The sequence below is a fragment of the Paenibacillus tyrphae genome (assembly GCF_027925525.1).
Classification (GTDB): domain Bacteria; phylum Bacillota; class Bacilli; order Paenibacillales; family NBRC-103111; genus Paenibacillus_G; species Paenibacillus_G tyrfis_B.
This window is the reverse complement of sequence record NZ_BSDJ01000009.1, coordinates 57,672-115,342: the sequence shown is the minus strand read 5'-3', so window position 1 is coordinate 115,342 and position 57,671 is coordinate 57,672. Positions and strand designations below refer to the sequence as shown.

Genomic DNA, 57,671 nt, shown 5'->3' with positions numbered 1-57,671 from the left:
GCGAAGGGCGAGATCACCTTGAAAACGATGGCTACCGGCGAACAAGAAACGCTGGCTCTCTCCGATTTCGTGCAGACATTGCGCGAACGGGCTGGGCAAGTTTAACGATAAAATGGAGGTAAAAAACACCATGACGACGATGTTAAAAACGCATCATTGCGGTACTTTGAGCAAAGCTAATGTTGGAGAGACGGTAACGCTGAACGGTTGGGTGCAGCGCCGCCGCGACCTGGGCGGGGTATTGTTCATCGATCTGCGCGACCGGAGCGGGATCGTGCAAATCGTATTTAATCCGGCTTTTTCCGGCGAAGCGCTTGCGGTAGCAGACCGGGCGCGCAACGAATACGTGCTCGCGGTACGCGGCGAAGTCGTTGAGCGGGATGCGGAGACTGTTAACCCGAACCTTCCGACCGGGGAGATCGAAGTACGCATCAAGGAGATCGAGATCCTGAATGCCGCGAAAAATCCGCCGTTCTTCATCGAAGACGGGATCGAAATCGACGAATCGTTGCGTCTCAAGCACCGCTATCTCGACCTGCGCCGTCCGGAAATGCAGCATACGTTAATGCTTCGCGCCAAAGCGGCCAAAATATTCCGCGATTATTTGGACGAGAACGGCTTTATCGAGGTGGAAACGCCGATTTTGATCAACAGCACACCGGAAGGCGCACGCGATTATTTGGTGCCAAGCCGTGTTCACCCGGGCGAATTTTTCGCGCTGCCGCAGTCGCCGCAAATTTTCAAACAGTTGCTGATGGTAAGCGGCATGGAGCGCTACTACCAAATCGCCCGCTGCTTCCGCGACGAAGATTTACGCGCCGACCGCCAACCGGAATTTACGCAGGTGGACATCGAGACGTCGTTCCTGTCGCAGGACCAATTGCTCGACATGATGGAGAAGCTCGTCGTACGCTTGTTTAAAGAAACGGCCGGCGCCGACATCGAAACGCCGTTCCAACGCATCAGCTATGCGGACGCGATGGGCAAATACGGCTCCGACAAGCCGGACCTTCGTTTCGGCCTCGAGCTGCAGGACGTTTCGGACATTGTCGCCGAATCGGGCGTCCAAGTATTTGCGAACATCATTAAAAAGGGCGGCCAGGTGAAGGCGCTCAATGCCAAAGGTTGCGCCGCTTGGAGCCGCAAGGAAATCGACGATCTCGGCGTATTCGCCGCACGCTACGGGGCCAAAGGGCTTGCGTGGATGACGTATAAAGACGGCGAGCTGAAAGGGCCGATCGTGAAATTTTTCAACGAGCAGGAGCTGGAGCAGCTCAAGCAGCGTCTGGAAGCCGAAGAAGGCGACCTGCTGCTGTTCTCCGCCGATACGAAGAAGGTCGTTGCCGATGTGCTCGGTAACCTTCGTTTGAAAATCGGCCGTCAGTTGGGCCTCATCGACGACAGCAAATTCAAGTTTGCGTGGGTAGTGGACTTCCCGCTGCTCAGCTATGACGAAGAAGCGAAGCGCTATGTGGCGGAGCATCATCCGTTTACTAGTCCGAAGGCAGAAGACATGCATTACTTCGACACCGATCCGGGTCAAATCCGTGCGCAGGCCTACGACCTTGTGCTGAACGGCTACGAAGTCGGCGGCGGCTCCATGCGGATTTATCAGCGCGAAGTGCAAGAGAAAATGTTTGCTACGCTGAACCTTCCCAAGGAAGATGTGCAGGAGAAATTCGGCTACCTGCTGGAGGCTTTCGAATACGGTACGCCGCCTCACGGGGGTATTGCTTTCGGGTTCGACCGGCTCGTGATGCTGATTACCGGCCGCACCAACCTGCGCGAAACGATTGCCTTCCCGAAAACGGCCAGCGCATCGGACCTGTTGACGGGAGCTCCGGGTCCAGTAGATGCCAAGCAGCTTGAGGACCTGTCCATTCGTTTGGCGCTCAAGCAGCCTTCCGCCAAAGCTTAAGACCCGAATAAGAGGAGTGTGGACAGTAAGCCATGCTGCATCAATTTTCCCGTACGGAGCTGGCAATCGGCCCGGAAGGGCTTGAGGTTATGAAAAACAGTACGGTGGCGGTTCTCGGCATCGGCGGCGTCGGTTCGATCGCCGCCGAAGCGCTGGCCCGCACCGGCGTCGGCCGAATCATCATGATCGACAAGGATGTCGTCGACATTACGAATGTGAACCGGCAAATTCATGCTTTGATGACGACGGTCGGCCAGCCGAAGGCTGAGCTGATGCGTGATCGTATTCTGCAAATTAACCCGGAATGCGATGCCATCGCCCTGCGCATGTTTTATACCGAAGAAACGCATGAGCAGCTGTTCGAATATCCGTTGGATTATGTATTGGACGCTTCGGATACGATCAGCTATAAAATTCATCTGATCAAGCAATGCCTGCAGCGCAAGATTCCGCTCATTTCGAGTATGGGCGCCGCCAACAAGATGGACCCGACTCGATTTCAGGTGGCAGATATCTCTAAGACGAGCGTCGATCCGATGGCACGCGTGATTCGTCACAAGCTGCGGAAAGAAGGCATCAAGAAGGGCGTTAAAGTCGTATTTTCGACGGAAGAGCCGATCAAGCCGCGGGTTGACGTTACGCAGCGGATTGTGCCGGAGAATGCGCCTGAGATTCGTAAGGCGCAGCAGCCGCCAGCCAGCAACGCGTTCGTTCCGCCGGTCGCCGGGCTGATCATGGTCAGCGTCGCTGTCCGCGACCTCCTGTCCAAGGCCGGACTGAAGTAGCATAATCAGCAATTCGGCATTAAGAAAGCATCCTTTGTAGCGAATATGCGAAAAGGGTGCTTTTTTTGTCATTTTTGGGGCAAGATAGAAAAAGTAAGTTCAAAGGTGACTTCATTTTTTTCAATCGGAGTGCGGACCATGGAACGAAGCCCAACTGCGGGAAGCCACAAGCGCTATTTGGCTTATTTCGGAACCTTGAATATCAACCTGCTGCATTTGCGTAAGCCCTGGGTGATCGCTTGGTGGTCGGCGGCGTTTCCGGGATTCGGTCATTTGCTCCTAGGCAGTCACATTAAAGGGCTTATCTTGATATTATGGGAAATTGGAATCAACATGCAGTCGGGAATCAATAAGTCGATGGTTTACTCTTTTACGGGTCATGTCGATCTGTCGAAGCAGGTGCTGAATCCACGTTGGCTGCTGCTGTATATTCCCGTCTATATTTACGCCATCTGGGACAGCTACCGCAGCACGATTGAATTGAACAAGCAATGGGTGCTGGCCGAGTGGGAGCGTGCGCCCATTGTCTCCTTTAAAATGAGCGGAATGTCCTTGAATCATTTGGACAAAAGCTCGCCCTGGCTCGCTATGGCCTGGTCCATGCTCATGCCGGGGCTTGGGCAGCTGTATCTTCGCCGCATTCCAATCGGCTTTTTTCTGCTGGCCGGTTGGATCGGCTTTATGTATTTCTCGGCTATTGCGGAAATCGTACTCGTTACTATGGCAGGGGGTAACGTACAGGCGTGGCACTTGATTAACACGCAATGGGCCTTGTTTATGCCTTCTTTTTACTGCTTTGCGGCTTACGAGGCTTACGTGTATTCGGTCGGATACAATAAATTATTCGATAAGGCCCAGAATCAATGGCTGGAGCGCAACTATGGGACACTGCGCCTCAGATTCGGCCGAGCGACGGGGCGGTAGAAGATGTATATCGTAGCGACTTTTCGTCATTCGTCGGAGCTGGAGCTGGCCATCTGCGAATTGGAACGGCAAGGCATCCTTGCCGAAGCAATTGCCGCAGTTCCGCTTAAGGAAAACGGCCCGCAGGAGATAAGGGTATTCGATACGATTCGTCATTCCGACGGGGTTAGCATGCTTGACGGCCCCGCTGTAGTCGGAACGATCGGTTCCGTACTGGGAGCATCGATGGGTTTCCGCTGGGCCATGGGTCCGATTATCGGCGGGCTGCTCGGGCTTGCGGCAGGGGCTGCTCTTGGCTTTGTATTGGATTGGCTGATTAACTTCAAACGGCGAAAAAAACGCAAGCGGAGAGAACATGGTGCGGACGTCGTCCTGATTGTGGAGTGCAACCCCGATCAAGCATCGGATGTCCGGCACATTATGAAGCGCTGGCTTGCCCTCGGAATCGGTCAGCTTGGCTCGGGCTGAATTCCAAACCTTTGTAAATCGTCCCAAGTGCTTTTATAATAAAAAGCATAGGTTACCCGTTCGCAGCACATGTGCGGCGCCAGGGGCCTGTGCTTTTTTTGCGAATATTCAGGATTGGCGGTCAGAGGAAACCATGGACTTATTCGATTTTAACCGGACGAACGAATATAAGCCGCTGGCGGAAAGAATGCGCCCGCAAAATCTGGAGCAATTTTTCGGACAGAAGCATTTGCTCGGCGAAGGCAAGGTGCTGCGCCGGCTCATCGAAACGGACAAGATCGGCTCCATGATTTTGCAAGGTCCGCCTTCCAGTGGCAAAACGACGCTCGCCACGATCATCAGCGGAATGACCAGCTCGCATTTTGAGAAATTGAACGGCGTCTCGCTTTCGGTTTCGGATCTGCGGGAAGTCGCCCGTAAAGCGAAAGACAATCTGAAGCTGTACAATCAGCGGACGATTCTGTTTTTGGATGAAATCCACGCGCTCAAAAGCAACGTGCAGGAATCGCTGCTGCCTATCGTCGAAGACGGAACCATTATTCTGATCGGCGCGACGACGGAAAGCATCGCACACGATATCATCCCGCCTCTTGTCAGCCGCTGCCGCGTGTATCGGCTTGAAGCGCTGCAAAAAGACGATCTGGAGCAAATTTTGCGTCAGGCATTGGCGGACCCGGAAAGAGGGCTGGGCGGGGAGTATCAGATAACCCAGGAAGCGATGGATTATTTATGCGACGTCTGCAATGGCGATGTAAGAAATGCTTTGATCGCCCTGGAAACGGCCGCTTATTCGCTGCACGATTCACAGATGATCGAGCTGCAGACGATTCAGGAATCGTTCGAATCCCGGATCAATGCGATTACTCATACCGATTTTTATGACATGACATCCGCCTTTTGCAAGTCGCTCCGCGGCGGCCAGACGGACGCGGCCATCTATTGGCTGGCGCGTATGCTGTATTCGGGTGTGGACCCGCTATACATCTGCCGCAGAATTGTCGTTCATGCGACGGAAGATGTCGGCATGGCCAATCCGACCGCGCTGCAAATCGCTTTGGCGGCTAAAGATGCCGTCGAGTTTGTCGGGATGCCGGAAGCACGAATGGCGATCGCCGAAGCCGTCGTGTTCATTTGCGAGAGTCCGAAAAGCAACGCGGTCTATAAAGCAATTAACGGAGCGCTCGACTACGTCAAGCAGATGAAAGCTTATGAGGTCCCCGCAGATGTCCGCGACGGTACGAGAACTTATTCGAATCCTATCGATCATCCGAACGCCCGGAACGAATATCTTCCCCCGGAAGTGAAGGGCAAGCGATTTTATCAGCCGCAAAATAGCGGGGTGGAAGCGAAGATTTTCGCGAAATATAACAAACCTGCGGCAGAGTGAAGCCGCAGGTATTCCGGCAGAGGTCAAGGGTGAAACATTTCCGGGGAAATAAGCCCGATTATGATTAGGCTCGCTGCAGAGGAACTTCACCGGCTCTTCCCTTCGTCGGATCGGAAATTTCGACAGCGATGCGTCCGAAGAATAGGGCGCTTAGACGGATTAATTTATTGGTCACCGGCAGAAGCAGCAGACCGATGCCTGCATAAATAAGCGAGATTTGGAGCGAACTGAAATCCGACGGAAGTAAACGGGCGAACAGTTCATTCTCGAAAATGTCAATGCCGATCGACTGCAGCAAAATCGTATAGACGAGCGGAGACGCCAAGAGCGCCAAGTTAACGGCCACGATCGTAATGGCAAGCGTAAACGAAATGATGCCCAGGGGCAGCTTGACGATTTGGAACAGCAGTCCAACATAAGTTGCCGGGTCGGACAGCTCCGCGCCTAACTGGCCGAAGAGGCCTCTTCGATCATGCCGCCCGGGATTGAAATCATCCGACCGAACGGAAGCTGCGACCGTCGAAGGGGATTGGAGTAGCCGGTCAGCCAGTCTTGCATCCAAAAGCGTCATGTGTTTGGCAAATCGCGCTGTCACGAGCATAAGCGGAAAGCCGACGAACAGCGGCATAAGTCCGATGGACAAGACGACACCGACGATCGTCAGCGTGAATCCGATAATGCCTGCGGGCAGAAGATAAAGCAAATAATAAAAGGCCCCGATAAATCCTGGTTTTTGCGTGTTCAATGGTTCCACATCCTCGTATCGTTTTAAACCCTTTTGACGGTTCGGGCGGCGTTTCCCCCTTCAAATATTTTCAAATTAGTCTCTGAGCAAGCATGCCATGTCTCAGGGAAACCAAATAGCTTCCTCAAAAAAAAGCTTCGATCCGGAAGTTTTTTTATTTTACAATTTACAACGTAACAATGTTATGTTACACTTATTTTTGTAAGGAGGCGTTGAAGGTGACGGAACGGGAATTGATCTCCAAAAAAGATTTGCTTGAACTGACAGGCATCTCTTACGGCCAATTATACCGCTGGAAACGAAAAAATCTCATTCCGGAAGAATGGTTTATTCGAAAGTCGACATTTACGGGACAGGAGACCTTTTTTCCAAAGGAGAGCATTTTGGCGCGGATCGATAAAATCGTGAATATGAAAGACGATTTATCGCTGGATGAGTTGGCGGACGTGTTTTCGCCGAATTTAAGCGAAGTTGCCCTCGGGCGAGCGGAGCTGGAAAAACGCAACATTGTTACGAAAGAGACGCTCGATTTTTACATCGAACAGCAGGGAACGAGCGCGGTCTACGATTTTGAAAACATCATATGCATGTATGCGCTCGACAAGCTGCTGCAAACCGGAGAGATGACGTTGGAGGAAGGAAAAGGCCTGATTCAGACCATGACGGAGCATTATCCGAAGCTTCAAGGCAAAACGGCCGAGCTGATCTTTTTTCGCAAGATGGGCATGTCCGGCTTCGTGATTGCGACTAGTCCGGGCGAAGTGTATTTCGAGCCGCGGGTAAGGTTGGTAACGCGGATTTCGATAGGCCAGTGCGCAGAGGAATTGAAAATCAAATTATCGTAAGGCGTTTTACAAAAAATATAAAATGCAGCACGTACGGAGGGATAACTATGGACAGCAATAACCGCCGCGATCTCGTTATTTCCGGCAGCGGCTCTTCCTCGGGCGGAAGCTACCGGGACGTGAAAATTAACGGCGAAGGCAAAGTTTATGGCGATATCGATTGCTTGCAATTCAAGACGAACGGAGTCAGCGAAATCTCCGGCCAAGTAAAAGCCAGGTTCATTCAAGTGAACGGTATGTCGTCGATGAACGGAAGTGTCGAGAGCGAGGACATTAAGGTTTACGGGGACGTCAAGCTGGAAGGAAACGTGTCGTACTTGGATTTTAAATGCCAGGGCAGCGCGCGGGTTCAGGGGAACATGAACGGCGACCGGATCGATCTGGAAGGGGATTTGACTGTTACCGGTGACTGCGAGGCGGAAACGTTCAATGCTAAGGGAGCGTTCCGGATCGACGGATTATTGAATGCGGGTGTTATCGATATTTCGCTATACGGTGCCAGCTCTGCGCAGGAAATTGGCGGCGAAGTGATCACGGTACGCAAAAAAGGCTTCAAGTCGCTTCTCAAGTCGTTGCTACCGATGCTCGACGCGAAGCTCGATGCTGAAACGATCGAAGGGGACGAAATTTATTTGGAGAATACGACGGCCAAGGTCGTCCGCGGCAGCCGGATTACGATCGGCCCGGGCTGTGAAATCGATCTGGTCGAGTACAAGGAAAGCTTGAACCCGTTCAAGGGAGCAAAAATCCATGAGTATCGGCAAATCTAACGGGAGCCGTCTTGGCTTTGTCGTCGCCGGTCTCTTGCTTGGCATATTGATGGCGGCAATGGACAACACGATCGTAGCGACGGCAATGGGGACGATCGTGGCCGAACTCGGCGGGCTGGATAAATTCGTCTGGGTGACATCGGCTTACATGGTGGCCGAGATGGCGGGGATGCCGATCTTCGGCAAGCTGTCCGATATGTACGGACGGAAACGGTTTTTTGTGTTCGGCTTAATCGTATTTTTGCTTGGCTCTATCTTGTGCGGCACGGCAAGCAGTATTACGGAGCTCAGCATATACCGCGCCATTCAGGGTATCGGAGGCGGCGCGCTGATGCCGATTGCGTTCACGATCATTTTTGATGTGTTTCCGCCAGAGAAGCGGGGCAAAATGTCGGGATTGTTCGGCGCGGTATTCGGACTGTCCAGCATCTTCGGACCGCTGCTGGGCGCCTATATTACCGATTATATCGGGTGGAAATGGGTATTTTACGTCAATGTGCCCATCGGACTGCTTGCCCTGTTCTTTATTGCCGTGTGTTACCGGGAGTCGCCGGTGTATGCCAAACAGCGGATTGACTGGTGGGGAGCGGTCACGTTGGTCGGCGCGATCGTATGTCTCATGTTTGCGCTGGAATTAGGCGGCGGCACCTACCCTTGGACATCGGGAACGATCATCGGTCTGTTTGCCGGATTCGTCGTGTTGTTTGGCGCGTTTCTGTATGTGGAAACCCGGGCTCGAGAGCCGATCATTTCCTTTGCGATGTTTCACAACCGTCTGTTTGCTTCCAGCAATCTGGTTGGCCTGTTCTACGGCGCGGCGTTTATCGTGGCGACGGTCTATATTCCGATCTACGTCCAAGGCGTGTTCGGCGGCAGCGCCACCAATTCGGGCCTTATCCTGCTTCCGATGATGCTGGGGACGGTCGTGACTGCGCAGTTGGGCGGTTTTCTGGCCGGCTCCGGCAAAATGTCTTACCGCGGGACGATGATTATTTTTTCCATCCTATTCACGGTATCCATCCTGCTGCTGGCCACGCTGACGCCGGATACGCCGCGGTATTTGGTAATGTTGTTCATGATCCTGGTCGGCCTCGGTACGGGCGCATCCTTCTCTGTGCTCGGCATGTCGGCGATTCACGGCTTCGAGGCGAAACAGCGTGGCTCGGCCAGCTCAACGATGTCATTTGTACGCTCGCTCGGAATGACGATCGGCATTACCGTGTACGGAATCATTCAGCGGAACGATTTGGAATCGTCGTTGGCAGGCGCATTCGGTGGTGCAGGAGCGCCGCAGGGGATAAATCTGAAAGATCCGCGCGACCTGTTGTCGCCGGCAACCCGCAGCGCGATTCCCGAGCCGATTCTCGACAAAATTACGGCATCGTTGTCGACGTCGATTTCGCACACGTTCTTGTGGGCTTTGATCCCTGCTGCGCTTACGATATTGTGCGTATTATGGATGAGCCGGGAAAAAATCCACATTTCCCCCGAACAGCGGGAAGTATCCTCCGAACACGCGGCATCGCAGTTGTAAAACCCATTATGTAGTATAGAATAGCCTGCTGAGCCATCTCAGCGGGCTTTTTATGTTACTATAGGTACGTATATCCAAATTTGGAAGGATGAATCGAGCGAAGCAACTGATTATAAAATGGGGAGCCGCGAAAAAATGAATCAACTGAAAATACGATTGAAACTGCTTCTTTGCTTGATTTGTCTCACAGCCGGCTGTTCCGGCATGAAGCCCGAAGACAAAGCAACGAAGCTAAAGGTATTTTACTACGATAAACAAAGTTTCTATGAGATTTACGGTAAGCTGTTTACTGCTCAAAACCCTCATGTCGAGATCGAAGTCGTCTCATTGGATGATTACTACAAGAAAGGTTTTTCCATGGAAGGGTATCGGGAGCTTGTAAAGAAAGAACAGCCCGATCTCATCTTCAACTTTGATCTTCAAAGCTTTGTTGAGGACGGAATGCTTGTCGATCTGGAGCCACTTCTAAAAAAATCAAAAGACGTCAACCTGGAACGGATGAACAAAAATATGACCGCTTACCTAAGAAATAAAGGCGGGGGACGATTGTACGGCCTATCACCGACCTTTCAATCCAAAGCCTTGTTTTATAACAAGACGTTATTCGATCAATTCGGGATACGTTATCCAACGGATCATATGAGCTGGGAGGAAGTGTTTCAACTGGCTGCACGGTTTGCAAAAGCAGAGCGCAATAACGGAAGCGCATATGGTTACTACCATAACATCAGCCATCCTTTCCGGCTTGTTCAAAATATCGCAGAAACCGAAGGCTTAAGTTCGACGGATACAGCCGGAGAGAAAATCATGATCAATGCTCCAAGCTGGAGACGTATTATGGATATGGTTATTTCAAGAACAAAGGAAGGCACGGTTTACATCAACCAACCGGGTGACATGCAAAAGGGAAACCTGCTGATTGAAAATCCGTTCATACAAGGGCGAGCGGCCATGACGGTAGAGTACTCGTATGAATTGGAGTATCTTTCAAACGTTGATTTCGAATGGGGAATCGCTACGGAGCCAGTGAATCCCGCTGCACCCGACCGGAGCACGTCCCTTACTCCCAATAACTTGTTCGGAATTTATTCCGGCTCCAAAAACATAGACGGAGCCTGGCAGCTGCTGGAGTATATCCATAGCGAGAAGTTTGCGAAGCTGAATAGCCGGGCAGGTTCCAACGGCAGTCTTCCAGCTTATATCGACAGCATGCAAAAGAAGGATAATAACATGGAAGCATTCTATAAACTATACCCCCAAGACGCTTATACGCCTTCCGTCCCCTATGAATTTTCAACCGAGTTTTATGAGCAAGTCCAACAATCTATGACCGGAGTGATCGAAGGAGAGCTTGAACTTGACAACGTGCTGATGGAGTTGAATAAAATCGGACAATTCAAATTGGATCAAGCCTTAAAAAATCAAAGTCGCTAAAAAGAGGAAGCTCCCCGGTTTACACCGAAAAGCTTCCCTTTTTTTACTGATCAGCTTTATTGCAAAATCTTGTCGATTACCGCGCCGCCGAGACAGACTTCCCCGTCATAGAAGACGACGGATTGCCCTGGGGTAATCGCCTTTTGCGGCTGGTCGAATACGATTTCGCAGCGGCCGCCTTCGCCGAAATGGACCGTCACGCCTTGGTCGGGTTGACGGTAGCGGAACTTCGCCGTGCAGTGCAGCGGCTCTTTCGGCGGTTCGCCGGCGATCCAGTTCAAATCCGTCGCCAGCAGTCCGGTCGAGTAGAGCGCCGGATGCTTTTCGCCTTGAACGACATACAAAATATTTTTCTCCAAATCTTTGCCAGCGACGAACCAAGGCTCTCCGCTGCCGGAGCCGCCAATGCCGAGGCCTTGACGCTGACCGAGCGTATAGTACATAAGGCCGTCGTGCCGTCCTTTTACCTCGCCCTCCAGCGTTCTCATCTCTCCCGGCTTCGCGGGCAGATAGCCGCTCAGGAACTCCTTGAAGTTCCTTTCGCCGATAAAGCAGACGCCGGTGCTGTCTTTTTTCTTCGCCGTTGCAAGCCCCGCTTTCTCTGCGATGGCCCGGACTTCCGGCTTCGGAAGATGGCCGATCGGGAACATCGCTTTCGACAACTGGTATTGGTTCAGCGCATGCAGGAAGTACGTCTGATCCTTGTTGTTGTCGACCCCACGCAGCAGCCGGTATTTGCCGTCTCGCTCCTCGACGCGGGCGTAATGGCCAGTGGCGATATAGTCGGCGCCGAGTTCGAGCGCTTTGTTCAAAAACTCCCCGAATTTGATCTCCCGGTTGCACATCACGTCGGGATTCGGCGTCCGCCCTTTGCGGTACTCGTCGAGGAAGTAGGCGAACACCTTATCCATGTATGGTTTCTCAAAATTTACCGTATAATAGGGAATGCCGATTTGGTCGCAGACGCGGCGCACGTCCTCGGCGTCCTCTTCCGCCGTGCAATGCCCGAATTCGTCGGTATCGTCCCAGTTCTTCATGAACACGCCGATGACCTCGTACCCTTGCTCCTTCAGAACAAGCGCGGATACGGAAGAATCGACGCCGCCCGACATCCCGAGAACGACTCGCGGTTTTGTTGTCATGATCATTACCTCGCTTCTATACCTGTACATCGTTCGTACATTAAAAGTATTATACATTCAAATCAAGAAAGAATAAAATTTTTCATGAATATGCCACGGTTTTTCTCCCAAATTACAAGGTTTTATGTTACCATAGAAACGATACAAAAATGTATGAAATGTAAACGAGGTGCTACAAGTTGAAGATTTCCACCAAAGGCCGCTACGGACTCACGATCATGATGGAGCTCGCGACGAAGTTCGGAGAAGGCCCCACCTCACTGAAAAGCATCGCAGAAAAGCATCAGCTTTCCGAGCATTACCTGGAGCAATTGGTTGCTCCGCTGCGTAACGCAGGTCTCGTAAAAAGCATCCGCGGCGCATACGGCGGATATATTTTGTCCAAATCGCCCGAAGACATTTCCTCCGGCGATGTGATTCGGGTGCTGGAAGGTCCGATCAGCCCGGTCGACTTCACCGAGGAAGACGATCCGGCCAAGCGTCAGCTCTGGATTCGGATCCGCGACGGAATTGCGCAGGTGCTTGATTCGACGACGCTGCACGATTTGATTTCTTACAAAGACGAAGGAAATCAGAATGACAGCTACATGTTTTACATTTAGACCGCTTTGAAATCCTCCTAACAGATGTGGTGAAAGCTTTGAAGCTCATTTATTTAGATCACGCCGCCACAACGCCCGTACTTCCCGAAGTCGTGGAAGCAATGCTTCCATATTGGACCGGGGCGTACGGGAACCCCTCAAGCACGCATCAAGCCGGTCGGGAAGCCAGAATGGCGCTTAGCGCCGCCCGGGACCGGATCTCCGCTTTTGTCGGCTGCGCGCCGTCCGAGCTCGTTTTCACAGGGAGCGGAACGGAAAGCGACAATATGGCGTTGTTCGGTGCGGCTGAGGCGTACCGGGAACGCGGCCGGCATATCATAACGACACAGATCGAACATCATGCCGTTCTTCATGCTTGCGAGCGATTGGAACAGCTTGGATACGAAGTGACTTATGTACCTGTGGACCGATTCGGCCAAGTTTCGCCGAACGATGTGGAAGAGGCCATTCGGCCGGATACGATCCTGATCAGCGTCATGTACGGCAATAATGAAGTCGGTACGCTCCAGCCGGTCGAAGCGATCGGGCGTCTTGCCAGGGAGCGCGGCATTTGTTTTCATGTCGACGCCGTTCAAGCGTTGGCTCACGTGCCTATCAATCTTCGTGAGCTGCCGGTAGATTTGATGAGTTTTTCCGCGCATAAACTGAACGGTCCCAAAGGGGTCGGCGCGTTATATATAGCCAAGAACATTCGCGTCACACCGCTGCTCTACGGCGGCGCTCAAGAACGGAAACGCCGTCCGGCGACGGAAAATACGGCAGGCATCGCAGGCTTTGCAAAAGCCGTAGAAATTTTTGACCGAAATAGGTATGAAGTGCAACAAAAGATGGAAAAACTACGTCAAGAAATGGTCACCGGATTAGAACGGCGTCTGGCCCCCTGGCAGTTTGTTGTCAACGGTCATCCTACAGAGAAGCTTCCGCATATTTTGAATGTCAGCTTCCCCGGCATTTCCACCGAGACGATGCTGATGAATCTGGATCTTGCGGGAGTGATGGCTTCAAGCGGCTCGGCTTGTACGTCCGGCTCCTTGGAAATCTCTCATGTGCTTAAGGCGATGAAGCTGCCGGATGAGGTGACGCAGTCGGCCATCCGATTCAGCTTCGGACCGGGCAACGACTCCGGGCAACTTGCTGCTGCCGCCATGGCCATTGAAACCATTGTCAGCCGATTACGTACTAAAGGATAGGGCAAATTCCGATTTGCCGGCTGGGAGAGAAGCTCGTTGAAAAAAGCGCGCGATGTTATCGGATTGCCGGTCATTTGCGTAGAGACAGGAAAACAAGTGGGCAGCGCCAAAGACCTGTTGCTGAACGAAGGCTGGGAGGTCGAGTCCGTGCTGCTCGAAGCGGGGCATTGGTTTTCCGAAGCCACGTGTATTGAGCGAAAAGACGTGATAGCGATGGGCGACGACGCTGTTACGATTGCCGCAGAACAAGCCGTCCGCCCGCTGAATCCAAGCTCCGCTTGCAGGGCGCTGCTGTTTGGCGAACGCAAGCTGAAGGGACTCCCGGTCATTACCGTCAACGGGCAGCAGCTCGGGGTGATTGAGGACGTTTATTTGGAAGCGGATAGGGGCATAAAGGTAATAGGTTACGAATTGACCGAAGGTTTCATCTCGGATCTAACGGAAGGGCGCAGATGGCTGCCGATGCCGGATGCGGTCAAGGTCGGCGACGACGCCTTAATTGTTCCCGTTCACGCCAGCGAAGCGCTTCAAGAAATCTTCGGACCAAAAGAAGAATAGGGTGATACCGATGTTACGTTGTCCAAATTGCAATTCCAAGGATATTGGCAAGATCGGCTCCCATCAGTTTTACTGCTGGGGCTGTTTTATCGAACTGACGGTGAACGGGGAAAAAATGTCCGTATTCCAAGTAGAGGAAGACGGTACGCTCAGCTCGCTCGACGATTTGTTTTTTGAAGAGGAAATGCCCGAGCTTCATGCCAACTGACGAGCACCATCGTATAGTCAAACCGCTTTCCCGGACGCTTTGAACAGGCGTCTCGGGAAGCGGTTTTTTTGTTCGCTGGGTTAAGAGCGCGGACTTGTACATATACTGTAAAAAGGCAAACTCTTCGTCAGAAGTCAGATCGAGGTAAAGGGGGGCGCTATGGACCGGTTCCCGAAACAACGGCTGCTCGTCGGCATGATCTATACGCTGCTCGGTTTGATCATTTTGTACATGCTGCTGCAGCTCCGTCCGATGCTTGCGGGTTTATATGATTTTTTGAAAAAAATTTTGACGCCGTTCGCGATCGCGCTGATCATTTCTTACGTGCTGAATCCGGTGGTGACGCTGCTCGGCGCCCGCAAAGTGCCGCGAACGATGGCCGTGCTGCTCATTTATGCGGTTTTCATTACTTCGGCGACCGTCGTGCTCATGAACCTCATTCCAATGTTCGTGCGGCAGCTCGCGGAATTGAACGATAAGATGCCGGATGTCGCCTTTAAGGCGCAAAGCGTTGTAAACGGCTTAAACGGACTCAGCTTTCTCCCGGACAGCGTACGGATGGGCATTCAGCAGTCGCTTTCCAAGCTGGAGAACGGAATCTCGCTCGCGATTGCGGAATACATTCACGGTATCGGCAGCACTATCAATACGGTCTTTCTTCTCTTCATTATTCCGTTTGTCGCCTTCTATATCCTGAAAGATTTTCAACTGATCGAAAAATCGACGCTGGCGATCGTGCCGAAAACGCACCGCAAAGAAATCGTGTCCATGCTGATGGATATCGATATGGCGCTAGGCAACTATATCCGCGGCCAGTTTACCGTATGCATGATCGTCGGGCTGCTCGCCTACATTGGGTATTGGCTGATCGGCATGCCTTATGCGCTGCTGTTGGCCAGCGTCGTTGCGGTGTTCAACATTATCCCTTATCTCGGTCCGTTTCTCGGGGCGGCGCCGGCGCTGATTGTGGCGTCCACGGTTTCCTGGAAAATGGTGCTGTTTGTCGGACTTATCAACACGGCATGTCAAATCCTCGAAGGAAATGTAATCTCGCCTCAAGTGGTCGGCCGTTCGCTCAATATGCATCCGCTTGTGATCATTTTCGCGCTGCTTGTGGGCGGTGAGATTGCAGGGGTAACGGGGCTCATCCTGGCAGTTCCGTTTTTTGCGGTCATGAAGGTGATTCTGCAGCATGTGTTTATGTATTACATTCATCGGAAGACGACGTGATTATTTTTTAGAAAAAATTTTTTATCGGGCGAAACCAAGCGACTTCCTTGTGCGTATATATAAGTTGGCAGCGGCAGGGGAGGGCGTGTCTTCGATATCCGGCCGTTGACTGGAGCCTGCTGGTTGCACAAGACAAGTACATAATCGCGTTGATTTTTCGGAGGAGCCTGTCACCAAGGGCTTCTTTTTGCTTTTTTTAGGGTTATGCGGAAGAGCGGCGCGGGCTGACGGCATCAATAAATTGCATCGGAGAGAGGGTTTCATTATGGATCAACAAGCTCTTATCGCTATCGGATTGTTTGCGGTAGCCTACGGTTTTATCGTTTCGGAAAAAATTCACCGGACAATCGTTGCCATGATCGGCGGCATTTTGATGGTCGTGCTGGGGATCGTCAATCAGGAAACGGCGCTTCATCATATCGATTTCAACACGCTTGGCCTGTTGGTTGGCATGATGATTATTGTCGGCATTACCGCGGAAACGGGATTGTTCAAATATATTGCAGTCTGGTCGGCCAAAAAGGCGGGCGGTCACCCGGTCCGCATCATGGTCGTGCTCTCGCTCGTCACGGCGATCGGCTCGGCGTTTCTCGATAATGTGACGACCGTGCTGCTGATGGTGCCGGTAACCTTCAGCATTACGCGGCAGCTGCGAGTAAATCCGGTTCCTTTTCTGATGTCGCAAATTCTCGCCTGCAATATCGGCGGCACGGCGACACTGATTGGCGATCCGCCGAACATCATGATCGGCAGCGCGGTGAAAGAATTGACGTTTATGGCCTTCATCAACAATTTGGCGCCGATTGCGGCGATCATCCTCGCGATCACCGTACCTTTCTTCGTGCTGTTTTACCGCAAACAGATTCGCACGACGGAAGAGCTGCGGCTAGGACTGATGAAAATGAATGAAAAAGCGGAAATCCGCGATCCGGTGCTGTTGAAAAAATGTCTTTTGGTACTTGGGCTGACCCTGATCGGTTTCTTCGTTCACCAGATCGTCCATTTGGAATCGGCGACCGTGGCGCTCGCCGGCGCATTCCTGCTTCTGCTGTTGACCGGCGAGCACTTTCTGGAAGAGGCGTTTCAGCGGGTCGAGTGGACGACGATCTTTTTCTTCGTCGGATTGTTCGTGCTGGTCTCGGGCTTGGTGGAAACCGGCGTGATCGCCGCGTTGGCAAACTACGCGGTCGGGGTAACGGGCGGCGATGTGACGAAATCGGCGGTTCTGATCCTCTGGCTCAGCGGCATCGCCTCGGCGTTTTTGGATAACATCCCGTTCGTGGCGACGATGATTCCGATGATTCAGGAAATGGGCACGATGGGAGTCAGCAACCTGGAGCCGCTTTGGTGGAGTCTTGCGCTCGGGGCTTGTCTCGGGGGGAACGGTTCGCTGATCGGCGCGAGCGCGAATCTGATCGTAGCCGGTATGGCGGCAAAGGAAGGGCATCCGATTTCGTTCATGAAATTTTTCGTGATCGCCTTTCCGCTCATGCTGCTTTCAATCGCTGTTGCAAATGTATACGTGTATGTGAGATATTTGATGTAACAGCAGTCGGTTAACCGAAGGAGGCTTCACCCATGCTACACTATGAATACGACCGTGAGCTTCTGACCATTGAAGAGCAATCGAACGGACAAGATGTCGAGTTTCGGATGAAGCTCCATCGCCCCGATGCCGGTGTGGAGAAGGCAGTTAAGCGGATTCGCGATTATTTCGACGACAACGACGTGATCACGGACGTCTTATTCTATGCCCACGAAGACGCCGAGTATCAATGGATTGTCCGACACGATTTCTACGAGGATTTCGTGATCAGTCTGTTCAGGTACCGGCTTGTCCAGCGCATGGCTTGGGAGCAGTAGACGTTCTGTTGACAAGTCTGCTGCCCGAAAGCTATAATTTTGATAAATAGTGCTTATTTACAGGCACATCAAAGCGTTGATGAAATTTAAGTACGTCATAGTCCATTAGCCAGAGAGAAGGTTTTGGAGGCGACACGGCAAGCTTGCTTGCAGTCTCGCAGCTCCAGCTGGGAAAACCTTTCTAATGAAGGATGACCGAACGCTCATTTCGGAGCGCGGATTCAAAAAGTCCGCCGGGCGGACCCGTTATCGTCCGGACAGAGGAGATTGTGAAGGCGTATCCATGCAGCCGCACAATAACCAGGGTGGTACCGCGAGCAAATCGTCCCTGTTTCAGGGGCGTTTTTTTGTATTAAAATGAAGTGTCGGGAGGAAAATGAACCCAATGAAAGCAAGTGAAATTCGCGCAAAATGGTTGAAGTTTTTTGAAAGCAAGGGGCACACGATCGAGCCCAGCGCTCCGCTCGTGCCGCATAACGATCCGTCGCTGCTGTGGATCAACGCGGGTATGGCTCCGCTGAAGCCGTATTTCGACGGCCGCGTCGTCCCGGAAAATCCGCGGATCGCGAACTCGCAGAAATGTATCCGCACGAACGATATTGAGAACGTCGGCAAAACGCGCCGTCACCATACGTTCTTTGAAATGCTCGGCAATTTCTCCATCGGCGATTATTTCAAGGAAGAAGCGATCACATGGGCTTGGGAGTTTCTGACGAGCCCCGAGTGGATCGGCTTCGATCCGAACCGGTTGTCCGTCACGGTATATCCCGAGGATACCGAAGCGTTCGAACTGTGGAATAAAAAGATCGGCTTGCCGGAGGAGCGCATCTACAAGCTGCAGGACAATTTCTGGGACATCGGCGAAGGTCCTTGCGGCCCGTGTACGGAAATTTTCTACGACCGCGGCGACAAGTACGGCGATCTCAGCGATCCCGAGTGCTGGCCCGGCGGAGAGAACGAGCGCTTCCTTGAAGTATGGAACCTGGTCTTCTCGCAGTTTAACCATAACAAGGACGGCAGCTATACGCCGCTTCCGAACAAAAACATCGATACCGGCGCCGGCTTGGAGCGCTTCGCTTCCATTCTGCAGGATGTCGATTCGAACTTTGACACCGATCTGTTCCAGCCGATCATTCAAAAGACGGCCCAGCTTGCCGGCGTGACTTACAAGCAAAACGAAGAGTACGACGTGGCGCTGAAAGTGATCGCCGACCACATCCGTACGGTTGCCTTCTCCGTCGGCGACGGCGTGCTTCCGTCCAACGAGGGCCGAGGCTACGTCATCCGCCGTTTGCTCCGCCGCGCGGTGCGATACGGCAAGGTGCTTGGCATGGACAAGCCGTTCCTGTATACGCTGACGCCAATTGTTAGCGAGGTGATGGGCGTCTACTACCCGGAAGTGGTCGAAAAACGCGAATTCATCGAGAAGATCATCCGCATCGAGGAGGAGCGCTTCCACGAGACGCTGTCCGACGGCCTTACGATTTTGGCCGAAATGGTCGACAAAGCGCGCAGCGAAGGCAGCACGGTCATCAGCGGCCCGGACGCCTTCAAGCTGTATGATACGTATGGCTTCCCGTTCGATCTGACCGAGGATTTTGCTGCCGAAAAAGGGATGACGGTCGATCGCGCAGGCTTCGATCAAGCGATGCAGGAGCAGCGCGAACGCGGCCGCGAGGCCCGCAAAGAGACCGACAGTATGAAGGTGCAGGGCGGTCCGCTGGCCGATTTCACGGTTAAAAGCGAGTTTGTTGGATATACTGATTTGGTAACTGCTGCTAAAGTGATTGCGGTCGTGCATGAGAACCAGTTCGTCGATTTGGTCGGAACGGGCGAGACGTGCCAGGTGATTTTGGACCAAACCCCGTTCTATGCCGAAAGCGGCGGTCAGGTCAGTGACCACGGATATATTACCGCAGGCGATACGGTGCTCAAGGTTGAGGACGTGGGCAAGGCGCCGCACGGACAGCATGTGCATACCGTTGTCGTGGAAGCAGGCGTGCTGCGCAAGGGCGATACCGTTCAAGCGACGGTAACGCAGGATGTACGTGAAGATATCATTAAAAATCATACGGCGACCCACCTGCTGCACAAAGCGCTCAAGGAAGTGCTCGGCGAGCACGTGAACCAAGCCGGATCGCTTGTTGCGCCCGAGCGCCTGCGCTTCGACTTCTCGCACTTCGGCAGCATTTCCGCAGAAGAGCTGCAGGATATCGAGCAGCGGGTTAACGAGCAAATTTGGAAGAGCATCGAAGTCGATATTTCGCTCAAACCGATTGCCGAAGCCAAGGCTATGGGAGCGATGGCGCTCTTCGGCGAAAAATACGGCGATATCGTCCGCGTCGTGCAAGTCGGCGGCTACAGTCTGGAGCTGTGCGGCGGCTGCCACGTGCGGAACACGGGCCAGATCGGCTTGTTCAAAATCGTCAGCGAGTCGGGGATCGGCTCCGGCGTACGGCGGATCGAAGCGACGACGGGACGGAACGCTTATCAATATTTGGACGGGCAGTTGCAACTGCTGCGCGATGCGGCAAGCCTGCTGAAATCGAACATCGGCGACGTGCCGAAACGGATCGAAGGCTTGTTTGCACAGCTTAAGGAAGTATCGCGCGAGAACGAATCGCTCAAAGCAAAGCTCAGCGGCATTGAAGCAGGCTCGCTCACCGATCAGGCGAAAACGGTGGACGGCGTAACGGTGCTTGCCGCGCAGGTGAGCGCAGGCGATATGGAGACGCTCCGCAATATCGTCGATCAGATGAAGACAAAACTCGGCTCGGCCGTGATCGTGCTCGGAGCTGCTGCGGAGGACAAGGTCAATCTGGTTGCGGCCGTGACGCCGGATTTGGTGTCGAAGGGCTACCACGCGGGCAAGCTGATCAAGGAAGTCGCTTCCCGCTGCGGTGGCAGCGGCGGCGGACGTCCGGACATGGCGCAGGCCGGCGGCAAGGACGCTTCCAAGCTGCAGGAAGCGCTGCAAAGCGTGGAGCAGCTCGTGGCGGCAAAATAATAATTTTGCCGTAAACAGGAATTTTTAGGATCGTGGCGAATAAGTCAGTATTGATCAAATGCAGGGGGGTGCCTCTAAATGAGTTCGATGGATAAAACGATGAAGTTCAATGTAAAAGCGGAAGAGATCGAGACCTCGCCCAAAGAAGTCATTCTAGCGGTGTACGATGCGCTGCAGGAGAAGGGGTACAATCCGATCAACCAGATCGTAGGCTATTTGCTCTCGGGTGACCCGGCTTACATTCCGCGTCACAACAATGCGCGCAGCATCATCCGCAAGCGGGAGCGGGACGAATTGATCGAGGAACTGGTTCGTTCCTACTTGCAGCACTATAAATCCTAGAAGTCCGGTGAATACAGCGGAGGGGGCGGAATCGTTCTGGAGAAGCGTTAGCGGTCGCCTTTGTCTCCGGATTCTAACCTCTCAAAAGGTTATCTGATCTAAGAATCCGGAGCCGGGGTCCCCGCAAAGTAATCGATTTTACTTCTCGGATTGGACTTCACTTTGTGGGGGAGAGCAGCGATCGGAAGAATGATTCGCTCACGCAGCGGTCTTTTATTCACTGGACTTTTAACCGCCAGACTGGAGAAACTAATGCGCTTGATGGGACTGGATTACGGGGACAAGACGATCGGCGTCGCCGTCAGTGACGAGCTTGGTTGGACGGCGCAAGGGCTTGAAGTGATCCGTAGAACGACCGAGGAGCGCGATATGGCCCGCCTTCGGGAGATTATCGCGCAATACGGCGTCACGGAAATCGTCGTAGGCCTGCCGAAAAACATGAACAACACGATCGGTCCGCGTGGAGAAATTTGTATCGCATTTTCAGAGCAACTGCATGAAACCCTACAATTGCCGGTGCATTTGTGGGATGAAAGGCTGACAACCGCCTCCGCCCAGCGCACGCTGCTGGAGGCGGACGTCAGCCGCAAGAAACGAAAGCAGGTCATCGACAAGATGGCGGCTGCGCTCATTTTGCAAGGATATATGGATGCACAATCCAACTCGAAGAGGTGAAGAACGGTGACAGATAAAGACCAAAGTTCCAATCAGGAGCAACTGCAGGAAGAGCCCGAAATTATTTACATTCCCGACGAAGAAGGCAACGAAGAAGAATTTGAAGTCATCATGAAATTCGAAGTGGACGGCTCGGATAAAAAGTATATGATGGTTGTTCCTGTCGATGCCGACGAGGAATCCGACGAAGTGTACGCGTTCCGCTATGAAGAGGACGGCGACGACCTGCAGCTGTACACGATTGAGGACGAAGAAGAATGGAATATCGTGGAGGAAACGTTCAACACGCTGATGGACGAATACGACGACGAGGAAGAAGAATCGTCCAAGTAAGACGGCGCCCGCCCTCCCGTCCGGGAGGCGGGCCGTTTGTATAAGGAGGCTGGAACGTTGAATTCGAATATGGAAGCGACGCCGACCCGTCAGTTGCGGGAAACGTTCGGAGATGATATTATTTTGTATGACGAAGAGCAGGAATCCGTCGTCTATCGTATCGTCTCCGAATTGATCCTGGGCGATCAAGGGTACGCGATGCTGGAAAAAGCGAAGCCGGGCAAGGAAGACGAACCGGAAATTTACCGTGTGACACGGAAAGATGACGGGGAGCTTGAGCTTGAAACGATCGAAGACGACGATGAATGGGAAAACGTCTCCGAGCTTTTCGACGAGTTGACTTTTCCGGCTGACGAACAGTTGTAATGTACAACTTTTTTCTTAAGGAAGCCTGAGCGGAGATGATCCGCTCTTTTTCGTTTGTTTGCGGAGATGTAGAAGGAGCGGCGCCGTGAAACGGGTATGGATTTGGGGAACAATAGGACTTGTTGCAATAGTGGCCGGAGCCGGGACAGGATTCGGGTGGTATGTCACCCGCTCGCTTCAGCCGATGCCGGCTGCGGAGACGGAGCAGCGCATCTCGCTGCCGCCGGGCGCCGGAACGGGGCAGCTCGCGGCCGAGCTGGAAAGCAAGGGCATTATTCGCAGCGCCCGCGTTTTTACGTGGTATTTGAAATACAAGCAGGAAGGCGGCCGCTTCCAAGCAGGCGAGTACGCCATGAAGCCCGGGCTGTCGCCGGATGAGATCATCGAGCACTTGAACCGGGGTGATACGGTTAAGGAAACCGGTATTCGCCTGACAGTGCCTGAGGGTTTTACCGTGCGTCAGATCGCGGAAAAGCTGCAGCAGCAGGAAGGCGTTGACTTGCAGCAGTTCATGAATCTTGTACAAGGCTACAAGGGGCCGGAAGGCTCCGTAGCGGCGCAAATTCCGGCCGACACGTCCTTGCGGTCCCGTCTCGAAGGCTATTTGTTCCCGGAAACGTACGAATGGAAAAAGGGTACAAGTCCGCAAGAGATGATCGAGACGATGACGCAGGAGCTCGACAAGAAGCTCGGGCAGTTGCCGCAGGATTGGAAGCAGACATTGGCCCAGCGCGGCTTGACCGTGCATCAGATGCTGACGCTGGCCTCGCTCATCGAGCGCGAGGTTGTTGTCGAAGACGAGCGCGCACTCGTCAGCGGTGTCATTCATAACCGCTTAAAGCAAGGGATGCCGCTGCAGATCGATGCGACCGTGCAGTATTTGTTTGACAAGCCGAAGGAACGGCTGTTTGAGAAGGATTTGCAGATCCAAAGTCCTTATAATACGTATTTAAATAAAGGGCTGCCGCCCGGACCGATTGCAAGTCCGAGCCTCGCCTCAATCAAAGCGGCGATTTATCCGGCAGATACCAAATATTTGTTTTATGTAACCAAAAAGGACGGAAGCAAAGCGCATTTGTTTGCGGAAACGTTCGAGCAGCATAAGAAGAATATTACGGAGAGCGCCAAGAGCGCCAAGCCGTAGTTTTACAATGTGAGGAGAAGGTGAGCGATGAAAAAACCGGAACTGTTGATTTCGGCCGGATCATCCGCAGAAGCGAAGCGGTATATCGAAGCAGGGGCGGACGCTGTCCTCGTAGGCGAGCACCGGTTCGGCTTGCGGCTGCCGGGGGAAGTAACGGCGGAAGAGCTGGCCTCGCTCGTTTCATGGGCGCATGAACACGGAGCGAAAGTATACGCAGCCGTTAACAATATTATGGACAACGACTTGCTGCCTGAGCTGGAAAAGTATGTAGGTCAGTTGCAACAAGCGAGCATCGACGGCATCGTCTTCGGCGATCCGGCCGTGCTGATGGCAGTTCGCGGCTTCGCACCCGGCATGCGTTTGCATTGGAACGCGGAGATGACCTCCACCAACTATGCGACGGCTAGCTATTGGGCAAGCAAAGGGGCGGCCCGCATGGTGCTGGCCCGCGAGCTGAACTTGGAGGAGACGCTGGAAATTGCGCGTCAGCTTGACGGCTCGATGGAAGTGGAAGTGCAAGTTCATGGCATAACGAATATATATCATTCGAAGCGGAGCCTGCTGACCAATTATAAAGAGCATCAGGGGCGTCCACAAGAGCTTGAAAAGCTGGAGCTCGATAAAGAGGAAGGCTTGTTCCTGATTGAGCAGGAGCGGCCGAACGAGCGATATCCGATCTACGAGGATGCGAACGGCACGCATATTATGAGTTCGGACGACATTTGTATACTAGACAGCTTGCACGAACTGATGGAAGGCGGCATCGACAGCTTCAAGCTGGAGGCGCTGCTAAAATCGCCGGAGTATAATGAAGCGGTTGTCCGCGGTTACCGGCAGGCGATAGATGCGTATATGGCGAATCCGGACGGCTACGAATTTCAAGAGGAATGGCTCGATTCCATCCGGGCGCTGCAGGACGAACGCCGCGAGCTGACGTACGGATTCTTTTTCAAAGAGCAGGTTTATTAATACAATTCGAAGATATAAGCGAGGTGGAATATCATGACATTGTTGAAGCAAGAGCTGCTCGGCAAGCGAGTGCGGTTTGAGAAGCCCGAACTGCTCGCGCCGGCCGGAAGCTTGGAAAAGCTAAAATTCGCCGTTCATTACGGGGCGGATGCGGTCTACATCGGCGGACAGCAATACGGGCTCAGGTCGAACGCGGACAACTTCACCTTCGAGGAAATGCGGGAAGGGGTCGAATTTGCGGAGAAGTACGGCGCCAAAGTATTCGTCGCTACGAATATTTATGCCCACAACGAAGATTTGTCGGGTCTGGAAGATTATCTTCGCGGCATTCAGGATGCCGGTGTACATGCGATCATCGTGGCGGACCCGATTATAATCGAGACGTGCAAGCGCGCGGCTCCGAAGCTGGAAATTCATCTGAGCACCCAGCAGTCCACGATGAACCGGCAGGCCGTACAGTTCTGGAAAGAAGAAGGCATTGACCGGGTCGTGCTTGCCCGCGAGGCAACCATGGAAGAAATCGTCGAGATCAAGACGCACGTCGATATGGAGATCGAAGTGTTCGTCCATGGGGCGATGTGCAGCTCCTATTCGGGACGGTGCGTGCTGTCGAATCATTTCACAGACCGCGACTCGAACCGCGGCGGCTGTTCGCAGTCCTGCCGCTGGAAATACGATCTGTTTACTACCGAGGAAGAGCTGAGCGGACCGCAGATCGGCATCAAGGAAATTCCGTTGTTTCAAACGGGCGACAATCCGTTCTCGATGAGCTCGAAGGATCTGTGCATGATCGAGTACGTTCCCGAGCTGATTCGTGCGGGCGTCGACAGCTTCAAAATCGAAGGGCGCATGAAGAGCGTTCACTACGTCGCCACGGTCGTCAATGCGTACCGTCAAGCGATCGATGCGTATTTTGCCGATCCGGAGCATTACGAGATGAAGCCGGAGTGGCTGTACGAGATTCAGAAGGCCGCTAACCGTCCGCTCAATACCGGGTTTTTCTACGACCGTCCGGGGCACGAGGACCACATCTTCGAGCCCGAGGACAAAGCGGCTCCGTACGACTTTGTCGGCGTTGTGATGGAGTATGACGAAGCGACGCAGAGCGCGCTAATCCAGCAGCGGAACCATTTTAAGCCGGGGCAGGAAGTGGAATTCTTCGGTCCGAAGGGCACGTTCTTCAAGCAGGCGGTGGGCGAGCTGCAGGATGAAGAGGGCAAAGCGCTCGACGCTGCGCGGCATCCGCTGCAGCTCATCCGGATGAAGGTGGAGCAGCCTGTCCGTCCGTTTGATATGATGCGCAAAAAGATGAGAAAATCGTAAATGACCGCGGCATAACCGCTGCTTGACGACGGCTCCATCCCTTAGGGATGGGGCTTTTTTGCGTTTACAGGAGATTATCCCGATGCAAAAAGTCGGTCAAATGGCCTAAGTATGCGCCTTCGGTCATGTGGTCGCATTTTTTGTTTAAATATCTATAACATTTTACCTACTTGGTCCCGATATAGATAAAGATACTCTTTTTTTATTAATTAAAAATTTATATATTTCGTAAGGTGATTTTGAATTGAGGCGGTGGAACTAACATTTTTTTTCGATCGCAACCCAATGAAGTAAAGGGATTTTGACATTTCATGTCGAATACCAAGATTAACCGGTTAAATGCTTGCATACTTATCAAACTAATACATATCTAGGTGGTGTTTCCTGTGAAGGATCAATGGTCTTCACTTAAAGCCAGCCTGCAAAAAGCCGGCAAATCGTTGAAAAATGGGCGCTCCAATTCGTCCGACCCGAATCATTCCGAAGGTTCGCGTGCTTCTAAAGTCGTGGATTCGCTGAAGGAAGTAGGTCTAATGAACTTGTTGAGGTCGGTAGGGGGCAAGCTGTTCCTTATCTTTTTTATCAGCATCTTGTTTTTCGTGTTGACCGTAGGTCTGACTTCTTATAACATCTCCAAGGGCGTTATTCAGAAAAAGGTGGCTGATGCGTCGGAAGGCACCATTACGCAGGCCGGGCAAAAGCTCGATCTACTCTACGCCACGTATGAAGACTTGTCGATGCAAATTTTGCTGGACGAAGATTTGAAAAAGCTGCTTGCGGATATGGATAGCGTGAATAAAAACAGCTACGATTTTCTCCAGCTCCGGCAGAAGCTTGGCGACAAGCTGAACGTTTATTCGTACTCGAACAAAACGCTGAAATCGATCTATTTGTTTAAAGCAAGCGGAGAACCGGTAGCTTCGGCCGGTTCGGCGATGAATAAGGAAAGTCTGGCGCAGGAAGATTGGTTCAAGAAGATCGTCGAAGGTAACGGCAAAGCGACCTGGCTGGAATCCAGAGCGAAGGGTTACTCGGATTCGCTCGGCAATGCGGGCACAGCTTCGTTCGGTCTGGGCCGCGTGCTGAAAAATACGACGACCAATGCCGTGCAGTCCGTGCTTCTGCTGGAGATCAATCTGGAAGCGGTTGGTAAGGAGCTCGGCCAAATCTCGATGGGCGAAGGCGGGAAAACGGTCATCGTCACGCCCGACATGAACTACATCTATAGCCAGGATACTGCGGAAATCGGCAAGCCGAGCGATTTGGGAGTAACGAAGGAAGCTTTCGCCGAAGACAAAGGAAAGCTGCAAAACAGCAAGCAGGATATGCAGCTCGTTTATTTCAAATCGGCCAAAACAAATTGGCTTTTGATCGGCGCGATGCCCGTGGCGGAGCTTGTGAAGGATGCGGGAGTCATCTTTGGCATGACTTGGCTGATGGCTTTTGTGGCGATGATTATCGCCGTTGTTATCGGATACTTCATCGTACGGATGATCGGACGCCCGGTCGTTCAGCTCCGCAACTTGATGAAAGAAGGGGAGCAGGGCAATCTGAAGGTGCGGATGACCGTCACGAGCCAGGACGAGATCGGGCAGCTTGGTCAAAGCTTCAACCAGATGATGGAAAAAATTACGACGTTGGTACAGCAGACGAATCATTCCGCTCAAGAGGTACTGCAAACGGCGGGGAGCTTATCGGACGCTTCCAAGAAAACGGCTACGTCGGCTAAAGAAATCGCCGTCGCTACCGAAGAAATCGCCAGCGGCGCATCCAGCCTGGCTGTAGAATCCGAGCGCGGCAACGAGCTGACTCACAATATCGGCATGCAGATGAAAAGCGTGGTCGACGCCAACATCGTCATGGGCTCCGCAGCTTCGGAAGTACAAGCGTCGAGTAAACAAGGGATCGAGTATATGTCCGAGCTGATCGGCAAAACGAACGCAACGGAAGCGATGACCCGCTCGATGGTGGAGAAGGTCGATAACCTGAAGGAAAGCACCCGCTCCATCCGCAAAATTTTGGACGTGCTCAGCAACATGACGAAGCAAACGAACATCTTGTCGCTGAATGCTACGATTGAAGCGGCCCGGGCCGGTGCGGCAGGGAAAGGCTTCATGGTCGTTGCGGACGAAATCCGCAAGCTGGCCGATCAATCCAGACAATCGATCGCGATCGTCGGTCAAATTACCGAAACGATTCAGAAGGAAATTGACGAGACGGTTAACGTGCTTTCGCAGGCTTATCCGATTTTCCAAGAGCAAATCGAATCCGTGAAAGAAGCCGATTCGATCTTTAAGCAAGTCGATTCGCAGATGGGCGAATTCATTGAACGATTGTCCGAAGTAACGGAATCGATCAGCGAGCTTGAAGCGTCGCAGATGGTGTTGAGCGATGCGATGTCTAACGTCAGCGCAGTGGCCGAAGAATCGTCCGCGACATCGCAAGAGGTAGCATCCTTGAGCTCGGAGCAAATGAGCATCAGCTCCGGTCTTGTGAAGCTTTCCGACAGTCTCGAAGAGCTGTCGAACTCGTTGAAGGAACAGTTGTCGAAATTCCAAGTTTAATGCAGGTCTGCGCGGCGTCTTCTCCATTCGGGGAAGGCGCTTTTTGTTTGGTCGTTTGCAGAGGGCGGTTCCTGACCATACTTGTATCATCATACAAGGTACTGGCAGGTGCTCGGGATGGACAACGGAACAAAGCTGCAAAAGAACCGGATTTTTATCGTATTGCTGCTGGTTATCGGGATTTTGAGCGCTTGGAATTTACGGTTGTTCTGGATTCAAGTGGCGGCTTCCCGCAGCTTGACGGAACGAAAGATCGACTTGGTGGAAAATTCGGTCATTCAGCGGGCTCAAGGTCTTGTGCTCGATAGCGGGCGGGGTGACTTCGTGGACCGAAACGGCGTTCCATTGACGGGAACGGCGCAAAAGGTGTTGGTCGTTTTCCCTATCCATGAGGAAGAGTCTGCGGATACATCTACGGCGACGGACCGGGTGGCAAACATCGTAAACGCCCCGCTTTCCGCTTGGCAGTCCTTTGTTCGCCAGTTAAAAGGTCCGGCCATTTGGTCCGTGTCCGGCCGTCCGGTTCCTTTGACCGACGCGCAGGCGGCCAAGATCGAGGCTTTGGGTCTGAAATCCGTCCGGGCCATGACCTTTAAGCAGCGCTACGCCGAGCGCCAGCCGGCAAGCCAGGTGCTCGGCTTCATTGGGCAAAATCCGGAGCGAATTACGCGGCAGTTCACCGACCAATTCCATAAGGGGGAGCTGCAGCTCACGAGCAAAATCGGCAATGCCGGGTTGGAAAAAACGTTTGAACCTTGGCTGCAGGGCATCGGGCCGTCCTACGTCTCGCTGTTCACTGACGGCTTGAAGCGTCCGCTGCCCGGCCTCGATACGCGCCAAATCGCTCCGAGCAATCCGTATTACCCGCTAAAAGTCGTCACGACTCTCGATTCCGGGATACAGCAGCAAGTTGAGCAGACCTTGGAACGCTTGCACGTGACGGAAGGCGCCGTCGTCGTATTGGATATTCGAAATGGGGATACGATCGCGATGGCCGGTACGCCCACATTTCAGCCGGAGCATGTCGATCTGGCTCAAGGAAATTGGAGCAATAAGGCATTAAAAGCGGTCGCCCCCGGATCGATTTTTAAAACCGTGACCGCCGCGGCTGCCTTGGAGGAAAAGGCGGTAAAAGCAGACGAAACGTTCGAGTGCACAGGCGCACTTGGAAAATACGGCTTCACCTGCTGGAAGAAGGAAGGACACGGCATGCTGACATTGGAAGAAGGCTTCGCCCAGTCGTGCAACATCGTGTTTGCGAAGGTGGCGCAGCGGCTTGGTGGAGACAAGCTGGAGGCTTATGCGCACAGGCTCGGGCTGGAAACGCCCATCGGCTGGAGCGGAGATGTGCTGACCCGGAAGGATTTTCGCCAATGGGATGCCGAGGAGCAGGGACAAATCTATGCTTCAATTTCGGACAAGTCGGACAAAGGGGCGCTGGTACAGACGGCCATCGGACAGCGGGACGTGTTAATGACACCGCTGCAAGCGGCTAATTTGGTCGTGACGCTGTATAATCAAGGGAAGGTCGCATCGCCGCGAATCGTGCGGGAAATCCGGTTCCGGAACGATCGGTTATACCAGTCGTTCCCGCCTCATGAGCTTGAGCCGGCCGCTAAACCTATCAAGCCGGCGACGGCGAAACGGCTGCTGGGTTGGATGGCCGAGACGGTGGAGCACGGCACCGGGAAGGCGCTGCGCACGGCGAAATGGAGCTTAGCCGGGAAATCGGGGACGGCGCAGATCAGGTTAAAAAACGGACGACCCGGCGAAAATCATTGGTTTATCGGCTACGGTCCTGCAGGACATCCCCGCTATGCCGCTGCGGTGGTTGTCCAGAACGTCCCGGAAGGGAACAGCCATAGGGCGATCCCGCTTTTTAAAGAAGTGATGAATATTTTGGCTGACAACTCTGAAAATTAGGGTTTATTGGAAGGGGATTAAGGAAGGCTGCGTTTTCGCGAGATGTACGGCGAAAGACTCAGCCTTTTTTTCAATGAGGTTAATGATAGGTAGAGGAGTGCAGCGAAGGAATCAAAATCGAGAAGCAGGTGCCTTTGCCTACTTCGCTCGTCACGTCGATTCGGCCGTGAATGTTTTGAATGGCCCGATAGGTGACCATCATGCCGAGGCCGGTCCCTTTACCGCGGGTGGAATAGAACGGCGTGCCGAGCCGTCCGACTTCATCTTGCGTCATGCCGATCCCTTGATCGATAATGTCGATGCACACCGTCTGATTTTGCAGCACGCCGACGATTTGCAGCTTGCCTCCGCCGGGCATTGCTTCAATGCCGTTTTTGCACAAATGCATGATGCACTGCGAGAACTTATCCGGATTGGCACTGATCATCAGCTTGTCCTGCAGCTGCGTTTCTACCGATACACCCCGAAGGTCGGCGTACGACTGCAGCGTTTGGACCGTCTGTAAAATAAGCGGCTTGGCGTCTACCAGCTCGATCTCTTCCAGCTGGGGCTTGGCAAAGGATAAGTAATCGTTAATGATTGCCTGAGCTTTATCGACTTCTTCCAAGACCATCTGGCTGTAAATTTGCCGCTTGTCTTCCGCCAAGTCGTTTTGACGCATCATTTGCACGAAACCGCGGGCGACCGTCATCGGATTGCGGATTTCGTGGGCAAAGGAGGCTGCCAGCTCGCTCAGCATATTCATTTTGTCGTTATGCTGCAGTTGCTTGCGCAATTCGATATTTCGCTTGATCTGCCTGATGATATAGACGACAAGTCCGGCGGTAAACGAATGGATAAGGATGAACGAAGCAAAAAACAGGAAGAAGTATCCGGTAACTGGAATGCGCTCCTGCCACAGCGAGAACAAGGCGACAAATGCCGTAATCAAGGATAAAACGAATCCCAATCCTGCCGCTGTCGCGGTACTGAGCAGCCGGGCCGCATCGGCGATCCGTCGCTTGCAGTACCACAGCAGGATGAGATCGAAGCCGAGGGAAATCGGCAGCGTATGAAGACCGTACCGTCCCAACTTCCAATGGTAGGCCATAATAATGGCGGCTACGCCTAGAGCCGGCAAGGGGCCGGCATAAAAAAAGCATAAGGCGAGCGGAATCAAGCGGAAATCGAACAAATATCCGGGGGAGAGCTCGAACGGATGCATCATGCTGACCAAAGAGGCGACCGTGCAGATGACGGTAACGATGATCTGGTTCGTACGCACGTTCACATGCTGCAGACGGTCAATCCAGAACAGATGATACAGCATGACCGGCGTAATCACGATAAGCATGTTTAACAGCAATTGGTGGAGCAAATTCAATGTCATCACCTTTGGGCAGCGTGTTTTGAGAAGCCTCTCCGACCTTGAGTCAAGTGATTGTTACTACAGAGCTGCGTTTGTCGTCGGAGACGTCCTTCATAAAGAACGATCTTGCAAATATTGCGTAAGCTAGGCTTTGGCTTGTCGTCTGGACATCATATGGGATATTTACCTTCGGGTGTGGTTCAAAATAGCTATCTTACCATTATATCGAACCGTTTGTAAAAATAAAATATGCATAATGGATGGAATTAGCGTCGGAAAAATCCTTATTTTTGTGCAAATTCGAATTACCTTCCTGCATGTGCGCGGCCCGGCTTCTTCTCTATAATGAGGGCATCGTCATACTTCACTTCCCGGGAGGAAAAAAGAATGAGCCGTCCAACCCCTGTTTTGTTAACCGATGAGCAAATGAGAACGTTTATAACCGAAGGCTTCCTGATCCTGCAGACGGATTTCCCCGAATCGTTCCACCTTGCACTGACGGATCAGTTGAAGCATGTGTACGAGCATGAAGGGAACCCGGGAAACAATCTGCTGCCACGCATTCGTGAGCTGCAGAAAGTATTCGATCACCCCGTCGTTACGGGAGCGCTAACCAGTGTGCTCGGGCCAAATTATATGCTGCACGCGCACCGCCACGGACATTACAACGCTTCTCCCGTGGCCGGGGGCTGGCATAAAGACAGCTATTGGGGCTACAAAAGAATGCGCAATCATCATCCGTGGTGGGCGATGATTATGTATTTTCCTCAAGATACGCCCGTTGAGCTCGGACCGACGGGCATCATGCCGGGCACGCAAAATTACGAGAGCCGGACCTTCGAAGCGGATAATCCGGAAGGCGAAGCGGTAGCAAGCGGAAAAGCGGGGACTTTTGCGCTGATTCATTATGACATCTGGCACCGGTCGACCCCGAATCTTCTCGGACGGCACAGGTATATGCTCAAGTTTGAGTTCATGCGGACGGAAGCGCCGCAAGCGCCGAGCTGGGATTGCCAGGAAACCGAATGGAAGCGGCCGGCCTCGTTCAGTACGCCGATTGTGGAGCATGAAGCCATGTGGAAAGAAACGTGGAATTGGTTATCCGGTCGGCTGGGGAGCTTGACGGGCGCTATCGTTTCGGGAGGAGCGGAGGCATTTCAAGCGACTGAGGCCAAGCTGGAAGATTCGTACGAGCCAAATGCTTTGAATGCTGCGTATGAGCTCGCAGGCATGGGCCACGAGGGAATAAAAGCGTTGATACGCGGTCTGCTTCACGAGCATGTGAAGGTTTCACGCACGGCGGCTTACGGCCTGGCGGTTGCCGGGGCCGAAGCGGTCGCGCCGCTCGAACAAGCGCTGGGCAGCGAACGGGACGAGATAATCGTCCATGCGGCCTACGCGCTCGGCGAATTGAGGCACTTGGCGGCGCAAGCCGTACCGTCGCTGATCAAGCTGCTCGATCATTCGTCCCCACCGGTCCGGCAGACGGTCACCGAGACGCTCGGGATGATCGGCACGCCCACGGACCGCGTTGTCTCCGCCTTGATCCGCTGCCTTCAGGATGAGGACGTTCAAGTCCGCTTCATGGCCGGCTTGGCCTTGTGCCGCGTCGGGTCGGCCGGGGAGGCTGCAGTGCCGCAGCTTGAAAAAGCGCTGGATGACGACAATCGTTACGTTCGGGCGCACGCAGCCGAAGCGCTGCATTACATCGACACCGACGCGGCAAAGGACGTGCTGATCCGTTTCCTGCTCAATTCCCGCTGGTGTCCGACAACAACGGCGCAGAGCACCTTTTATCCTTAATGGCTTGTTCGATACGACCTCGTTCAACCTCGTCCCACAATGCGGGATGGGGTTTTTCAGGTTTATGGACTGACCGGACGGGTAAAGAAGCTTACGATCCGATTGAATTTTATGCATGTTTCGATTGGAACGAATGTTCGTAGTACTAGCGGAAGTTAGTACTTCCTTTTCCTCTCGGACGGGATATACTTGAGGTATCAACACTCGCACAAGATTTTACGTAAACAAGGGGTGGATTCCGATGAGCCGAAAATGGTTGGAGAAAGAAACCCCGATTTGGGTGGAGCGGGGGATCGTTACCCGGGAGCAAGCAGATCAACTGTTAAGCATGTACGAAACGAAGCAGCATGCCGTCGGCCTGCTGCCGATTCTCGGAAGCATTTTGGTTGGACTGGGCATTCTCAGTTTTGTAGCTGCGAACTGGCAGGATATCCCGCAGCTTGTCCGCCTTGCCATGATCGTGCTGCTGATGATCGGTTTTTATGCCGGAGGCGAGCTGGCGCTGCGGCGCGGCCACGATAAGCTGGGCATCGCGCTGGTCAGCCTGGGGGTCGTCAGCTTCGGAGGAGGCATCGTACTGATCGGCCAAATGTTTCACTTGGTCGCTTACAACGCCGGAACATTTATTTTGTGGGCATGCGCTGGAATGGCAGCGACCTTTATATACCGCAGCCGCTACTTGTATTTGCTAAGCCTGCTTCTCTTTGATATCGCCCAATGGTACGGCGTGGCGGAATTCGGTTCCTTCAGCTATACCGCATTCGCGCTTCTGGTTGCCGGTCTCGGGTTTTACGGCTGGAAACGGCGTCATCCCCTGCTGATCTGGTGCTTCAGCTTCAGCGTAACGGTGCAGGCGCTGATGTGGGCGATCGCCGCGGACATGCCGTTCCTCTGGATGTTTATTCCGGCCATGGCGCTTTACGTCCTCGGCGATTGGTTAAAGGAAGAACGCCATGGAGGCTATGCGCTGCAGACGGCTCCGCTTGCGGCAGCATTTATTTTCGTGGTCTTCATGGTGATGATCGGACATGAAAGAGGGGCTGTCGATGACGGCTGGCTGCTTGCCAAACCGCTCTATTACTTCGGGGCGCTCGTCCTTCTCTTTGCCGTCTCGCTGGCCGGCAAGCTGCGAAACGGCCGGGTCTCCAGCGCCTTCGAGTGGATTTTGCTCGCACCGTTCGTTTACCTGCCTTCCGGCGTCGACGTTCTGTACCTGCTTGCGCTGTTTTTCTTCTCACTGTACGTGCTGTGGCGTGGCTATGCGGAGGAATGGCGGTTCAAGATCAACTTCGGAACGGTTCTATTCATCTGCAGCACGATGGTGGCTTACGGCAAGCTGACCTGGGATTTTATGGACAAATCGCTGTTTTTCATTCTCGGAGGCTGTATCCTGATTGGCCTCAGCTGGTTCCTGAACCGGCGGAAAAAACGGTTTTTCGACGATACGAAGGAGGGGAACGGACATGTCTGACAAAGCTGCGACCGGCGGCAGCCGGCGTTCTCTGCTTAAGGTCGTCGTAGTCCTGCTGCAGACGCTTGTGCTGATCGGAATCGCCCTTTCCTTCTACGCGATTGGCTGGTTCGGAAAAGACATCCGAGTCCGAACGGTGCCGGTAGACCCGCGCGATTTGCTTTACGGCGATTACGTTACCCTCGGCTATGACATCAGCCGTCTTGACCCGTCGTTGTGGAAGAACACGGCAAGGAAGCCGGAGAAAGGCCAACCCGTCTACGTGGTTTTGAAACCGGGAACGGACGGCATTGCCCAGCCGGTGGCCGCATATGGCTCGAAGCCTGCGGTGCAGGAAGGCGAGGTTGTGATGAAAGGCCGGATCGACAATCGTTGGAGAGAAGAGATTTTCGTCAAATACGGAGTCGAAAAATATTACGTGCCCGAAGGGACCGGCAAATCGCTTGAGGATAAGGCCAGTCGGTTGATCGTGCACATGAAAGTGGCCCCGTGGGGGCAAGCAAAAATCGAAGGGCTCGAAGAGCGGTCGTAGCGCCGCGGCGATGAAAGATATAAAAAAACTCGGCTTCCCGCAGTCCAGGGGAAATCGAGTTTTTTGCTTTTTTGCAGCTGAGGCAGGGATTTAAAGCTCCGAGGGTTCCGGCAGATGGCTCAGCTTTTCCGGATTGTTCACAAAATACATCGTCCGGATCCTCGTGCCTTCGAATTCGAACAAGATGGCGATGCGGGAGCGGGAACCGTCAACCAGCAGCCCGGCTCCGTTATTGAACGAAACGGGGACGCTCCGCGTCAGGGCGGTGCCTTTGGACGCTATGCCGAGCAGGAAGGCAGCGATCCGGTCTGCGCCGAGAATCGGCCGGAGCGCCGCGCGCACCTTGCCTCCGCCATCGGAGTACAGGACAGCATCCTTCGTCAGCAGGTGGACGAACTGAAGCACGTCTCCCGTGCTGACCGCCTTCAAAAAGCTGCGGACGAGCGATTCCGATTCCGGGAGGCCGGGCTGCGGGGGGCGGGCCTCTGCAGCATGCAGTTTTTGCTTCAAACGGCTGTAGGTTTTCCGGCAGGCGGCTTCGCTTTTGTCCAGCATGTCGGCGATTTCTTTATAATCGTAATCGAACGCTTCGCGCAGGACGAATATCGCCCGTTCGACCGGGTTCAACTGCTCCAGCAGCAGCAGGAAGGCAAAGGAAATGTCGTCGTTTCGAGCCGCCTGCAGCAGCGGGTCTTCCTTGTCCGAAGTTTGCAGCGGCTCGGGAAGCCACGGGCCGACATACACTTCCCTGCGGGAGCGGGCGGATTTGAGCTGATCGATGCATCGGCGGGTAACGGATTTGCACAAATACGCCTTCGGGTTCTGAATCGTGCCCGGGTCCGTGCGGGATACGGCTAGAAACAAATCGTGGATAATATCCTCCGCTTCGGATACCGACCCCAGCATCCGGTATGCGATTGAAAACAACAGCGGCTTATACTCGGTATACCAGTCTTCCAACGGAAGCTGCGTCATTGGCGGATTCTCCTTTGCGGTAAAAATCGAACTGCCGGTTTCGGCGCGGTTCTCTCATAAGAAAATAAGACGAGACGGCGGGCAGGTTTGTGACAAGTTTTTTCCATTGTAGCACGGATCGTTTTCCGGCGGCAGTGAAATCCGGGGTACTTGCAACGGTCGCCGGACCCTTTTAGAATGGGGGTAGCTTAGACGAGCCCGCGAAGCGGAATCGGGAAAGGAGCGGATTAGCCGCTATGGACAAGCAAGAGATGACGCAGCCGAAGAAGAACGGGCTTTCGGATCTGCTGCTGTTGGACCGTTCGCAAGACGTAACGGAGCAGGACGTGCTGTATCCGTTTGCGCTGGAGGAGCTGCTGTGCAAGCACGTGGGCGAAGGCGGGGCGCCGCTGTGCCATCTGTGGCGTCACCCGCGCGCGTTCGTCATGGGGTTGCGGGACAGCCGGCTACCCGGCGCGGCGGAAGCGGCACGGTACTTGGAGGCGCAAGGCTACAATGTCGCCGTCCGCAATTCGGGCGGCGCGGCGGTGCCGCTTGATCTGGGCGTCGTCAATGTGTCGCTGATCATGCCGAAGCGCCGGGCCGGAGAAATCGACTTCCGCGACGACTTCGAACGGATGTTCGAGCTTATCCGGCTGTCGCTTCAAGCGACCGGATGCGAAGTGCGCAAAGGGGAAATTGAAGGGGCCTACTGTCCCGGAGATTACGATCTGAGCATCGGCGGACGCAAATTTTGCGGCATCGCCCAGCGGCGGCAGGCCCATGCGTACGTCGTGCAGGCGTTCGTGATTGCCGAGGGGGCCGGGGTGGAGAAGGCGCGGCAAGCGCGGGAGTTTTACGAGCGGGCTTCCGCCGGCGCGCAGGATATCGATTTTCCGCGAGTGACGGCCGACAGTATGGCCAGCTTGGAAGAGCTGACCGATCTGGGCGAGGGGGCGACGCTCAAGTTCATGGAGGCGGTGAAGCGGGTCGTGCGCGAGCGGCAAACCCCCGAAGGGCTGGAACGGGCGGCAGCGGGACTGTGGGTCCCGGAAGCCTCTCAGGTGAGAGAAATGGCGGCCCTGCTCCGCGAGCGCTACGGCATTCGCGGGAAGGAATCCGACGGCGAATAAGAGGCCCTGTAACGGATTCAGGTCAAAAATCGCTTCAGCATGCCCGGCAGTTCATTTTGCCAAAAGCCCCAAATGTGTTTTCCCGGCTTTTCTTCATAATGTAGCGAACAGCTTCTCGTGACGAGGAGCTGTTTTGTTTTGCGGTTCGCGTCGACAAAATCGAACGTGCCGCGCTCCGTCGTCACTTCCGTTTCGTCGAGCCCGATGACCATGGACAGCTTCAGCCACGACAAGTCGTCCTCGGCTTCGATCCGCTCTTGCGTCGTTTGTAAAAATGCGCCGGACAAGGATATAACTTGGCAAAAAAGGCTACGATAATCTAAGGCAAGATGCAGCGATACGGTGCCTCCGAGTGAATCCCCGGCCAAGATCCGTTCGTTCAAATCCGCGCGAACCGGGTAATGATCTTCTATAAACGGAATCAGCTCCTCGGCAAAAAACGCGCAGTAAGCGCCAAAACGCTCTCCTTCGGGCGCGTACTCGGAAGTGCGGACCGTTTTGTCCACGTCTACGCCGACGATGATGGCGGGCTCCACATTGTCATCGAAAATAAGCCGGTTCATCGTCGTGGCGATGCGGCCGAAATTAAAAAAATCTTCGCCGTCCTGGCAATAGATGACAGGATACGACAACAGTTCGTTGTAGCCTGGCGGAAGATAAACGCGCAGCGATCTTTCTTGCCCGAGCGCGTGTGAAAATACGGTTTCTTTTACGATAGTACGCTTGTAGTATAAGCTGTCGTCCATGTGACAAACCTCACAGTGTATTATAATAGTTTTATGGATTTTATTAATCTGTATTATTATTTTTTATAAACTGTTATATACGTCGAATCGAAAAGAAATCATATTTTACAAGTATGTTCTTGTGCAATTCACTAAAACAGGTTTATAATAATACTATAACAGAAACACCCCAATTTCGACATCCCTTCAAAATCTATCGCTGAGGTGAATATGGAAATGAGCAAGCCTTATGTTGTGGGCGTACAGGAAGTACAGCCGTTGTCCGTTCTGGGCACCGACGGTACCGTTACGAATCCCGAAGCTATGCCGAACCTGACGGATGACCAATTGAAAGAATTAATGCGCCGCATGGTGTTCACACGTACGTGGGACCAACGCGCTGTCAATTTAACGCGTCAAGGACGCCTCGGATTTTATGCGCCAGTTTCCGGCCAGGAAGCAACGATGGTCGGCAGCGAATTCGCTCTGAACAAAGACGATTTCATCTGCCCGGGCTACCGCGACATGCCGCAAATCGTATGGCACGGTCTGCCGATGTACCAAGCGTTCCTTTATTCGCGCGGACATCAGCACGGCGGACAAATTCCGCAAGACGTGCACGTTCTCATGCCGCAAATCATCATCGGCGCGCAATATTTGCACGCGATGGGTGTGGCGATGGCGTTCAAGCAGCGCGGGGAGAAACGCGTTTCCATTACGTACACCGGTGACGGCGGTTCGTCCGAGGGCGATTTCTACGAAGCGATGAACTTCGCGGGGGCGTTCAAGCTGCCGTCGATTTTCATGGTGCAAAATAACGGCTACGCCATTACGACGCCGTTCTCCAAGCAAACGGCTGCGCTATCCGTAGCGCACAAGGCGGTTGCTGCTGGAATCGAAGGCGTACAAGTCGACGGGATGGACGTGCTTGCGGTAGTCAAAGCCGTTCAAGACGCAGCAGAGCGCGGCCGCAAGGGTGAAGGCGCGACGCTCATCGAGGCGATAACTTATCGTTTCCTGCCGCACTCCATGTCCGGGGACGACCCGTCCAAATACCGCACGAAAGAAGAAACGGCTGAATGGGAGCTTAGAGATCCGCTGAACCGCTTCCGCGCGTACCTCGTTTCCAAAGGCTTGTGGTCCGAAGAGGAAGAAGCCAAAGTCGTCGAGGATGCGAAAAACACCGTCGCTGAGCAGATCAAGAAGGCCGAAGAAACGGAAAAAATGACGGTGCCGGGCTTGATCGACAGCATGTTCGAAACGACGCCGCAGCATTTGGAAGAGCAAAAAGCGGATTACTTAGCGTAAAAGGGGAGGAACTTTCAGCCATGGCTCAAATGACAATGATTCAAGCGATCAAGGACGCGATGCGAGTCGAGCTCCAGCGTGATCCGAACGTGGTCGTATTCGGGGAAGACGTAGGTAAGGTCGGCGGCGTATTCCGCGCAACGGAAGGGCTGCAGGCCGAATTCGGGGAAAACCGCGTATTCGATACGCCGCTTGCGGAATCCGCAATCGGCGGGATGGCGGTCGGGATGGCCATTCAAGGCTTCCGTCCGATCATGGAAATCCAGTTTGTCGGCTTTATTTTTGAAGCGTTCGATCAAATCGCCGTTCAAGCGGCGCGCATGCGTTATCGTTCCGGCGGCCGTTACAACGCGCCGATTACGATCCGTACGCCTTTTGGCGGCGGCGTTAAAGCGGCGGAGCTGCACACCGACCCGCTGGAAGGGCTGATGGTCCAAACACCGGGTATTAAAGTTGTTGTGCCGTCCAACCCTTACGATGCGAAAGGGCTGCTCATTTCGGCAATCCGCGACAACGATCCCGTGTTCTTCATGGAGCATCTGAACTTGTACCGTTCGTTCCGCGCGGAAGTGCCGGAAGGCGAATATACGGTACCGATCGGCAAGGCAAATGTTGTTCGCGAAGGCTCGGACGTCACGATCATTACTTACGGCGCCATGGTGCACACTTCGCTCAAAGCGGCCGAGGAGATCGAGAAAACGCGCGGCGCGAAAGTCGAAGTGATCGACCTGCGCACGCTGATGCCGCTGGACATCGACACCATCGTCGAATCGATCAAGAAAACGAATCGTGCGATCGTTGTGCAGGAAGCGCAAAAAACCGCAGGTATCGCTGCGGAAGTCATCGCGCAAATCAACGAGAAAGCGATTCTGCATCTCGAAGCGCCAGTGCTGCGCGTAGCGCCTCCGGATACGGTTTATCCTTTTGCACAAGTCGAAGATCAATGGCTTCCGAATCCGGCCCGTATCGTCAAAGGCCTGAATCAAGTACTGGATTTCTAATATTTTACTAAGACGCAAGGACGGTGAGCGACCGATGGCAAACTTTGAATACCGCTTTCCCGAGCTGGGCGAGGGCATCCACGAAGGCGAGATCGTGAAATGGCACGTAAAACCCGGCGATACGGTAAATGACGAAACGATCCTGATGGACGTTCAAAACGATAAATCAACGGTGGAAGTACCTTCTCCGGTAGAAGGGAAAATCATCGAGCTCAAGGTCTCCGAAGGTACGGTATGTACGATCGGCGACGTGATCGCCGTCATCGAAGTGACCGGCGAGGTGCCGCAGCAGGCCCATGGCCACGGCGAAGCGCCGAGCGCTGCTCCGGCGGCAGCGGAAGCTCCGGCTGCGCAAGGCGGCGCAGAGTGCGCGGTTGGCGGCGCCGTAGCGGCGAACGTGAACGCCTCGAAGCTGGATACGCCGATGGCCGGCGGAGCCCAAGCGGCAGGCGCCGAGCGCGAAGTGCTTGCGACGCCAAGCGTGCGCAAGCTGGCGCGCGAGAAGGGCGTCAACATCGCGGAAGTTACCGCGACAGGCAAAAACGGACGCGTGACGCGCGAGGACGTCCTTGGCTTCACGCCTGGCGGCGCTCCGAAAGCGGCTGAAGCACCGGCGGCAGCGGCCCCGGCAGCAAGCGCGGCAGCGTCTTCGGCAGCAGCGCCGGTCAGCGGCGACCGCGAGGAAGAACGCGTGCCGTTGAAAGGCATCCGCAAGGCGATCGCGAATGCGATGGTCAAGAGCGCTTATACCGCTCCGCACGTGACCCTGATGGACGAAGTCGACGTGACCCGTCTCGTCGCGCTGCGCGAAAAAGCGAAGCCGGTCGCCGAGAAGAAAGGCGTTAAGTTGACCTACCTGCCTTTCATCGTGAAGGCATTGGTGGCGGCCTCCCGTCAATTCCCGGCGATGAACGCCATGATCGACGAAGAGAAGCAGGAAATCGTCTACAAAAAGTACTACCATGTCGGCATCGCGACGGATACGGACAACGGTTTGATCGTACCGGTCATCCAGGACGCGGACCGCAAAAATATTTGGACCATTGCCGGCGCGATCAAGGATCTTGCAGTACGCGGCCGCGAAGGCAAGCTCGGTCCGAGCGAGCTGAAAGGCTCCACAATCACGATTACGAATATCGGCTCCGCCGGCGGCATGTTCTTTACGCCGATCATCAACTTCCCTGAAGTGGCGATCCTCGGTACGGGCCGTATCAGCGAGAAGCCGGTTGTCAAAAACGGCGAAATCGTCATCGCTCCGGTCATGGCGCTGTCGCTCAGCTTCGACCACCGCATTATCGACGGCGCTACGGCTCAAAACTTTATGAACTATATCAAGCAGCTGCTGGCCGATCCGGAACTGCTTGTCATGGAGGTGTAATCCAAGATGGTAGTAGGAGACGCATCGATTGAAATTGACGTTCTGGTCATCGGGGCCGGCCCCGGCGGTTATGTAGCGGGCATCCGCGCAGCTCAGCTTGGCAAAAGCGTGCTGATCGTGGACAAATCCGAGCTTGGCGGCGTGTGTCTGAACCGTGGCTGCATTCCGTCCAAGGCACTGATTTCCGCGGCGCATCATTACGAAGTGATCAAGCATGCCACGTCGATCGGAATTTCGGCGGAGAATGTGACTGTCGATTGGACGAAGATCCAGGAATGGAAAGACGGCATCGTCAAGAAGCAAAGCGGCGGCGTAGGAATGCTGCTGAAAGGGAACAAGCTGCAAATCTTTAACGGCGAGGCGCTGTTCATCAACGAGCATGAAGCGCGCGTCTTCAACGATAACGAAACGGCACGCTATCGTTTCAACCACTGCATTATTGCGACCGGCTCCCGTCCGATCGAGCTGAAGGCGTTCCCGTACGGCGGACGCATCCTGTCGTCGACCGAAGCGCTGTCGCTTAGTGAACTGCCGAAGAGCCTTGTCGTCATCGGCGGCGGCTACATCGGTATCGAGCTGGGACAAACGTATGCCAAGTTCGGCGCAAAAGTGACGGTGCTGGAAGGCTCCGACTCCATCCTGCCGGGCTTCGAAAAAGAACTGTCACAGCCGGTAGCGCGCAACCTGAAAAAGCTCGGCGTCGAAGTCGTCACCGAGGCGATGGCTCAGGGCTGCGAGCAAACGGACAAGGACGTAACGGTAACCTATACCGTCAAAGGCGAAGAACATAAAATCACCGCGGACTACGTGCTGGTTACCGTCGGCCGCCGTCCGAATACCGACGGCGACTTGTCGCTGGAGCTTGCAGGCGTACAGGTCGGCGAACGCGGCTTGATCCCAGTCAACGAAAAATGCCAGACGAACGTTCCGCATATTTACGCGATTGGCGACATCGTACCGGGTATGGCGCTCGCTCACAAAGCTTCGTATGAGGCGAAAGTGGCGGCAGAATCCATTGCCGGACTGCCGAGCGTCGTGGACTACAAAGTCATTCCGGCCGTCGTCTTCTCCGATCCGGAAATCGCCGGCGTAGGCCTCAGCGAGACTGAGGCGAAAGCCAAAGGCATCAACGTGTTCACCGGCAAGTTCCCTTACGGGGCGAACGGCCGCGCGCAATCGATGAACGTCACGGACGGCTTTGTGAAGCTGGTCGGCGACAAAGACACCGGCCTTTTGGTCGGGGCACAGGTGGTCGGCGCGGAAGCTTCCAACCTGATTGCAGAGCTGACGCTCGGCATCGAGATGGGCGCTACGCTGGAAGACATTGCGATGACGATTCATGCGCATCCGACGCTTGGCGAAATCACGATGGACGCCGCCGAAGGCGCGCTCGGCCATCCGATTCACCAACTGGCAAAAAAATAAATCCGTATACGCAAAACCCGAGGCGAGAGCTGCTTGTAAGCGGCTTTTGCTTCGGGTTTTCTTTTTTATTTGAAATTGCGAACCCAGCCCGGCAGGCCGTCCCAGCCTCAGCTTGTCGCCCGCTCCAGAGCTTCCAAATACGCAAAGGCCTCTTCGTTCGAATGGCCGCACATTTCCTCCGAGGCACGCAGGCTGCCGCATACGGCCGGGCGTTCCGGGCTCCCGAACAATCCACAGCGGTTATCCGCCGTAAGCTGGATGCAGCGAACCCCGGCAGGCTTGCCTTTCGGCATGCCCGGAATTGGGGAAGAAATCGAGATGACGATGCAGCAAGCGGCACATCCGATCCGGCACTCCATAGGTCTTACCTCCTATTCTCTCGCGCTTCAAGCGCGCTCTACGACTCATCCTCTTAGTATACCATATCCATTCCGATTATCGGGCAGCTTGTGGGCTGTCCCTTTTCATGTCAGGAAGAGACTATTAAAAATGGTAATTAAGTAGATAATTTTATCCCACCAAAGTTGAAATGTATACCTGTGACGCGTCATGGCGCGATTTTATAATAAAAGCAAGGTGAAGGTCACCGATGCAAATATGGAAATAGGGGGATTCCCAGATGAAGAAAAGTGTACTTTGTTCCGCAAGCGCAGCGCTCTTGCTGACCACCGTACTGGCAGGCTGCGGCAGCTCTGCGCCGGCTGCGAATAACGACAAAGATAAAGGAGCGGAGGCTGGCAAGTCGGCTGCCGGTACGGAAGCGAAAGCCGGCTCGTTCCAAATGACGGTGCGCCACATCAACGTCCGGGAGACTGCGAAATCGACGCTGGAGCTGCTGCAAAAGGTGACGGCGAAAACGGAGCAGGACGTTCCGGGACTTAAGCTGAACCTCGATGGCGTAGAAGATACCGTCAACCGCGATGTGAAGCTGAAAGCGGAAATGTCCTCCGGCAAGCCGCCGCACATTTTCAACTTATTCGGCGGTGCGGATACCCAAAACTATGCCAAAGCAGGCCATTTGCTCCCGTTGAACGATATTCTAAAGGAGCTTGGCTTGTCGGACCAATTCTACAACCTCAGCGAATTTACGGTAGACGGCAAAATTTACGGTCTGCCGGAATCCGGTTACGTGGAAGGGTTCTACTACAACAAGAAAATGTTCCAGGACGCCGGCGTACAGGTTCCGAAAAACTGGGAAGAGTTCCTTAAAGTCTGCGAAGCTTTGAAAGCGAAAAAGATTACGCCGATCGCGCTGGGAGGCGGGCCGGAAAGCGCTTGGGCTATCAACATGCTCGGCAACAGCTTGTTTGTCGGCTTAGGCGGTATCGAGCAGCAGGAAGGCTTCAAATCGGGCAAAACGAAGTGGACTGACGCTCCGGTTGTAGATGCGTTCAAGCGGATGAAGGAGCTGAAGGAAAAAGGCTATATCGATCCTAACGTGTTGGGGCTGAAATATGCCGAAGGTCAGGCGAAGTTCTACACAGGCCAGGCGGCCATGCTGTTTGACGGCACGTGGGCGACTTCCGCGGTGCTTGACAAAGAAAAATCGACCGTGAAAGACAATGTCGGCTTCTTCCGTCTCCCGGAGGTTGGCGGCAAAGGCGACGGCTACATCAACGGAGGCTGGAGTAACGGCTACGGCTTCTCCGCTCATCTGAACGAAAATGAAATGAAAGCCGTGAAAACGTTCATCAAAAACTTCTACACAGTGGAGAATCAAGCGGATCAGCTCAACAAAGCAAACCGGATTCCGGCCATGAAAAACGTTAAAGGCTCGAATGACGCGCATCCGCTGGTTAAAGAAATCAGCGACGCTCAAGGGTCGTCCAAAGGCGCGTTCCCGGCGTTCGACGCTTTGGTTCAGCCGAAAGTGAAGGTGACGCTTGAAACTTCGATGCAAGAGCTGCTTGGCGGACAAATTGCACCGGAGAAAGTAGCCGAACGCATGCAAAAAACGCAGGAAGAAGCGAATAAAGCCGACGGCGAAAAAAAATAAACAGCTAAACGAGGGTGCCGCCATCGCGCGGCGCCCGCATTTTGCTATCGGAGGGTGATCCATGAATAAGGTGCTGAGAAATCCGGTGGCCTACTTAATTTTTGTCGTCCCGGCCCTGGTTTTGTATGTGACGTTCTATATCGTCCCGCTGTTCTCGTCCTTGAGATATTCCGTCACAAGCTGGAACGGGATTAACGAACCGGTGTTCAACGGAATCGATAACTTTCTTAAAGCGCTCCAAGACGAAAAGTTTTGGATCGGATTTAAAAATAACGTGTATTTTGTCGGGTTTTCGCTTATTATTCAGGTTCCGATTATTATCGCGGTCGGTATTATCATCAGCAGGGCGAAAAAGATGCTGGGACTTTATAAAGTATCGGTATTTTTGCCGAGCGTGTTGTCGACGGCCGCAGTTGGTATTATATGGCAATTCATTTACCAACCGGATGCCGGGCTGCTCAATCAGCTTCTCCGCGCTACCGGGTTCGTCGATGTAGCCAAGCCGTGGCTCGGCAACCCGGATACGGCGATGACCGCGGTGCTTGTAGCGAACGCTTGGCAGTGGACCGGATTTTATATCGTTCTGGTGCTTGCAGCCATCTTCGCGATTCCTTCGGAAGTACTGGAGGCGGCGGAAATTGACGGCGCCGTCGGCTTCAAGAAGGCGTGGCATATCACCGTGCCGCTTATTCGATCGGTCATTGTCGTCGTCATGCTGCTGTCGATTACCGGCGCGATGAAGGCGCTGGATATCGTATTGATTATGACCAGCGGCGGACCTTTCGGCAGCTCGGAAGTTATGGCCACGTATATGTACAAGCAGGCATATTCGGCCGGTGAATACGGTTACGCCAATGCTATCGCGATTATCATTTTTGTGTTTACGTCTGTTGTCACGCTCATTTTCCATCTGTTCTCACGCAGGGTAGAGGAGGTTAAATACTGACATGAAAAAAGCGTTGGCCAAAAGTATTCCTCATCTCGTCCTGATTCCGTATGTGCTTATCGTCGTCTATCCCATCTACTTCATTGTGATCTCGTCCTTGAAGAAAAACAACGAGATCATCACGAATCCATGGGGCTTGCCTTCGGAGTTTTCCTTTTCGCACTATGAGAGTGCGCTGACAAATTCGCATTTGGGCACGTATTTTATTAACAGCCTTTATATCGCTACCATCGCTACGGTCGGGTCCTTGCTGCTCGCCATGGGAATCGCCTTTGCGGTCACGAGAATGCGGTTTCCGTCGCTCAGCAAATTGGTGTACGGGTTGCTGCTGCTCTCGCTGCTCATTCCCCCCGCTTCGCTGCTGATTCCGCTGTATATTATGGTGAAGGACATGGGGCTGTACAACACCCCTTTGGCGCTTATTATTCCGTATATGGCGTTCGGGATCCCGTTGACCGTCTTTGTCGTGGCGGCTTTCATGAAGGCGATTCCTACCGAGCTTGAAGAGGCAGGCATCATGGACGGGCTGTCCGCTTACGGCTTGCTGTTCCGGGTGGTGTTCCCGCTGTCACTGCCGACGCTTGTGACGGTGTTTATCATTAACTTCCTCGGCCATTGGAACGAATACGTCATGGCAAACTTATTCCTGTCCACACAGACGCTCCGGACGCTGCCAGTGGCGGTGGTCGGGTTTGCGGACAAATTCAACATGAACTATGGCGCCCTGTGCGCTTCGATCAGTATCAGCGTCATCCCGATCATTATCATCTTCACCTTTTTGCAAAAACAAATTATTGAGGGCGTTACGGCGGGCAGCGTAAAGGGGTAATCGCCCCTTCTGTCCGCCTTCGCTGCGTCAAGCTTCGAAGCTCCGGCCGCATTTGGGCACGGGGTTCTTTGCGTTCATACGAAATAGCGGATGCCTGAAGCTGGCAAAAAAAATGGTTAGTTTTCTATTGACAGGTTAGATTATCCAGTATAAAATACCAATCAGAGATCGCTTGAACAAATGTTCAAAACAAACGTTCAAATTTGTGTTCAAATCGAAAGGGAGGTCTTCATGAAACCAGAAGCGCAGGGAAAAGACGTCAAGCTGAAAATATTGAACGCCGCCAAGAAGCTGTTCGCAAAAAAAGGCTTCGAAGGCACGACAGTACGGCAGATTTGCGATGAAGCAGGAGTGGCGCTCGCTCTGGTGTCTTATCATTTCGGCGGCAAGGAGAACGTGTTCTACGCACTGTTCGAAACGTTCGCCCCGGCGTTCCTGGCAGCGGAGTACGACCTCGAAGATCCTGCACAGGATTTGCAAGCGTTCGTCCGTGAGTTTGCACTCTTTCGCTTGGCGGAGCCGGAGCTGATCAATATCCTTCAGCAGGAGGTCATGATGGAGAGCCCGCGGCTGGAGAAGCTTCAGTCGATCATCCACGTACTGTGGCGACAACTGCGCCTCATTCTTGAAGCAGGCAAAGCCAAAGGGCAGTTTGAGTTCGACTCGACCCGCCATACGGTGCATTTTATCGTAGGTACGCTTGTGTTTTCGCGCAGCAGCCCGTTTCTGGACCCCGTATTTCAGGACGAGAATGAATCGAACCAGCCTACGGCGGCCGAGACCGAAAAAATGGTTGTGGAACTGACAACCAAATTCATTTTGAACGGAATCAAAAGCAAGATATAGAGAAGAGAAGCATCGGGAGAGGGGAACGGAGGAAATGAAGAAACAAGTGGCGGCGATCGTCGTATTGGCATTAGCGCTCAGCGGAGGAGGCTGGATGCTGGCGGCGCAGGGCAAGGATGCGGTAACGCTGGCTTCTTCCAACAAAGGAAGCATTCTGACAGCAGAGCAGGTGAATGTTTCGTTTCAAGGCGTCGGCGGCAAAATTATCGATCTGCCGATCAAAGAGGAGCAGGCGGTGCGCAAGGGCGACGTGCTGATGACGCTTGATCCGACGGATATCGACCTGCAGCTCCGCAAAGCGCAGGCCGATGTGGAGGTTACGACCTTAAAGATCAAGCAGGCGGAAGACGGCATCCAAGTCGCCCAAAGCAAGCTGGGCAATGCCGTGAAGCAGGCGCAGCTCGGCTTGTCGCAGGCGGAGACGCAGGAGGCGCAGGTGGCGGACGGCGCGAGAAGCGAAGATATCGAACGGCAGAAGCTTGCCGTCGCGGCTTCGGAGGAAGCGTACACGCATGCGCTCAAGCTGTACAACCAGCTGCTGAATACGGAGGAGGCGTACGATAATAATCCGTATTCGTACAAGGATCACCGCGACGCGGTCGAGAATGCGCGCAGCCAGGTAACCACGCTGGAGAATGCGAGAAATCAGCAGAAGGCCGTTCTGGATAAAATGGTCGCCGGCGCGACGGATAAAGAACGCAAGCTGGCGGCGCTGCAAGCGGACCGCGCCAAGGCGGTCGTCGAGCAGCAGCAGCTCGCCGAAGGCGATATCGCGAATCAGCGGATCGGCATTGAGGCGCTGAATAAGCAGCTGGAGCAGTTGAACATTTTGATGGAATCGCTGAAGGTGCAGAAGGACCGCTTCACGCTGCGCGCTCCGGGTGACGGCAAAGTGGTCAAAATCATGCCGAAGACGGGCGAGAACGTCGGCTCCGGGATGCCGGTCGTCGTATTGGAAACGGGCAAGCTCTATTACGACTTGTATGTTGACGAGCGTCAAGTCGGCAAGTTTCAGGCCGGTTCTGCTGTTCCGACGCATTTTGCCGCACTGCCGGACAAGGTGGAGGGCAAAGTCCAGTTCGTCACGGCCGCGCCGCAATTCGCCGCACTTCGTATGAGCCGGGAGAAAGGCACCGCAGATTTGAACTCGTTCCAAGTGCGCGTCTACGTAGAGCGGACCGACAAGCTGCTGCCGGGCATGACAGCGGAGGTGCGTGTCGATGAAATCCCTGCTCGATGAAATGAAATATGCGCTATCCGGCAAATTCGTGCTGGCAATTCTGATCGCTCCGCTGATCGTGGCGACGCTGTTCGGCTACATGTTCAAGAACGGTCAAATCAACGAAGCGCCGATGGCGGTCGTCGATGAAGACAACGGCTTGTACAGCCAGCAGTTTATCGACAAGGTGAACGCGTCCCAATATATCAACGTCGTGGACGTGTTCCACGAGGCGATCCCGCCGGAAAAGCTGATGGCCAATGAAAAATATATGGTCGTCATGTATCTGCCGCGGGGAATGGAGCAGTACCGTTTCCAAGGGAAACAAATTAATATAGGCTTGCTCATCGACAACTCGATGCCGTCGGCGATTGGGAACATACGTTCTGGTATGCAGGAGCTGATCACAATCGAGAACACGACACTGTCCGTGGGCAAGTTGAAGGTGATGGGCCTAGGCGACGATGCGGCGATGGGGATTGCCTCCCCGCTCTCGCTACAGCAGCGGCTGCTGTTTAACCCGACCTCCGATTTTATAGGCTTTATGGTCATCGGCTTCGTCAATGTGGTGGCTCTGGGGATCACCGCCATCGCCGGGGCATCCATCGTCCCTCGCCTGCGGGTGGAGGGACGGCTGGAGGAGGCGCTTCGTTCGCCGATCGGACTCTGGTCGCGCGTGCTGCCGTACGCGGTGATCTCTTGCATCAGCTTGATGCTGGCCTTCGGACTTCTGAAGCAGCTTGGCGGGCTGAGATTTGTCGGGAATCCGCTGGAATTTCTGGTTCCGCTGCTGCTCTACACGCTGACAGTCACGCTGATGGGCATGGTCGTGGGCTGGACGGCGGCGGACCCTTCGAAGGTGGCGCTTCGCACTTATGCGATTGTGTACCCGTCCTTTATGCTGTCCGGTGTGCAGGTGGCCACGATTATTTTCCCTGGGCCGATTCAAGCGGTCAGCAACATGCTGCCGCTGACCTGGCTGTTCAAATTCATTCGGGGCATCGGCTACCGCGGCGGCGCACTTGAATATTTCGCTAGGGAACTCGGTGTATTTGTAGTGATGATCGGCGTGATGTCGCTCGCCGTCGGTTTGCTGACGATGTGGGAGACGCGTCGGGTTAAAGTAAATTCAACAGTGGGAGAGGTTGCAGCATGACGAATTCGAACCACCAATGGAAAAAAACCGCACTATCCGTCGTTTTGACGGCTTCCCTGCTCGGCACGGCGTCCATTCCGTCTGCCATGGCGGCTCCGGCCGCGCCGGAAGCTGCAGTAACGGCGGACGCGTCGAAGGCGGCTTCGGGCAGCCAAGCATCCGGCACGACCGCCGGAACGCCGCAGCTGCAAAGCTATGCGCTCACGGATAAGCTGCAGGTCGAAATCAAGAGCCTGCTGAACGAAACGACCAGCGAAGGCACACGCATCGCTGCGGTCGTGCGGGTTCGGAGCTCGGACGCCAAGGTGGCGAAAATTCCGGACCTGGAGCTGCGGGTCAAAACCGCCGACGGATACGAATATCCGATGCAAGCGAGCGTCTTTAACGCCCATGCCATCCGCCCGGGCACGACCGAGGAATTGAACTTTCTGGTCAAGGTGGACCGCCGTGATCCTTCGGAGTTGACTGAACTGGTCTGGTACGCCGTCGATTGGTACGCGTATCCGAAGAAGGAGACCGTGCAGCTCGCGGTGCCCGTAAAAGGACAAGAGTGGACCGGACCGCTGTCGAGCTTCGCGAATTCCGCTTCATCGGTGCTGCCGTGGGAGCGCTCCTTTACGCTAAGTCCGGCGCTGGAATCGCCGCTTGTCTATACACCGGTTTCGGTGAACCGGGATAATACGCCGCAAGGCCCGGTAACAACAGTGAAGATGCGCGTGGAAAACCAGTCCGCTACCAAAGAGGCTGTCCCTGATTTTACGATAGACGGCAGGTCGAACGGGAACGGAAGCACCGATAAAACCGTCTTCCCGGGCAAACGGGTCGAGGCATCTCCGCTGGTGCTTGAACCGAAGGAGCAGCGGTATATCCATTTCGCCATTCCAACGGATAAGGACACCGTGCTCACGAACTTCAACGTGCTGACTCCGGAAACGTTCCGCCAGCTTGATCCCAAAGGCCAGCCCAGTCAGGTTTCCTACAACGTGGGGCGTTATCAGGTGGCGCTGCCGGTCTCGAGCAGCACGACGGAATTCAATGCGGCCAAGCCTTACGAACTGGGCCAGCCTTTTGCCTTCGACAGCTTGTCCGATACGATCGATCCGCACCTGTCGGTGTCGATGGTTGAGTTTCATCGTCATGAAAACGACGGCGAAGGCTATCAGACCGTGATTGCGAAGCTGCTGCTCACGAACAACAGCGATTTGCCGGTTCTGGTGCCGACGTTCCAGACGAAGCTGATTACGTCGCAGGGCATGACGTATTCCGGCAACCGTCAAACGGGGGCTATTGCAGAAATTATGCCGCAAACGAGCTATGCCGTGAGCTATGCGTTCAACATGCCGACCGAGAATCAGGACGAGCAATACGTTCTGAAGTTCACGGATGCGAAGACGGCGGCGCCGGCCTCGACGACGATCGGAGCATACCGCGTGGCAATGCAGGAAACGAAGCTGGATGTGGCAAATATGTCGTTCTATCCGTTCAAGGTGAAGCTCAACGACTGGACGCTGAACGCGCGGTATAACGTACCTTCGGCGCTCTCTCCGAATACGCCGATCAGCTATACGTACCGGATGAAGCTCGATATGGACATTGCCCGCAATGAGCATGTCGTGGTCGATCCGAATTCGTCCAAAATGCAGTTGGAGCTGGTAGATAAGACGGGCAGAATATTGTCGACCAAGTCGCTGCCGTTCAGCGGCGTCAACCGGTTGATCAGCGGCCCGCAGTTTATTCAGTTCGATACTCTGCGTACCGAAGAGCACGAGTATCCGTTGGACATCAATATTTACGAAGTGATCACGACTCCGACGGGCGAAGCGAAGCGGCTTGCCGGCGTACTGAAACAATAGGGTGAAATTTGATCCGGTGTACGGTATAGTGGTTGCATAAAACACGAAGGTGTACACTTTCTTGTACTCCGACGAATATTCATAACTAACAAATAAGCAGACTGCTGAATGGCAGTCTGCTTATTTGTTGATTGAATCAGTAAAGATAACTAAAAAAAAGCCGCCGCTAAGCGGCGACTTGCTGAAAGCTATGTTGCATCACGACTTCGAATCGGTATTGGAATTACCGGAATCAGCGGTATAAGCATTTACTTCAAATGTGATAATTTTATCGTAAATAATGTAGTCCTTCCGGTTTTTAAAAGGGCCTTTGTTGTTATTGTGCTTGTCGATTGCAAACATCACCGCACCTGTGCCGGAAGCTCGACCTTCATACCAAGCTAAGAATGCGTTCACTTCTTTCATAGACAGGTCGTATTCTTTCTCTTCCCCGTTGTTTAACATGATGCGCAGCAGGGCTCTATCCGTGTCCTGAGTAGGCGGGGTTACAATCGATCCGTTAGGTGTAGCCGAAGCTTCGTTCGAATTTGGGCTTTCTCCTGCTGCATTTACGGCAGTAACGACATAATAATAGGTTGTTCCATTAACCACGTTAGTATCTAAGTAGGAAGCATACGTAGCGCTGTTCACGGTGGAAATTTCTGTGTAAGGCCCTCCTGCCGTAGTGCTGCGCTTTACTTTATAGCTTGTGGCTGTATTCATGCTGTTCCATGTCAAGGATACGGTTTTATCGCCACCTACAGCCGTTAAATTAAGCGGTGCGGCGGGAGGGACATCATGGTTTTTACCGAAGACGTTCCATTCGTAGGCAAAAATAGTCTCCCCGGCAGTGACGGGTTTCAACACAACGCGCGAAACATTTTGAAGCGTATTAGGCAATGACTCCACGCCATCATTAGTTGTTGGCGTATAGGTGCTGATCAGCGTATTATTCGCGTCATAGAACTCCATTTTAATTGGGTACAAGCCATGCCATTTGGCGATTACGGCATTAATGTCCTTAGGAGTGGAAAACGTATACCATGCAATGTTGCTTCCGATATTTGTTCCTGTATTCCCGTTGTTGTCTGTAAACTGCATAACCGTGGACATCGGTTTGTTAAAAGATGGGCCTACGTTTAGCGCTACTCCATCCAACAAGCCGCCCGTATATTTGGTGGCGCTCGGCTTAATGTTAATTTCGTTGGAAACCGCGCTTTCTCCCGCTTCATTCACGGCAGTTACCACGTAGTAATACGTAGTTCCGTTGACAACTGAGGTATCTGTAAAGGAAATTTCCTTAATGTTGGAAGCGAGGACAGCATAAGGTCCTCCGGCTGAGGTCGAACGCTTAACCGTATACGATTTTGCTCCGGTCGTAGTCCAATACAGGTCTACGACACGATCTCCGCCACGAAACCAATTAATCGTAGGAGTCACCGGCGGGAAGGAAGGAGTTGTAAATACGTTCCATTCGTAGGCAAAAATAGTCTCCCCGGCAGTGACGGGCTTCAACACAACGCGCGAAACATTTTGAAGCGTACTAGGCAATGACTCCACGCCATCATTAGTTGTCGGCGTATAGGTGCTGATCAGCGTATTATTCGCGTCATAGAACTCCATTTTGATTGGGTACAAGCCATGCCATTTGGCGATTACGGCATTAATGTCCTTAGGAGCGGAAAACGTATACCATGCGATGTTGCTTCCGATATTATTTCCTGTATTCCCGTTGTTGTCTGTAAACTGCATAACCGTGGACATCGGTTTGTTAAAAGATGGGCCTACGTTTAGCGCTACTCCATCCAACAAGCCGCCTGTATATTTGGTGGCGCTCGGCTTAATGTTAATTTCGTTGGAAACCGCGCTTTCTCCCGCTTCATTCACGGCAGTTACCACGTAGTAATACGTAGTTCCGTTGACAACTGAGGTATCTGTAAAGGAAATTTCCTTAATGTTGGAAGCGAGGACAGCATAAGGTCCTCCGGCTGAGGTCGAACGCTTAACCGTATACGATTTTGCTCCGGTCGTAGTCCAATACAGGTCTACGACACGATCTCCGCCACGAAACCAATTAATCGTAGGAGTCACCGGCGGGAAGGAAGGAGTTGTAAATACGTTCCATTCGTAGACAAAAAGAGTATCCCCGGCAGTGACGGGCTTCAACACAACGTGCGAAACATTTTGAAGCGTACTAGGCAATGACTCCACGCCATCATTAGTTGTCGACGTATAGGAACTGATCAGCGTATTATTCGCGTCATAGAACTCCATTTTAATTGGGTTAAGGCCATGCCATTTGGCGATTACGGCATTAATGTCTTTAGGAGCGGAAAACGTATACCATGCGATGTTGCTTCCGATATTATTTCCTGTACTCCCGTTGTTGTCTGTAAACTGCATAACCGTGGACGTCGGTTTGTTAAAAGATGGGCCTACGTTTAGCGTTACTCCATCCAACAGTCCCCCCGTATACTTGCTGGTTGCAGCTTGGGCTGAACTTACGGGTAACACTTGCAGCAAAAGGACTAGCATCATAAGTAAATATCCAACCTTTTTCAAATAAAAGACCTCCCATTATATTGTAGTTGAAAAAAAAGGTGTTAAAATTTACTATTCGATTTAAAACGACAAAATCCTCCTTTTTTTGACACATTTTTTATGCGTTCGAATTAAGTTTGACCGGGGTAGTTTTATTACTGTGAGCACTTTCACCTACAAACTTTTTAGCATAATTGATCAACGGTTATAAATTTTTCGGCGTACCCAAGAAAGCAGGTCCTTTCGGCCTGCTGCTTTATTTTAGGCCGGCGGTTCAGAAGCTGGAAAGCGTATGATAAAATAACAGCATGTGGAGTGTATTCCGAACAGGAGATGGAGACGAATCCGATGCTTTACGATTCATACGAGACAAACGAACAAATAGTTCACCTTAGTTTTTACCGAAGCGAGCACGATGCGGCGCTCCGGGCGTTTGAGCTTCCGGAAGAGCAGGCCCGGTTTACGGCTCTCCCCGGCAAGGTGCTTGAGCTTTCGTTAAACGACGAGAACCGATATCCGGTCGTTATTTTAGCCGGGGATGTGCCGGTCGGCTTTTTCGTCTTGCATTGCGGTGAAGTGACTGCCCCGTTTTCCGATAATCGGAATGCGATTCTTCTCAGGGCATTTTCCATCGATCAGGCTCATCAAGGACGCGGTTATGGCAAACGGGCCATGCGGACTACGGCCGCTTTTGTGGCGGAGCATTTCCCGGGAGTGGAGGAGATCGTTCTGGCGGTGAACGAACAAAATCATATGGCCAAGCGGCTGTATGAAGCAGCGGGATTTCGGGATACGGGAAGGCAGCGTCGGGGATCGATCGGAATGCAGCACATCTTGAGCCTTTCTTTGGAGTAATGACGCGCAGTTTCAAAAAATCCGAATAAGGAGAGATTGCCGTGAATACTGCTGAAGCATTGGGATACGGCAAGAGCGACAGACTGTTGATTGTCAACGCCGACGATTACGGAATGTGCCATACCGTGAACGAAGGGGTGCAGCAGCTGCTAATGGAAGGCGTTGTATCGTCGGCTACGGTCATGATGCCCTGTCCATGGGCCAAGGAAGCGGTGAGCTGGGCGGCACAACATCCGGCCTACGACGTCGGCGTGCATTTGACCTTCACCAGCGAATGGCCGACGTACAAATGGGGACCCGTTACCCGTACGGGCCCGGTTGCCTCGCTCCTCACGGCGGAAGGCTATTTTCCTGCAGATAGTGCGACCGTCGAACGCGAAGCGGATCCGGACGACATCCGCCGGGAGATCGTGAGCCAGATCGAGCTGGCGCTGCGGATGGGCCTGAAGCCGATCCATGCGGACAATCATATGGGTAGCCTGTACGGGCTGCATACGGGTCGGGACTTTCTGGAGATCGTCCTGGACGTTTGCGCCGCCTATGGGCTGCCGTTTCGCCTGCCGAGGTATTTGGAGCCCGACGACCCCGGCATTCCGCCGCAAGCGTACGAGATTGCGGCGGCTCGGGCGACACTGGCGGACCGGAAGGGCGTCGCGATCATCGATCATCTGCGCAGCCTGCCCTTTGTGCTGGGGCCGGGGGAGACGTACGAGTCGTTCCGGGACGGGATGGCGGCTTTACTTCGTTCGCTGAAGCCCGGCATTACGGAAATCATCATTCATCCTTCGCGGATCGACGAAGAGCTCAAGGCCATTCATTCCCACTGGGAAAAAAGGGGAATGGAGTTCGAGGTATTCCGCGATCCGGTCATACGTCAGGTGATCGCTTCCGAAGGCATCCGCCCGATTCGCTGGTCGGATTTGCAGCGCCTTATGCAAAAGGGGGCGTAGTCTGAGCTCCGAAATCAAAAGATCCCGCCTAGGCTCCGAATAGAGCAGGCGGGATTTTGTTTGTATAGGGGGGACCGTTAGCGCTGCCAGTAGGCAGGCAGCTCCGCTTGGTTTTCCCGCAAAATATCGTCCAGCACCGACTTGGCCAGCGAAGCGGTGCCGACGAGCGGATGGAGGGTCAGCGCTTGCAGCGCGATGCCGTAGTCCCCGGTGACGGCAGCTTCGACCGTCAGCTCCTCGTAAGCTTTTACCGCTTGCAGCAGTCCGCGGACTTTGGCGTCGATCGGTGTGGTCAACTGCACCGGATGGGCGCCGTTCGCGTCGATGACGCAGTTCACTTCCACCGAGACGTCGTCCGGCAGGCAGCCGATGATGCCGTTGTTGCGTACGTTGACGGTTTGGATATCCTTTTTGTTGTTGTAAATGGAAGAGATCAAATTCAGCGCCGCTTCGGAATAATAGGCGCCGCCGCGTTTTTCGAGCTGCGGGGGCTTGACGTTCAGGTTCGGGTCTTTGTACATCTCGAACAGCTCGTCTTCGACCTTCTTCACGGCTTCCGCCCGAGTGCCGGTCGTTTCCGCCGCATGAAGCTGCTCTTTCAGCATCTCGTCACGCAAATAATAATAGCGATGGTAAGCGCACGGAAGCGAGCCGAGAGATTTCAAAAATTCGAGATCCCAGCCGAAATCCGGGATGTTTTTCATCGTAAACCCGCTTTGTCCGCTTGCCGCCTGGAACAGCACTTGCTGAGTCACGTCGACGCCATCGACGATCACGCGGGTCGTCCAGTTCAGATGGTTAATGCCGATCATCTCGATGTCCACTTGGGAGACGTCGACGTTCAGCGCCTTAGCGATCTGCATCCGGGTGCCGATCGGCAAATTGCAGAGCCCCATCGTTCGGATGCTGGAATGCTTCAGCACCGCTTCCGTCACGATTCCCGCCGGATTCGTAAAGTTGAGTAGCCAGGCATTGGGCGCAAGCTCTTCCATGTCTTTGCAAATATCGAGAATAATCGGAATCGTCCGGAGCGCCTTGGCGAAGCCGCCTGCGCCGGTCGTTTCCTGCCCGATCAGATTGTAGCGCAGCGGAATGCGCTCGTCCCGGGCGCGTGCTGCGAGCAGGCCAACGCGGAGCTGCGTCGTGACGAAGTCGGCATCCCGGATCGCCTCCC

Annotated in this window: 52 protein-coding genes (2 of these 52 cut by a window edge); 44 read left to right on the top strand and 8 right to left on the bottom strand. The window is 53.7% G+C overall.

Annotated features, from left to right (window positions below; translation table 11 throughout):
* The 6 genes from hisS to QMG93_RS12880 form a co-directional block, all read left to right on the top strand.
* Positions 1-105, top strand: partial view of a histidine--tRNA ligase gene (gene hisS / locus QMG93_RS12905; protein ID WP_281937006.1) — the 3' end only. 1,158 nt of this gene lie to the left of the window's left edge; only the last 105 of its 1,263 coding nucleotides appear in the window; its start codon lies beyond the left edge, outside the window; its stop codon occupies positions 103-105.
* 25 nt (positions 106-130) lie between these two features.
* Entirely contained in the window at positions 131-1,918 is a 1,788-nt protein-coding gene (gene aspS / locus QMG93_RS12900) for an aspartate--tRNA ligase (protein ID WP_281937004.1), read from the top strand.
* 32 nt (positions 1,919-1,950) lie between these two features.
* Positions 1,951-2,703, top strand: coding sequence for a tRNA threonylcarbamoyladenosine dehydratase (locus QMG93_RS12895; RefSeq protein WP_281937003.1), 753 nt, complete (start codon positions 1,951-1,953; stop codon positions 2,701-2,703).
* A gap of 138 nt (positions 2,704-2,841) precedes the next feature.
* Positions 2,842-3,627: a hypothetical protein gene (locus QMG93_RS12890; protein WP_281937001.1), complete on the top strand. Its 786-nt coding sequence runs from the start codon at positions 2,842-2,844 to the stop codon at positions 3,625-3,627.
* Between the two features lie 3 nt (positions 3,628-3,630).
* Positions 3,631-4,095, top strand: coding sequence for a hypothetical protein (locus tag QMG93_RS12885; RefSeq protein ID WP_281936999.1), 465 nt, complete (start codon positions 3,631-3,633; stop codon positions 4,093-4,095).
* 133 nt (positions 4,096-4,228) lie between these two features.
* On the top strand, positions 4,229-5,482 hold the full coding sequence (locus tag QMG93_RS12880; RefSeq protein WP_281936997.1) for a replication-associated recombination protein A: 1,254 nt from the start codon (positions 4,229-4,231) through the stop codon (positions 5,480-5,482).
* 64 nt (positions 5,483-5,546) lie between these two features.
* Here the strand turns inward: QMG93_RS12880 and QMG93_RS12875 are convergent, their stop codons facing one another.
* Positions 5,547-6,227, bottom strand: a complete 681-nt coding sequence (locus QMG93_RS12875) for a sensor domain-containing protein (RefSeq protein WP_281936995.1) — start codon at positions 6,225-6,227, stop codon at positions 5,547-5,549.
* Between the two features lie 218 nt (positions 6,228-6,445).
* Between QMG93_RS12875 and QMG93_RS12870 the strand changes: the two genes are divergently transcribed.
* The 4 genes from QMG93_RS12870 to QMG93_RS12855 all read left to right on the top strand — a co-directional run bounded on the left by QMG93_RS12870 (position 6,446) and on the right by QMG93_RS12855 (position 10,810).
* Positions 6,446-7,072: a YhbD family protein gene (locus QMG93_RS12870; protein ID WP_281936993.1), complete on the top strand. Its 627-nt coding sequence runs from the start codon at positions 6,446-6,448 to the stop codon at positions 7,070-7,072.
* A gap of 47 nt (positions 7,073-7,119) precedes the next feature.
* The gene (locus QMG93_RS12865; RefSeq protein ID WP_281936991.1) at positions 7,120-7,842 is read left to right on the top strand and encodes a polymer-forming cytoskeletal protein; all 723 of its coding nucleotides are present in this window, start codon (positions 7,120-7,122) and stop codon (positions 7,840-7,842) included.
* Complete coding sequence (locus QMG93_RS12860) at positions 7,823-9,376, top strand: MDR family MFS transporter (RefSeq protein ID WP_281936989.1); 1,554 nt, start codon at positions 7,823-7,825, stop codon at positions 9,374-9,376. The genes QMG93_RS12865 and QMG93_RS12860 overlap by 20 nt, the downstream gene beginning before the upstream one ends.
* Positions 9,377-9,511: 135 nt before the next feature.
* Entirely contained in the window at positions 9,512-10,810 is a 1,299-nt protein-coding gene (locus tag QMG93_RS12855; protein WP_281936987.1) for an extracellular solute-binding protein, read from the top strand.
* Positions 10,811-10,866: 56 nt separating this feature from the next.
* On the opposite strand, the gene mnmA is transcribed toward QMG93_RS12855, so the two are convergent.
* Positions 10,867-11,958, bottom strand: coding sequence for a tRNA 2-thiouridine(34) synthase MnmA (gene mnmA, locus QMG93_RS12850; protein ID WP_413789291.1), 1,092 nt, complete (start codon positions 11,956-11,958; stop codon positions 10,867-10,869).
* A 173-nt stretch (positions 11,959-12,131) separates the two neighbouring features.
* Here mnmA and cymR point away from each other — a divergent pair, with 173 nt between their 5' ends.
* From cymR to QMG93_RS12765, 17 genes are all read left to right on the top strand, one after another.
* Positions 12,132-12,554: a cysteine metabolism transcriptional regulator CymR gene (gene cymR, locus QMG93_RS12845; RefSeq protein WP_010497078.1), complete on the top strand. Its 423-nt coding sequence runs from the start codon at positions 12,132-12,134 to the stop codon at positions 12,552-12,554.
* A gap of 38 nt (positions 12,555-12,592) precedes the next feature.
* The gene (locus tag QMG93_RS12840; RefSeq protein ID WP_281936984.1) at positions 12,593-13,744 is read left to right on the top strand and encodes a cysteine desulfurase family protein; all 1,152 of its coding nucleotides are present in this window, start codon (positions 12,593-12,595) and stop codon (positions 13,742-13,744) included.
* Between the two features lie 36 nt (positions 13,745-13,780).
* Positions 13,781-14,302, top strand: a complete 522-nt coding sequence (locus tag QMG93_RS12835; protein ID WP_036689958.1) for a PRC-barrel domain-containing protein — start codon at positions 13,781-13,783, stop codon at positions 14,300-14,302.
* A gap of 10 nt (positions 14,303-14,312) precedes the next feature.
* The gene (locus tag QMG93_RS12830) at positions 14,313-14,510 is read left to right on the top strand and encodes a hypothetical protein (RefSeq protein WP_010497085.1); all 198 of its coding nucleotides are present in this window, start codon (positions 14,313-14,315) and stop codon (positions 14,508-14,510) included.
* Positions 14,511-14,669: 159 nt separating this feature from the next.
* Positions 14,670-15,740, top strand: a complete 1,071-nt coding sequence (locus tag QMG93_RS12825) for an AI-2E family transporter (RefSeq protein ID WP_281936982.1) — start codon at positions 14,670-14,672, stop codon at positions 15,738-15,740.
* Between the two features lie 265 nt (positions 15,741-16,005).
* A complete protein-coding gene (locus QMG93_RS12820; RefSeq protein WP_281936980.1) occupies positions 16,006-17,286 on the top strand; it encodes an ArsB/NhaD family transporter in 1,281 nt (426 codons plus the stop codon).
* Between the two features lie 32 nt (positions 17,287-17,318).
* Positions 17,319-17,603, top strand: a complete 285-nt coding sequence (locus QMG93_RS12815) for a hypothetical protein (protein ID WP_281936978.1) — start codon at positions 17,319-17,321, stop codon at positions 17,601-17,603.
* 385 nt (positions 17,604-17,988) lie between these two features.
* Entirely contained in the window at positions 17,989-20,610 is a 2,622-nt protein-coding gene (alaS, locus tag QMG93_RS12810; protein ID WP_281936976.1) for an alanine--tRNA ligase, read from the top strand.
* A 78-nt stretch (positions 20,611-20,688) separates the two neighbouring features.
* On the top strand, positions 20,689-20,952 hold the full coding sequence (locus QMG93_RS12805) for an IreB family regulatory phosphoprotein (protein WP_025850272.1): 264 nt from the start codon (positions 20,689-20,691) through the stop codon (positions 20,950-20,952).
* 252 nt (positions 20,953-21,204) lie between these two features.
* On the top strand, positions 21,205-21,627 hold the full coding sequence (gene ruvX, locus QMG93_RS12800) for a Holliday junction resolvase RuvX (protein WP_216796255.1): 423 nt from the start codon (positions 21,205-21,207) through the stop codon (positions 21,625-21,627).
* Positions 21,628-21,633: 6 nt separating this feature from the next.
* Positions 21,634-21,960 (top strand): DUF1292 domain-containing protein, encoded by a 327-nt coding sequence (locus tag QMG93_RS12795; RefSeq protein WP_281936971.1) that lies wholly within the window; start codon positions 21,634-21,636, stop codon positions 21,958-21,960.
* A gap of 69 nt (positions 21,961-22,029) precedes the next feature.
* Complete coding sequence (locus QMG93_RS12790; RefSeq protein WP_036689997.1) at positions 22,030-22,326, top strand: DUF1292 domain-containing protein; 297 nt, start codon at positions 22,030-22,032, stop codon at positions 22,324-22,326.
* Positions 22,327-22,411: 85 nt separating this feature from the next.
* Positions 22,412-23,470, top strand: a complete 1,059-nt coding sequence (mltG, locus tag QMG93_RS12785) for an endolytic transglycosylase MltG (protein WP_281936968.1) — start codon at positions 22,412-22,414, stop codon at positions 23,468-23,470.
* A gap of 27 nt (positions 23,471-23,497) precedes the next feature.
* Positions 23,498-24,439 carry a peptidase U32 family protein gene (locus QMG93_RS12780; protein WP_281936967.1) on the top strand — a complete coding sequence of 314 codons (942 nt, stop codon included), beginning with the start codon at positions 23,498-23,500 and terminating at the stop codon, positions 24,437-24,439.
* 33 nt (positions 24,440-24,472) lie between these two features.
* A complete protein-coding gene (locus QMG93_RS12775; protein ID WP_281936964.1) occupies positions 24,473-25,762 on the top strand; it encodes a peptidase U32 family protein in 1,290 nt (429 codons plus the stop codon).
* Positions 25,763-26,148: 386 nt separating this feature from the next.
* A complete protein-coding gene (locus QMG93_RS12770) occupies positions 26,149-28,326 on the top strand; it encodes a methyl-accepting chemotaxis protein (RefSeq protein ID WP_281936962.1) in 2,178 nt (725 codons plus the stop codon).
* A gap of 117 nt (positions 28,327-28,443) precedes the next feature.
* Positions 28,444-30,249, top strand: a complete 1,806-nt coding sequence (locus QMG93_RS12765; RefSeq protein ID WP_281936961.1) for a peptidoglycan D,D-transpeptidase FtsI family protein — start codon at positions 28,444-28,446, stop codon at positions 30,247-30,249.
* A gap of 79 nt (positions 30,250-30,328) precedes the next feature.
* Here QMG93_RS12765 and QMG93_RS12760 read toward each other — a convergent pair whose 3' ends face one another.
* Positions 30,329-31,606 (bottom strand): ATP-binding protein, encoded by a 1,278-nt coding sequence (locus QMG93_RS12760; RefSeq protein ID WP_281936960.1) that lies wholly within the window; start codon positions 31,604-31,606, stop codon positions 30,329-30,331.
* A 378-nt stretch (positions 31,607-31,984) separates the two neighbouring features.
* Between QMG93_RS12760 and QMG93_RS12755 the strand changes: the two genes are divergently transcribed.
* The 3 genes from QMG93_RS12755 (at position 31,985) to QMG93_RS12745 (ending at position 35,403) form a co-directional block, all read left to right on the top strand.
* A complete protein-coding gene (locus tag QMG93_RS12755; protein ID WP_281936958.1) occupies positions 31,985-33,400 on the top strand; it encodes a HEAT repeat domain-containing protein in 1,416 nt (471 codons plus the stop codon).
* 241 nt (positions 33,401-33,641) lie between these two features.
* Positions 33,642-34,871 carry a DUF2157 domain-containing protein gene (locus QMG93_RS12750; RefSeq protein ID WP_281936956.1) on the top strand — a complete coding sequence of 410 codons (1,230 nt, stop codon included), beginning with the start codon at positions 33,642-33,644 and terminating at the stop codon, positions 34,869-34,871.
* Positions 34,864-35,403: a GDYXXLXY domain-containing protein gene (locus tag QMG93_RS12745; RefSeq protein WP_281936953.1), complete on the top strand. Its 540-nt coding sequence runs from the start codon at positions 34,864-34,866 to the stop codon at positions 35,401-35,403. Before QMG93_RS12750 ends, QMG93_RS12745 begins: the two co-directional genes overlap by 8 nt.
* A gap of 90 nt (positions 35,404-35,493) precedes the next feature.
* Here QMG93_RS12745 and QMG93_RS12740 read toward each other — a convergent pair whose 3' ends face one another.
* Complete coding sequence (locus QMG93_RS12740) at positions 35,494-36,378, bottom strand: RNA polymerase sigma-70 factor (RefSeq protein WP_281936951.1); 885 nt, start codon at positions 36,376-36,378, stop codon at positions 35,494-35,496.
* A 236-nt stretch (positions 36,379-36,614) separates the two neighbouring features.
* On the opposite strand from QMG93_RS12740, the gene QMG93_RS12735 reads away from it, so the two are divergent.
* Positions 36,615-37,490 (top strand): biotin/lipoate A/B protein ligase family protein, encoded by an 876-nt coding sequence (locus QMG93_RS12735; RefSeq protein ID WP_281936950.1) that lies wholly within the window; start codon positions 36,615-36,617, stop codon positions 37,488-37,490.
* A gap of 17 nt (positions 37,491-37,507) precedes the next feature.
* On the opposite strand, the gene QMG93_RS12730 is transcribed toward QMG93_RS12735, so the two are convergent.
* Entirely contained in the window at positions 37,508-38,236 is a 729-nt protein-coding gene (locus QMG93_RS12730) for an alpha/beta hydrolase (RefSeq protein WP_281936947.1), read from the bottom strand.
* A 216-nt stretch (positions 38,237-38,452) separates the two neighbouring features.
* Between QMG93_RS12730 and pdhA the strand changes: the two genes are divergently transcribed.
* Genes pdhA through lpdA form a run of 4 tightly spaced genes read left to right on the top strand, consistent with a single transcriptional unit; the run spans position 38,453 to position 43,327 of the window.
* Positions 38,453-39,523 carry a pyruvate dehydrogenase (acetyl-transferring) E1 component subunit alpha gene (gene pdhA, locus QMG93_RS12725; protein ID WP_216796278.1) on the top strand — a complete coding sequence of 357 codons (1,071 nt, stop codon included), beginning with the start codon at positions 38,453-38,455 and terminating at the stop codon, positions 39,521-39,523.
* Between the two features lie 20 nt (positions 39,524-39,543).
* Complete coding sequence (locus QMG93_RS12720; RefSeq protein ID WP_281936943.1) at positions 39,544-40,524, top strand: alpha-ketoacid dehydrogenase subunit beta; 981 nt, start codon at positions 39,544-39,546, stop codon at positions 40,522-40,524.
* Positions 40,525-40,558: 34 nt separating this feature from the next.
* Positions 40,559-41,902, top strand: coding sequence for a dihydrolipoamide acetyltransferase family protein (locus QMG93_RS12715; RefSeq protein ID WP_281936941.1), 1,344 nt, complete (start codon positions 40,559-40,561; stop codon positions 41,900-41,902).
* Between the two features lie 6 nt (positions 41,903-41,908).
* Positions 41,909-43,327 carry a dihydrolipoyl dehydrogenase gene (lpdA, locus tag QMG93_RS12710; protein ID WP_281936939.1) on the top strand — a complete coding sequence of 473 codons (1,419 nt, stop codon included), beginning with the start codon at positions 41,909-41,911 and terminating at the stop codon, positions 43,325-43,327.
* 107 nt (positions 43,328-43,434) lie between these two features.
* Here lpdA and QMG93_RS12705 read toward each other — a convergent pair whose 3' ends face one another.
* Positions 43,435-43,686, bottom strand: a complete 252-nt coding sequence (locus QMG93_RS12705) for a YkgJ family cysteine cluster protein (RefSeq protein WP_281936937.1) — start codon at positions 43,684-43,686, stop codon at positions 43,435-43,437.
* Positions 43,687-43,946: 260 nt separating this feature from the next.
* Here QMG93_RS12705 and QMG93_RS12700 point away from each other — a divergent pair, with 260 nt between their 5' ends.
* The 7 genes from QMG93_RS12700 to QMG93_RS12670 all read left to right on the top strand — a co-directional run bounded on the left by QMG93_RS12700 (position 43,947) and on the right by QMG93_RS12670 (position 52,172).
* Entirely contained in the window at positions 43,947-45,323 is a 1,377-nt protein-coding gene (locus QMG93_RS12700; RefSeq protein WP_281936935.1) for an extracellular solute-binding protein, read from the top strand.
* Between the two features lie 61 nt (positions 45,324-45,384).
* Positions 45,385-46,269 carry a carbohydrate ABC transporter permease gene (locus QMG93_RS12695; protein WP_281936933.1) on the top strand — a complete coding sequence of 295 codons (885 nt, stop codon included), beginning with the start codon at positions 45,385-45,387 and terminating at the stop codon, positions 46,267-46,269.
* Position 46,270: 1 nt separating this feature from the next.
* A complete protein-coding gene (locus QMG93_RS12690; protein ID WP_281936931.1) occupies positions 46,271-47,098 on the top strand; it encodes a carbohydrate ABC transporter permease in 828 nt (275 codons plus the stop codon).
* Between the two features lie 231 nt (positions 47,099-47,329).
* Positions 47,330-47,944, top strand: coding sequence for a TetR/AcrR family transcriptional regulator (locus QMG93_RS12685; protein WP_054972498.1), 615 nt, complete (start codon positions 47,330-47,332; stop codon positions 47,942-47,944).
* 34 nt (positions 47,945-47,978) lie between these two features.
* A complete protein-coding gene (locus QMG93_RS12680) occupies positions 47,979-49,184 on the top strand; it encodes an HlyD family secretion protein (RefSeq protein ID WP_281936926.1) in 1,206 nt (401 codons plus the stop codon).
* Entirely contained in the window at positions 49,165-50,319 is a 1,155-nt protein-coding gene (locus QMG93_RS12675) for an ABC transporter permease (protein WP_281936924.1), read from the top strand. Before QMG93_RS12680 ends, QMG93_RS12675 begins: the two co-directional genes overlap by 20 nt.
* Positions 50,316-52,172, top strand: a complete 1,857-nt coding sequence (locus QMG93_RS12670) for a hypothetical protein (protein ID WP_281936922.1) — start codon at positions 50,316-50,318, stop codon at positions 52,170-52,172. The genes QMG93_RS12675 and QMG93_RS12670 overlap by 4 nt, the downstream gene beginning before the upstream one ends.
* A 198-nt stretch (positions 52,173-52,370) precedes the next feature.
* On the opposite strand, the gene QMG93_RS12665 is transcribed toward QMG93_RS12670, so the two are convergent.
* Positions 52,371-54,713 carry a hypothetical protein gene (locus QMG93_RS12665; protein ID WP_413789290.1) on the bottom strand — a complete coding sequence of 781 codons (2,343 nt, stop codon included), beginning with the start codon at positions 54,711-54,713 and terminating at the stop codon, positions 52,371-52,373.
* 327 nt (positions 54,714-55,040) lie between these two features.
* Between QMG93_RS12665 and QMG93_RS12660 the strand changes: the two genes are divergently transcribed.
* Both QMG93_RS12660 and QMG93_RS12655 read left to right on the top strand, forming a co-directional pair.
* Complete coding sequence (locus QMG93_RS12660) at positions 55,041-55,547, top strand: GNAT family N-acetyltransferase (protein ID WP_281936920.1); 507 nt, start codon at positions 55,041-55,043, stop codon at positions 55,545-55,547.
* Positions 55,548-55,588: 41 nt separating this feature from the next.
* Entirely contained in the window at positions 55,589-56,497 is a 909-nt protein-coding gene (locus tag QMG93_RS12655) for a polysaccharide deacetylase family protein (protein WP_281936919.1), read from the top strand.
* A gap of 77 nt (positions 56,498-56,574) precedes the next feature.
* On the opposite strand, the gene QMG93_RS12650 is transcribed toward QMG93_RS12655, so the two are convergent.
* Positions 56,575-57,671: the 3' portion of a 6-phospho-beta-glucosidase gene (locus QMG93_RS12650; protein WP_281936918.1), read on the bottom strand. Its footprint extends 226 nt past the window's final position; the window shows 1,097 of its 1,323 coding nt (coding positions 227-1,323); the start codon falls outside the window, past its right edge; the stop codon is at positions 56,575-56,577.

Bases quoted from the DNA above. Each gene is read 5' to 3' on its own strand.
- aspS (WP_281937004.1), top strand. From the start codon at position 131: ATGACGACGATGTTAAAAACGCATCATTGCGGTACTTTGAGCAAAGCT.
- QMG93_RS12895 (WP_281937003.1), top strand. From the start codon at position 1,951: ATGCTGCATCAATTTTCCCGTACGGAGCTGGCAATCGGCCCGGAAGGG.
- QMG93_RS12890 (WP_281937001.1), top strand. From the start codon at position 2,842: ATGGAACGAAGCCCAACTGCGGGAAGCCACAAGCGCTATTTGGCTTAT.
- QMG93_RS12885 (WP_281936999.1), top strand. From the start codon at position 3,631: ATGTATATCGTAGCGACTTTTCGTCATTCGTCGGAGCTGGAGCTGGCC.
- QMG93_RS12880 (WP_281936997.1), top strand. From the start codon at position 4,229: ATGGACTTATTCGATTTTAACCGGACGAACGAATATAAGCCGCTGGCG.
- QMG93_RS12865 (WP_281936991.1), top strand. From the start codon at position 7,120: ATGGACAGCAATAACCGCCGCGATCTCGTTATTTCCGGCAGCGGCTCT.
- QMG93_RS12860 (WP_281936989.1), top strand. From the start codon at position 7,823: ATGAGTATCGGCAAATCTAACGGGAGCCGTCTTGGCTTTGTCGTCGCC.
- QMG93_RS12855 (WP_281936987.1), top strand. From the start codon at position 9,512: ATGAATCAACTGAAAATACGATTGAAACTGCTTCTTTGCTTGATTTGT.
- mnmA (WP_413789291.1), bottom strand. From the start codon at position 11,958: ATGATCATGACAACAAAACCGCGAGTCGTTCTCGGGATGTCGGGCGGC.
- QMG93_RS12830 (WP_010497085.1), top strand. From the start codon at position 14,313: ATGTTACGTTGTCCAAATTGCAATTCCAAGGATATTGGCAAGATCGGC.
- QMG93_RS12825 (WP_281936982.1), top strand. From the start codon at position 14,670: ATGGACCGGTTCCCGAAACAACGGCTGCTCGTCGGCATGATCTATACG.
- QMG93_RS12820 (WP_281936980.1), top strand. From the start codon at position 16,006: ATGGATCAACAAGCTCTTATCGCTATCGGATTGTTTGCGGTAGCCTAC.
- QMG93_RS12815 (WP_281936978.1), top strand. From the start codon at position 17,319: ATGCTACACTATGAATACGACCGTGAGCTTCTGACCATTGAAGAGCAA.
- alaS (WP_281936976.1), top strand. From the start codon at position 17,989: ATGAAAGCAAGTGAAATTCGCGCAAAATGGTTGAAGTTTTTTGAAAGC.
- QMG93_RS12805 (WP_025850272.1), top strand. From the start codon at position 20,689: ATGAGTTCGATGGATAAAACGATGAAGTTCAATGTAAAAGCGGAAGAG.
- ruvX (WP_216796255.1), top strand. From the start codon at position 21,205: ATGCGCTTGATGGGACTGGATTACGGGGACAAGACGATCGGCGTCGCC.
- QMG93_RS12790 (WP_036689997.1), top strand. From the start codon at position 22,030: ATGGAAGCGACGCCGACCCGTCAGTTGCGGGAAACGTTCGGAGATGAT.
- QMG93_RS12780 (WP_281936967.1), top strand. From the start codon at position 23,498: ATGAAAAAACCGGAACTGTTGATTTCGGCCGGATCATCCGCAGAAGCG.
- QMG93_RS12775 (WP_281936964.1), top strand. From the start codon at position 24,473: ATGACATTGTTGAAGCAAGAGCTGCTCGGCAAGCGAGTGCGGTTTGAG.
- QMG93_RS12765 (WP_281936961.1), top strand. From the start codon at position 28,444: ATGGACAACGGAACAAAGCTGCAAAAGAACCGGATTTTTATCGTATTG.
- QMG93_RS12755 (WP_281936958.1), top strand. From the start codon at position 31,985: ATGAGCCGTCCAACCCCTGTTTTGTTAACCGATGAGCAAATGAGAACG.
- QMG93_RS12750 (WP_281936956.1), top strand. From the start codon at position 33,642: ATGAGCCGAAAATGGTTGGAGAAAGAAACCCCGATTTGGGTGGAGCGG.
- QMG93_RS12745 (WP_281936953.1), top strand. From the start codon at position 34,864: ATGTCTGACAAAGCTGCGACCGGCGGCAGCCGGCGTTCTCTGCTTAAG.
- QMG93_RS12740 (WP_281936951.1), bottom strand. From the start codon at position 36,378: ATGACGCAGCTTCCGTTGGAAGACTGGTATACCGAGTATAAGCCGCTG.
- QMG93_RS12735 (WP_281936950.1), top strand. From the start codon at position 36,615: ATGGACAAGCAAGAGATGACGCAGCCGAAGAAGAACGGGCTTTCGGAT.
- QMG93_RS12730 (WP_281936947.1), bottom strand. From the start codon at position 38,236: ATGGACGACAGCTTATACTACAAGCGTACTATCGTAAAAGAAACCGTA.
- pdhA (WP_216796278.1), top strand. From the start codon at position 38,453: ATGAGCAAGCCTTATGTTGTGGGCGTACAGGAAGTACAGCCGTTGTCC.
- QMG93_RS12720 (WP_281936943.1), top strand. From the start codon at position 39,544: ATGGCTCAAATGACAATGATTCAAGCGATCAAGGACGCGATGCGAGTC.
- QMG93_RS12715 (WP_281936941.1), top strand. From the start codon at position 40,559: ATGGCAAACTTTGAATACCGCTTTCCCGAGCTGGGCGAGGGCATCCAC.
- lpdA (WP_281936939.1), top strand. From the start codon at position 41,909: ATGGTAGTAGGAGACGCATCGATTGAAATTGACGTTCTGGTCATCGGG.
- QMG93_RS12705 (WP_281936937.1), bottom strand. From the start codon at position 43,686: ATGGAGTGCCGGATCGGATGTGCCGCTTGCTGCATCGTCATCTCGATT.
- QMG93_RS12700 (WP_281936935.1), top strand. From the start codon at position 43,947: ATGAAGAAAAGTGTACTTTGTTCCGCAAGCGCAGCGCTCTTGCTGACC.
- QMG93_RS12695 (WP_281936933.1), top strand. From the start codon at position 45,385: ATGAATAAGGTGCTGAGAAATCCGGTGGCCTACTTAATTTTTGTCGTC.
- QMG93_RS12690 (WP_281936931.1), top strand. From the start codon at position 46,271: ATGAAAAAAGCGTTGGCCAAAAGTATTCCTCATCTCGTCCTGATTCCG.
- QMG93_RS12685 (WP_054972498.1), top strand. From the start codon at position 47,330: ATGAAACCAGAAGCGCAGGGAAAAGACGTCAAGCTGAAAATATTGAAC.
- QMG93_RS12680 (WP_281936926.1), top strand. From the start codon at position 47,979: ATGAAGAAACAAGTGGCGGCGATCGTCGTATTGGCATTAGCGCTCAGC.
- QMG93_RS12675 (WP_281936924.1), top strand. From the start codon at position 49,165: ATGAAATCCCTGCTCGATGAAATGAAATATGCGCTATCCGGCAAATTC.
- QMG93_RS12670 (WP_281936922.1), top strand. From the start codon at position 50,316: ATGACGAATTCGAACCACCAATGGAAAAAAACCGCACTATCCGTCGTT.
- QMG93_RS12660 (WP_281936920.1), top strand. From the start codon at position 55,041: ATGCTTTACGATTCATACGAGACAAACGAACAAATAGTTCACCTTAGT.